Raw genomic sequence first — 55,615 nt, 5'->3', positions numbered from 1 at the left:
CGAGGACATGGGAGCCTCCGGGTCACGACGAGCGGCGGGGCGCGCGACGGCGGTCGGCGCCCGTGCGGGGCCCGGCGGTCGCGGCGGGGTGCTCTCGCGGACGCTGCCCTCTGCCTCCGCTGGTTGCTGCACGGCTCCGTGGCAATGGAAACTTTCCCAGCCCGAATGGAAAGTTTCAGAGCCGGACGCTACGCCGGCCTTCGACGAACGTCAATGCACAGTCGGGTGCTCCGAGGTCGTGCTCGCGACATCGCGCCGGGCGGCGGTCCGGATGGCACCGAGAATGATCGATGACCGGCCGGAAAGTTTCTTGGCCGGGAGCGGCAATGGCCGTCGATGCGGATATCCTGGCGACGCGGACGGCCGGGACCGGCGTGGGAAGGAGCCAGGTTGTCACACGCCGAGTCGAACGAGGCTCTCGCCGAGCGGGGCGACCCGGCCGGCGCCCCGGGCCGCCCGGTGACGATCTCCTACATCGCGGAGACCGCCGGAGTGTCGATCCCGACCGTCTCGAAGGTCATCAACGGCCGCTCCGGCGTGGCCTCGGAGACGCGGGCCCGCGTCGAGGCGCTGATCAACCGGTTCGGCTACCGCAGGCCCTCGTCGTCCACCCGCAGCAACCTGGTGGAACTGGTCTTCGACCAGCTGGAACACATGTGGGGCGTCGAGGTCATCCGCGGCGTGGAGCAGGCCGCCCGGGACAACCGGGTGGGCGTCGTGCTGACCGAGTTCGGTCCGGAACGCAGCGCGGTCCGCTACTGGATCGACGACACGCTCGCCCGCCGTCCGGACTGCGTCATCTCGGTGGCGCAGTTGACGGGCGAGCAACGTGACCAGTTGCGCGCCCGAGGCATCCCCTTCGTGGTCTTCGACCCCACCGGCGAGCTGCCCGACGGCGTGCCCTTCGTCGGGGCGACCAACTGGGCGGGCGGCCGGTCCGCCACCCGCCACCTGATCCAGTTGGGGCATCGCCGGATCGCGATGATCGCCGGCCGGGATCGGATCCTGTGCTGCCGCGCGCGACTCGACGGCTACCGCTCCGCGATGGAGGCGGCCGAGCTGCCGGTCGGCGCCGACCTGGTGGAGCGGGCCGACCTGACCGCCGAGGGGGGCCGGGCCGCCGCGGTGCGCCTGCTCGGGCGCACCGACCGCCCGACCGCGATCTTCGCCAGCAACGACCTCCAGGCGGTCGGGGTCTACCACGCCGCGCGTGAGCTCGGGCTGCGGATCCCGGCCGAGCTGAGCGTGGTGGGCTTCGACGACCTGCCCATCGCCGCCCTGGTGGACCCGCCACTGACCACCGTCCACCAGCCGCTGGCCCAGATGGCGGTGGCCGCGACCGAGCTGGCGCTCGCGCTCGGGCGTGGCGACCGGACGCCGAACACCGGCATCGAACTGGCCACCACGCTCACGCTGCGCCGCAGCACCGCCGCACCGGTCACGGCTCCGTCAGCAACGGGTGACGCGCCGCCGCGCTGATCGCCTCCAGGTCCGAGCGGTCGGGCGCGGGGCTGCGCCACTCGGCGAGCAGCACCGTCGCGTCGTCCTGCAGGCAGTCGTCCTGGTGCGCGAGGATGGCGTGCACCAGCCGGCGAGCGGTCTCGGGCAGGGGAAGCCGGTCGGCGAAGGCCCGGGTGGTGAACTCCACCAGCCGGTCCATCCCGAAGGCCTCGCCGTCGCGGGTGCGCGCCTCGATGATGCCGTCGGTGTAGAGCAGCACGTGGTCGCCGGGTTCGAGGGACTCCTCGACGACCACCGGGGGGCGCCGGTCACCGAGGGTGACCGGCAGGGCGGTCGGGGTGGGCAGCACCTTGGCGACCCGGCCGTCGCGCAGCACGATCCCGCTCGGATGGCCCGCCGAGATGACCCGCAGGACACCGCTGCGCTGGTCGAGTTCGGCCAGCACCGCGGTGATCATCCCGTAGCGGTCGTGGGCCCGGACGGTGGCGTCGATGTGGTGGTAGGTGTCGGTCAGGTCGAGGCCGGTGCGGCGGGCGTTGCGGTAGGCGGCCAGCGCGATGGAGACCAGCACCACCGCGCGCATCCCGCCGCTGGAGCCGTGCCCCGCGGCGTCGAACAGCGCCAGGTGCGCGATGTCGCCGTTGACCGCGTAGTCGAAGGCGTCCCCGCCGACGTCGTAGCACGGTTCGAGGATGCCGCTGATGATCAGGTGCCCGGTGGAGAAGGTCAGCGGCGGCAGCTGCGCCCGCAGCATCTCCGCCGCCAGCTGCATGGGCTGTCGCCGACGGATCAGCTCGATCTTGTCGCTGTAGAGGCTGCGCGTGGTGATCAGCTCGGCGAGCAGCGTCGCGACCGCCCCGCAGTCGTCCAGGCCGTCGTCGTCGAGCGCGGAGTCGGCGACGACCTCCAGCACGCCCATGCGTTCGTTGCCGTCGACCACCGGCGCCCAGACCCGTACGCCGTCGTCGTCGCCGCTGCCGACGCAGGTCGACGCCGTGCTGAAGGCCCGCCCGGCGAGGGTGCCGTCGACGTCGATCGGCTCGCGGGCCGGGGCGCTGCCGCCGAGCAGCGGCAGCAGCAGCCGCTGCTGGTGATCCACCAGGTAGATCACCAGGACCCGGGCGTCCAGCAGGGGTGCGGCCCGCATCGCCATCTCCGGAAGGTCGTCCGGGCGGGCGTGGTGCGACTGCTGCAGCAACTGCCGCAGCGACTCCAGGCTGCTCACGCGCGTCCTCTCCGGCGTCGCCCCCGGGCGGTGGGGGTGGCTCAGCCATTAGACAGGACGGCACCGACAGGTCGGCAGGTGGTCAGGGGCAGAAGGTGCCGACGACCTCGGCGGCCACCCGGGCCAGGGTGTCGCCGCCGGCCGTGCCGTCGAGGACCCCGGCCACCACCGCGTCGGCGGTCGCCAGGGTGAGCACGCCCTCGGCGTTGCGCCGGAACTTGGTGGCCACCTCGTCGGCGGTGAGCGGGTCGGCCGGATTGCCGCGCGCGTTGCGTACCGTGGCCGACGCCGTGGCGCCGTCGCGCCAACCGACCGTGACCGTCGTCGGCCGTTCCCGCGGCAGGGCGGCGGTGAATTCCGGCTCCTCGCGCAGCCGCACCAGCGCGGCCAGCGCGCCGACCTCGGGGCGGGCCAGCCGGTCGGGCAGGAAACCGTCGGCGGCCAGTTCGCCGTCGAGGGCGAGGGTGGCCAGGCTGACCGGCACCGAGAAGCGTGCGTGCAGGTCCGAGGAGACCTCGGTGGCGGACAACGACGCGGCGAAGGCGAACGTGTCGACCTCGATCACGGCCAGGCCACCGCGGGCGTACGCCGGGTCCGGCACGTCCGCGACGGCGGCGCGGAACGCGTCCAGGGCGGGGTGCACCCAGCGCGCGCAGGCGTACGGCTTCAGGTAGCTGTCGGCCAGTCGCCACCGCTCGCCCAGGCCGGTGGTCAGCTCCGTGGTGGACAGGTCGGTGCAGACCAGGCCGTCGAGCAGCGCGGCGAGCAGCGCGGCCGATCCGGTGACGCCGTCGGCCGCGCGCCGGGCGGCGGCCGCGCCGTGCCAGGCGCCCAGCCCGGTCCACAGGTTGCGTACGGTGCCGCCGCGCATCGGCACCGCCAGGGTCGCGGCCATCGGCGCCGAGCCGGCCAGCTCGACGGCGGTCGCCGTGGTGGCGGGGGAGAGGCCGTCGAGCAGCGCGGTGGCGACGGCAGCCGCGACCGGGCCGTGGATGCCGTGCGGGTGCAGCCCGGGGCGCAGCGTCGTGCCGACGCCGAACCGCATGCCGATCTCGTTGGCGATCAGGAAGATCTCGACGAGCCGCCGGTCGTCGACGCCGCCCGCGGCGGCGTGCAGCAGCACGGGCAGCGAGTGCGGCGCGGGATGCGCCGTCGGTACCGGCGGCAGCCGGTGGCCCTGCGGATGGAAGGCGCCCCCGGAGTCGGCGTCCAGCCAGGTCGCGGCCGTGCCGAGGGTGAGCAGCCTGCCGAACGGGAGGTCGGTGGTGACCGACGGGCGCAGCGCCTCACCCAGGGCCCGCACGGTCGGGTAGCGCAGGCCGCCCAGCAACGCGCCCAGCGTGTCGAGCAGCAGCGCGCGGGTGAAGGCGACGACGTCCCCGGGCGCGTCGTCGATGCGGGCGCGGTGCGCGAACGCGGCGATCCGCGCGGTGTCGATCCCGGTCATCGTCCGTCCCCCGTCATCCCGTCGCGGACCGCCCGGCCCAGGTCGTCGAGGCGCTCCCGCACCCCGTCGAGCGCGCCGGCCAGCACCACGCCGTCGACGCCGGCCGCGGCGAACGCGGCGAACCGGTCCGCGACCGCGCGTGGGTCACCGGTCACCACGAAGCGTTCGCGGACGAACCGGTCGGCCTCGGCGGGCACGTCGCCGCCGGCCCGGGCGCCGGCCGTGCCGTGCCGCCGGTAGTCGTGCGCCTCGGCCACCGCGGTGACCGCGGGGCGCAGTGCGGCCGGCACGTCGAACCAGTCCGGCGCCTGCGCCAGCCGGGCCGCGCACGACCCGAGCACCGGCGCGGCGGCGTCGTCGGCGCCGGCCTCGTCGTCGGTCACCACCGCGCGGACGAACATCCAGACCCGCACGTCGGCCCGCGCCGAACGGGCCAGGGCCACCGCCTTGCCGACGATGGCCGGGTCCGCGCCCGCGTCCACCAGCACGCCGCCGAGCCGGGCGGCGGTGGCCGCGACGGTACGCGGCCCGGACGCCGCGCCGAGCAGCAGCGCCGACGCCGGCGCCAGCTCGCGCAGCGTGTCGAGCGCCGCCTCGTACGTCCGCAGCGACGGCGGCGTCAGCCCCTCGTTGCGTACCGAGCTCTCCCCCCGCCCGACCACGGCGAGCACCCGCCCCGGATGGTGGGCGTCGAGCGTGCGTACGGCCCCGGCCACCGTGGCCGGATGCCGCAGCCCGAGGCTGAGCACGCACGGCCCGGCCACTCGGACGGCGGTGGCGGCGAGTACCCGCTCGGTCTCCACCAGGCAGTCGGGGAACAGCCGCGGGCTGTCGGCCAGGGCGACGCCGTCGAGCCCCGCCGCGAGCGCGGCGTCGGCCAGCTCGACCGGATCGGCCTCGCCGGCCGGGCGGGCCACGTTGAGCACGATCATGCCAGCGCCTCCACGACGTCGGTGACGTCCGGGCCGGCCGGCGCGCGGTCGGCGAGCCCGTCGGACACCACGGACAGGGTGTGGGCCAGGCCGCCGGGCATGCCGGTGACGCCGGCGTCCCAGGCCCGCAACGCGAGCCAGGCGGCGGCCGGTTCGTGCCCGGGCACGGCCCCGGGCGGACCGATCACCATCAGGCTCGCCGCGAGGTCCAGCAGCGCCGGCAGGTCGCCTTCCCGCACGCCGGCCAGCCGCCCCGCACAGACGGTCGCGGCCAGCACGCCGGTGCTCACCGGCGCCACGTGCGCCGACGCCTCGGCCGCGGCGGCCAGCCCGGCGTCGACGGCGGCGGACAGCTCCGCGACCGAGCGGCGGTGGGCCGCGCCGACCGCCAGACCGGCAAGTGTCGGACCGACCGCCGGTCCGAGCGCCGCGCACCGCTCGCCGTTCCAGCGCAGCGCGACGTACGTCTCCGCCCGGACGCCGGCGCCGATCAGCGGGAAGTCGCCGTCCGGGGCGCCGACCCGGGCCGCCCACGCGGCCAGTGGGCCGTCCGGCGGCCCGAGCGCGGCGAAACCGGCCAGCAGGGCGGTGACGCTCATCCGCGAGAGACCTCGGTGCTCTCGGTCACCAGGTAGAACTTGAACCTCGTCCGGCCGGCCGGGCCGCGCTCCGGCGGCAGCGGGTGCTCCTCGAACCAGCGCAGGTAGGCGGCGTACGCCTCCTCGTCGGCGTAGTGCATCTCGGCGATCCGGTAGAACGTGTAGCCCTCCGGCACCGACGCCGTGCCGCCGGAGGCCTGCCGCACCGGGCGCAGCACCTTGTTGAACACGAGCCGGTCGAGGTGGGGGTTGGCCAGCAGGTCCGGCGCGTGCACGTCGAAGAGCCAACGCTCGTACTCCTCCGGGCTGACGCCGTCCTCGATCTCGTACCCGAGAATGGTCTTGATCATGGTTTTGCTCTCCTCACCGTCCACAGATGGGACTCGGCACCCACGCCGAACCCCTCCAACCGCACCCGCGCCGGCTCGATCCGCACCCCGGCCAGCTCGGCGGCCACCTCGTCGTCGGTACGCCGGGGCGCCCTGGTGAACCCGGCCGCCCGCTGCCGGGCCACCTCCCGCCGGTAGACCGCGACCGTCCACTCCGCGGGCATCGCCGACGCCGTCCCGCGCACGGCCACCATCCGTGGCGGCAGCCGGCCGATGTCGAACACGTGCGGGCGTTCGTTCGTCGCTCCCGGCGCGGGCGCACCGATCCAGCTGACAAGCGTGTGCGGGTCGCGTCGCCACTGCGCGAGCCGCCGGTGGCCGGCCCGCTGCACCAGGCTGACCGACCAGTCCGGTTCGAGGAACGCGGTCATCGTGCGGCTCACCGGGAAGCCGTCCGGGTCCACGGTGGTCACCTGGGCGAAACCGGCCTCGTCGAGCACGAAGGCGTACCCGGCGGCGCGGGCGGTGGGCAGGTCCATCAGCGGCTCCACGGGGTCAGGCGCCAGGTCGTCGCCGTGGTCGGCACCCGGCGGACCCGGGCGGCCAGCTCGGCAGGGAGGTACGCCCGGTCCGGCACGACCGTGGCGAGCACGTCGACCGTGACGTCGGGCCGGCGGAACGGGTACGGATCCAGCCGGAGCACCCCCGGCTCGCGGACGCCCACGGTGATCCGCTCGGTCGGGCCGAACGGGCTCCGGCGCACCGGCGGCAGCAGCACGTCCTCGGCGAGGTGTTCGAGAGCGGCCAGTTGCGGGCCCCACGGCCGGGCCGGGCCGGGTTCGACGGCCGGCTGCTGCGGCATCACACACAGGTAGAGCGAGAGCAGGTCCCAGAGCTGCACCAGCTCGTAGTTGTGCCAGAGCCGGGTCTCGAACACGGCCCGTGGCTCGGCGGCCGTCCAGGCCAGCCGTTTCGCGGCGATCCACCGACGCTCCTCGGCGTCGACCGCCGCGTCCTGCGCCGCCCGTCCGTCGGCGCCCGGCTCCAGCCGGCCCCGGGCGTCCGGCGCCGACCACCGGCCCCGGTACAGGCCGGTCCAGTGCATGCCGACCAGCACGCCGGCGTACACGTCGCCGAGCGCCACCCGCTCGACGCCCTGGCGGTAGAGCCGCACGTGCTCGGCCGCGTCGATCTCCAGGAAGTGCCGCGGCCGGCGTTCCAGCTCGTGGAAGAGCACCCGGGCGTCCCAGGCCCGCCAGCCCTCGTCGTGCCGGGCCGCCGCGGTGCGCACCGGCGTACCCGGGGTCGGTCTCTCGAACCGGTCGTTGCCCCAGGCGGCCGCCAGCTCGCCGGCGACCCGGCCGTGCTCGACCTGCTCGACCAGGTGCAGCGCGCCGTCGCGCCGGGTGACGATCACGCCGCCGCCGCCGCCCGCAGCGCGGCGCCGAGCGCCCGGACGCCGCCGGTGGCCAGCCCGTCGATCGCGGTGAGCACGACGTCGGCGTGCCCGGGGAAGCGGTGCCCGAGCAGCCGCCGGGCCTTGGCCCGCGACACGTCCCGGCCGAAGGCCCGGGCGCCGTCGCCGCGCGGCAGGTCGGCCGCGCCGGTCAGCACGCTGCCGTCGGCGCGTTCGACCCGGACCCGGGCCGGGCGGCCGGCCGGATAGCCGGCGTCCAGCGCCGGGTCGTGCCGCACCTCGACGCGGGCGGCCAGCTCGCGCACCGGCGCCGAGCAGACGCTCCGCGCGGTCAGCGTGGTCTCGTCGAGCCGGCCGGTGAGCAGCGCGACCGCGACCGAGGTGGGCACGCTGAAACGGGCGGCCAGCTCACCGTCGGCCACCGCGTCGAAGCGGGCCGCGTGCGCGAACGTCCGCACCTCGACGCGGACCACGTCCGACAACGGGCCGGTCGCGGCGACCACGTCCGCCACGGCGTCGTTCACCCCGTGCAGGTGCGCGCAGGTGGGATGCGCCTTGGTGTAGCCGGCCAGCACCTCGTGACCGTGCTCCAACCCGGCGTCCGACCAGTCGCGGGCGGCGACCGCCGCGAGGTGCCGCTCCAGCGCGCCGGGCAGCGGCTCCAGCCCGGCCACGGCCGCCGCGCCGAGGCTCGCGCCGAGCTGCACCGACGCGCCCAGGAACGCGTGCCCACCGGTACGCCCGGCGAAGACGGTCGCCGCGTCGCTGAGCAGCACGGCCGAGGCGGCCAGCTCGACGGCGCGGCGTACGGCGTCCGCGTCGCCGGGGGCGAGCAGCCGGGCCACCCCCGCCGCCGCACCGACCTGACCCCAGGTGCCGATGTCGTGCACGCCGTCCGGGGTGCCCCCCATCGCCCGGCCGACCCGGACCCCGACGTGGTAGCCGGCCAGCACCGCCGACAGCAGCTCCACGCCCGGCAGGTCCCGTTCCTCGGCCAGCGCCAGCACGGCGGGCACCACGTGCGACGCCGGATGCCCGCGGGCCGGTCGGTGCCCGTCCTGCAACTGGTCCGCCGCGATCGCGCTCCCGTTGAGGAACTGGGCGACCGAGGCGGGCCAGCCGTTCGGGGAGCCCACCACCGTCGCCGCGCCCGAGCCGTCCGACCCGGCGTGAAGCGCCCGTAGTTCGGCCCGCCCGCTGCCCAGCGCGGCCACCGCGACCGTGTCCGCCACCAGGTCGACCACCCGGTCCCGGACGGCCGGGGGCGCGGCCGCCCAGTCGGTGGCCGAGCCGGTCGCGGCGAGCCGCTCGATCATCCGCGTACCCGGGCCATCAGGCCGGCGACGTCCGGAGCGGCGGCCAGGTCGAGCACCGCCGCGGCGATGTCCTCCCGATCGGGCACCCGCGCGGCGTTGGAGGCGAACTTGGCGGCCAGCTCGGCCGAGCTGAGCGGGTTGCCCGGCCCGCCCCGGTTGACGTCGACCCGCACCTCGTGCCCGGTGCCGTCGCGCGTCGTGAGCCGCAGCACCGCCGGAAACTGGTTCGGGAAGATCTCGTCGCAGCGGGCGTCCGCCACACAGCGGACCTTCGCCGCCAGCGCCAGCCGCGCGGCGTCCGCCGCCGCCTCGTCGGTGAAGTCGTCGTGGCCCAGGCCCAGGCCGCCGCCGCCGAGCAGCGCCGCCGCGACGGTGTACGGGCCGCTGAACGCCGCGTGGTAGCCGGACTCCGGCCGCGCCTTGTCCCGCGCGGGTTCGGCGATCGTGCGCAGCACCGGCGACGGCACGCCCAACTCGATCGACTCGATCGCGGCCGGGTCGACGCCGCGGGCCCGCAACGCCAGCGCCGCGTCGATGCCGGCGTGCGTGAAGTGGTTGCACGGGTACGGCTTGAAGAAGATGCCCGGCAGCTCCCAGCGGGTGCCGAGCCCGTCGACCACGGCGTCGACGTCGGCCCGCTCGCCGCAGAACGCGTGCAGGAACCCGAACCGCCCCTCGACCACTGTCGGCGGCCCGGTCAGCCCGTACCGGGCCAGCTCGGCGGCCACCACGCCGGAGTGCGCGGCCCACCCGCAGTGCACCCGCTTCACGGTGCCGCCGGTCCGGTTCGCCTCCAACAGGCCGGCGCCCATGCTCGCGGCGATCCCGGCCGCGTGCGCGATGCCCTCGGCGTCCGCGCCGCCGACCATCGCCGCCGCCACGGCCGCGCCCACCGCGCCGCAGATCGAGGTCGCGTGCTGGCCGCGCTCGAAGAACTCGGAGTTGCCCAACGCGCGGTCGTACCCGCCCATGCCGAGCCGGACCGCGACCTCGATGCCCATCCCGGCCGCGTCGAGCAGCGCGGCGCCGGACGCGCCGCGCGCCTCGGCCACCGCCAGCGCCGCCGGCACCACGGGCGCGGACGGGTGCAGGACCGACGGCAGGTGGGTGTCGTCGAAGTCGAGCGAGTGCGCCAGCGTGCCGTTGACCAGCGCCGCGTTCGCGGCCGGAACACGCAGTCCGGTGCCGATCGCGACCGCCTCCGCGGTGCCGCCGGCCGCCTCGACGTACGCGGTGACCGCCCGCGCGGGCGGCAACCCGGTGGCGGCGAGGCTGTTGCCGATCAGGTCGAGCACCCGGCGGGCCACGTCGTGGCGCAGCTCGCCGGGAAGCCCGTCCCGCCGCACCTCGTCGGCGACGGCCGCGAGCCGCTGGACCACCGTCGGCGCGTTCACCGGCTCACCGCCGCGAAGGGGCGGATCGGGGAACCGGTGCCGCCGACGATGCGCAGCGGCGCCATCGAGAAGACGAACGCGGTCAGGCCCTCGGCCGCCGCGTGCTCCAGGTTGAGGTGCTCGATGATGTGCACCCCGGCGTCGACCAGCAGCACCCGGTGCACCGGCAGCACGCTGTGCCCGGCACCCGGCCTGATCTGCTCGTACGCCGTGGTGTCCGCGCCGGTGGCGACCACCCGGCGTGCCGCCAGCCACTCGGCGGCGTCGGTCGTGACCCCCGGCACGCCGGTGGCCTGCCCGAGGTAGGTCGCAGCGTCGTCGAAGTGCCGCGCCCAGCCGGTGCGCACCAGCGCCACGTCGCCGGGCCCGGGCTCGACCCCGGCCCGCTCGGCGGCGGCGGTCAGGTCGGCCGCGGTCACGCCGTGGCCGGCGGGCAGTACGTCGACCCCGTGCACGGCGGCCACGTCGAGCAGCACACCGCGGGTGAGCAGCGCGGGGGTGTGCTCGGCGCCGAGTGCGGTGAACCGGCCGCCGGTCTGGGCCGCCGCGGCGTCCACGCCACCGTGCAGCCGGCCGTCGTGGCTGACGTGGGCGAGCGCGTCGACGTGGGTGCCCACGTGTCCACCGGTCACGATCATCTCGTTCGCCGCCGACCCGCCGTCCGGGCGGACCATGTCGCCGTGCCGACGGATCAGGCTCATCCGGAAACCGGGGTGGTTCGGCGAGCACGGCATGCCCGTGAAGTGCGGGTGCCCGAGCTCGACGAGCCGTACCCCCGCGGTCACCGCGGCGAGTAGGGCGTCGTCCGTGCGCGGCGGGCGGGCCTGCGGCTCGATGGTCAACTCGTTCCTCCTGGGACTGGTTCGGACGGTGCGGTCAGGTCGAGGACGAGCCGGGCGCGGCGTACCACCGCGGGATCGACGAACCGGCCGTCGGCGTCGAGCACGGCCACCTCGCCGGCCTCCTGGGCACGCGCCGCGGCGGACAGGACGGCGCGCGCGGCCGTCAGTTCGGCGGCGGTCGGCGTGAACACGTCGTGCACGACCGGGATCTGCCGGGGGTGCACCACCGACCGCCCGACGAAGCCGCCGGCGCGGGCCCGTTCGGTGCTGACGCGCAGGCCGTCGAGGTCCGCGACGTCGGTGTAGACGCTCTGCACGGGTGAGGGGAGCCCGGCGGCGCGGGCCGCGACCACCACCCAGCCGCGGGCCCAGGCCAACCCGTCGTCGCCGGTCACCCGCAGATCGGCCGACAGGTCGGCCTCGCCGAGCCCGAGCCCGGCGACCAGGGGGTGCGCGGTGGCCAGCTCGGCCGCCCGGGCCAGCCCGGCGGCGCTCTCCAGGAGAAGTTGCAGCGGCAGCCCGGCGCGGGTGGCGGCCTGGCGGATCACGTCCGGGTCCTCGCAGCGCGGCACCCGCAGGCCGGCCAGGCCGAGCCCGGCGAGCGCGTCGATGTCGGCCTCGCCCCACGGGCCGGCCGGGTCGTTCACCCGCACCCACACCGGCCGATCCTGCGGGCCCTGGTCGGCCAGCCGCCGCGCGTTCTGCCGGGCGGCCGTCTTCTCGCCCGGCGGCACCGCGTCCTCCAGGTCGACGACGACCGCGTCGGCGCCGGCGGCCAGCGCCTTGGCCACCCGGTCGGCGCGGTGGCCGGGCACGTAGAGCCAGGATCGCGGTGTCACTTGGGCAGCCCGCCGGACCAGCCGAGGGCCCGGGAGATGCGGTCGGCCGCGTCCCGCGCCAGCGGACCGAAGCGGTCCCGGGCGGCCGCGTCGACCCGGTGTGCCGGGCCGCAGACCGAGATGGCGCCGACGACCGCGCCGTCGATGCCGAAGACCGGCGCGGCGACCGAGCCGGCGCCCTCCTGCCGCTCGCCGTCGGAGTGGGCGACGCCGCTCTCGCGGATCCCGGTGAGCCGGGCGCGGAGCACGTCGCGGTCGGTCACCGTGCGGCCGGTCAGTGACGGCAGGTCGGCGGCGAGCGCGGCCTCCCGCTCGGCGTCGGGCAGGAAGGCCAGGATGCAGGTGCTGGAGCTGCCGGCGTGCAGCGGGAACCGGCGGCCCACCTCGACCGTCATCTTGATCTCCCGGGTGGACTCGACCTGGTCGAGGTAGACCCGGCCGCCGTGCACCCGCGCCGACACGGTGGTGGTCTCGCCGGTGGCCAGTTGCAGCTCGCGCAGCACCGGCATCGCGACGGTGCGCAGCTGCGACTCACGCAACGCGCGGGCGCCGAGCGCGGCGGCCGCCGGGCCGAGCTGGTAGCCGCGGCTCGCCGGATCGCTGACCAGCAGCCGGCGCTCGACGAGTGTCTGCAGGATCCGGTGCACGACCGCCTTGGACAGGTCGAGGCTGCGCGCGATCGCGGTGACCCCGAGGAAGTCCGGCCCGTCGGTGAACAGGAGGAGGACGTCGGCCACGCGGCTCGCCGTCTCGGTGCCCTGACTCTCTGCCACGTATTCATCTCCCAGTGCGCTGTTTCCGCCAGCGGAACACGATTCCAACACCGACTGAGTAGATGGTCAACCCCCCAAAATGGCTCCACGCTGGGATTAAGAAGATTCCTCGATGAACTCTTGACCAGGTAGGCGGGCAGTGCCAGCATCATGCCCCATGCGATGTTCCGTGCGGCGGAACACGGTCACCCCAGGAGCTGACATCATGAGGAAGACCTGGACCCTGAGCCTCGCCCTGACCCTGCCGCTGGCCCTCGCCGCGTGTGGTGGGTCGGGGCCCGCCGGCACGAGCAACGGTGGCGGCGCGCAGTCGGGCGACACGATCAAAATCGGATCCCTGCACCCGCTGAGCGGCGCGTCCGCCGCCGACGGGCAGCAGATGGACAACGGAGCGAAGCTGGCCGTGGAGGCCATCAACAACGCCGGTGGGATCAAGGCCCAGGGCGGCAAGAAGCTGGAGCTGGTCAGCGCCGACACCCAGGGCAAGCCGGAGGTCGGCCAGAGCGAGGCCCAGCGCCTCGTCTCCGACGGCGCGGTCGGCCTGGTCGGCACCTACCAGAGCGCGGTCACCGCGAACGTGTCCACCGTGGCCGAACGCAACAAGGTGCCACTGGTCATCGACGTGTCCAGCGCCGACTCGATCCTCGCCCAGGGCTACAAGTACACGTTCCGGGTGCAGCCCAGCTCCACAGTGCTCGGCACCGCCGGGGCGCAGTTCCTCGACCAGGTGGCCAAGGCGGCCGGTAAGCCGGTCAGGACGGTGGCCGTGCTGCACGAGCAGGGCCCGTTCGGCAGCGCCGTGCGCGACGCCTTCAAGGCCGAGGCGGAGAAGGCCGGCATCAAGGTCGGTCCGGCGATCGCCTACGACGCCGCCAACGTCTCCGACCTCACCACCCAGGTCACCCAGGTCAAGGCCAGCGGCGCCGACGTGCTGATGGTGGCCGGCTACTACCGGGACGGGGTGCTGGCGGCCAAGGCCGTCGCCACCGTCAAGCCGCCGGCCCTCAACGCGGTCTACGGCGTCGCCAACGGCGCGTTCGACCTCCCGCAGTTCCCGAAGGAGGCGGGCGCCGCGGCCGAGGGCTTCTTCGACGCGAACTACCACGCCGACATGACCAACGCCGACATGCAGGCGCTGGCCAAGCTCTACCAGGAGCGCTACAACGACGCGATCCGCACCGGCGCGGTGCTGGCGTACGACTCGGTGAAGGTGATCGCCGACGCGCTGGAGCGTTCCGGCGGCACCGAACCGGCCAAGGTGCGCGACGCCATCGCCGAGGGCTCGGTGCCGACCCTGATCGCCGGCAACGGCCCGATCACGTTCGGCCCGACCGGCGAGAACGAGAACGCCACGCCGATCCTCATGCAGGTCCAGGGCGGCGCGGTCAAGCAGGTGTTCCCGGCCGACAAGGCGGAGACCAAGCCGGTCTACCCCGCCTTCACGAGCCGGTGACCTCGCCGGCCGACCAGGGCCACGTCGCCGCCGCCGGCGACGTGGCGACCCTGGACCCCGACGAGGCACGCGCGCCCGCCGGCCGCGCCGTGCCGTGGCGGCGGATCGCGGTGATCACCGCGCTGATCGTGGTCGCCGTCGTGCTCGCGTACGTCCGTTCCGGCAGCGGGGTGGTCGTCGTCCAGGCGGTCGCCACCGGCGTCCTGATCGGCGGCGTCTACGGGCTGATCGCGATGGGCCTCACGCTGATCTTCGGCGTCCTCGACATCGTCAACTTCGCGCACGGCAGCTTCCTGGCGCTGGCCCTGTTCCTCACCTTCGGGCTGGCTCAGGCCGGTCTGCATCCCTATCTCGCGCTCGCGGTCAGCGTGCCGGCGATGTTCCTGCTCGGCGTGCTCGTGCAGCGCGGCATCCTGGCCGGCGCGATGGGCAAGCCGCTGGAGAACCAGCTGCTGATCACGCTCGGCATCTCGCTGATCATCGAGAACGCGCTGTTGCTGTTCTTCGGCGCCAACCCGCGGTCGGTGCCGCTGCCCGGCGACCGCGGCGTGCCGATCTTCGAGGCGGTGGCCAACCTGTCCCGCATCCTCGCCTTCGTCGGCGCGCTGCTGCTGGCCGGGCTGCTCTACCTGCTGCTGCAACGCACCCGACTCGGCACGGCGATCCGCGCGGTGGCCGCCAACGACACCGGCGCGCAACTGGTCGGCATCGACACCCGGGTGATCTACGCGGTGACGTTCGCGCTCGGCACCGCCTGCGCCGGTGCCGCCGGCACGCTCGTCGCGCCGCTGGTCACCATCGAACCCACCACCGGCGCGCTGTTCAACATCGTGGCCTTCGTGGTGGTCGTGCTGGGCGGCATGGGCAACGTGGTCGGCGCGCTGGTCGGCGGCCTGGTCATCGGCCTGGCCGAGCAGCTCGGCGGCATCTACCTGCCCGGGCAGTCACCGCTGCTGTCGGTCTTCATCGTCTTCGTGCTCGTGCTCTTCCTGCGTCCGCAGGGACTCTTCGGGAGGTCGGCATGACGGCCACCAGCGCCCCGCCGGCACCGGAGACGGCGGCCGGCCGGCCGCTGCCCCGACTGCCGTGGAACCGGCACCTGATCGCCATCGCGGTGCTCGCCGTGCTGCTGGTGCCGCTGCCGCTGATCCTTCCGCCGGCGCAGGCCTCGGTCGCGGTGCGGGTGCTCATCTTCGCCCTGATGAGCATCGGCTGGAACATGATGAGCGGCTTCGGCGGCATGTTCAGCTTCGGCCACGCGGCCTACTTCGGCATCGGCGCGTACGCCAGCGCCTGGCTCCTGGTCGAACACCGGGTGTCGCCGTGGATCGGCATCCTCGCGGGCATGGTGGTCGCGGCGGCGTTCGCCGCGCTGATCGGCTTCCTCGCGCTGCGCTACAAGCTGCGCGGCGCCTACTTCGCGCTGGCCACGTTCGCGTTCGCCGAGATGCTCCGGCTCTGGGCCACCAACAGCGACTTCGTCAACCGCGCGGTCGGCTACCACGTGCCGCTGCGCCCCGAGGCCTCCTGGTGGTGGCTGCAGTTCGAGCCGAGCTCGCCGAACTACTTCTGGGTCGCGCTCGCGCTCACCGTCGTCGCGCTGGTGGTCAGCGTGCTGTACCTCCGCTCCCGGGCCGGGCAGTTCACCAAGGCGGCCCGCGACGACGAGGACGCGGCCGCCGCGGTCGGCATCCCGGTGATGCGCTACAAGCTGCTGACCATGGCGCTCTCCGCCGCGATCACCGCGGTCGCCGGCGCCTTCTACGTGCAGTACTTCCTGTTCATCGACCCCGACCTGGCGTTCGGGTCGAGCGTGTCGATCCAGGCGATCCTGCCCGCGGTGATCGGCGGCGTGGCGACCGTCTGGGGCCCGGTGATCGGCGCGGTGGTGATGGGTCCGCTCAACGACGTGACCGCCACGATGCTGCGCAACCCGCCTGCCGGGCTGGAGTTCCTGCAGGGGCGCAGCGGCCTCGACGTGATCGTCTACGGCACGTTGCTGATCATCATCGTGCTGGTGCTGCCGAAGGGCATCTACGGCACGATCCGGCAAAGGTGGTTCCGACGATGACACTGCTGCGGGTCGACGGCATCTCCAAGTCGTTCCAGGGGCTGCGCGCGGTCGACGAGGTGAGCTTCGAGGTCGCCGAGGGCAGCATCCTCGGCGTCATCGGGCCCAACGGCGCCGGCAAGACCACCATCTTCAACCTCATCGCCGGGGCGCTGCGGCCGGACTCCGGCCGGGTGCACCTCGCCGGTCGGGAGATCACCGGGCATACGCCGCACCAGGTCACCGCCGCGGGCATGACCCGCACGTTCCAGCTGATGCGGCCGTTCTACTCGATGACCGTGCTGGAGAACGTCACCATCGCGGTGCTCGCCGGTGGTGGCGCCAAGCGGACCGCCCGTACCGCCGCCGCCGAACTGATCGATCGGGTCGGCCTCGGTCGGTGGCGCGACGCGCCGACCGAGGGCCTGCCCACCGCCGCGCTCAAACGGCTGGAGCTGGCCCGCGCCGTGGCCAGCAAGCCGCGCGTGCTGCTGCTGGACGAGGTGCTGGCCGGCCTGGTGCCCGCGGAGCGGGCGCCGGTGATGGAGCTGCTCGAACAACTGCGTACCGACGACGGCGTCACGCTCGTCTTCGTCGAGCACATCATGGCGGCCGTCATGCGGCTGTCGGACTCGGTGCTCGTGCTCGACCTGGGCCGGGTGCTCACCACCGGCGCGCCGGAGGAGGTGACCCGCGACCCGCGGGTCATCGAGGCCTACCTCGGGGAGGACCCGCATGCTCACGCTTGAGGGGCTCAGCGCCGGCTACCACGGCCTGCAGATCCTGCACCAGCTCGACCTGCGGGTCGCCGAGGGCGAGATCGTGGCGATCGTCGGCGCCAACGGCGCCGGCAAGACCACCACACTCAAGGCGATCTCCGGGCTGATCAAGCCCACCGGGGGCACCGTCACGTTCGACGGCCGGCGGGCCGACGGCGTACGCCCGAGCGAGCTGGTCGGTCGCGGTCTGCTGCACGTGGCGGAGGGGCGGGCGCTGTTCGGTCCGCTCAGCGTCGAGGAGAACCTGCGGATGGGCGCCTGGACGCGTGGCCGCAAGCCGCTCGACGAGCCGCTGCGCGAGGTCTTCGAGCTGTTCCCGATCCTCGCCGAGCGGCGTGCCCAGGCCGCCGAGACGCTCAGCGGCGGGCAGCAGCAGATGCTCGCGATCGGCCGGGCGTTGATGGCCGGACCGAAGCTGCTGCTGCTCGACGAGCCGTCGACGGGACTGTCGCCGAAGCTGACCTGGACCGTGCTCGACGCGGTCAAGGCGATCCGCGACCGGGGCGTCTCGGTGCTGCTGGTCGAGCAGAACGCCGCGCACGCGCTCAACCTCGCCGACCGGGCGTACGTGCTGGAGAGCGGCAGCCTGGTGCTCGACGGCCCGGGACCCGAACTCGCCCGCGACGACCGGGTCCGAGCCGCGTACCTCGGACTCTGACATGTCGTCCACAGTGGAGGCCGTGGCCCGGCTCGGCGCCTGGGGCGCCGGGCTGCGCTGGGCCGACGTCCCGGACGCCGCCCGTGACCGGCTCGCGCTGGTGCTGCTCGACTCGCTCGGGGTGACAGTGGTCGGCGCCCGGCAGGCCGAGCAGCGGGCGCTGGCCCGGGCGTGGCGTCCCGGTCCCGGGCCGGCGCCGCTGGTCGGCGGCGGCACGACCACCACCGTCGAGGCGGCCGCGTGGCTCAACGCGACGGCGATGGCCCGTCTCGAACTCGACGAGGGACACAAGTACGCCCGGGGCCATCCGGCGGCGCACGGGTTGCCCGCGGTGCTCGCGCTCGCCGCCGACCTCGGCGCGCCCGGTCCGGAGACGGCGGCGGCGCTGCTGGTGGCGTACGAGGTGGCGGCGCGGTTCGGCCGGGCCACCACGCTGCGGGCCGGCGCGCACCCGCACGGCAGCTGGGGCGTCGCGGGCGCGGCGGCCGGCTGCGCCCGGCTGCTCGGCCTGCCCGCCGACGGTGTCGCCGCGGCGATCGACGCGGGCACCGGCCTGCCGGTGGCCGGGCACTTCGCCAGCGCGCTGGACGGCAACCCGGTTCGCGACGCCTGGTTGGGCGCGTCCAACCTGTCCGGCCTGTCGGCGGCGCGGATGGCCGCCGCCGGCGTCGCCCGCAACACCGGCACGCCCGCGGTGTCGCTCGGCGACGTGCTCGGCCGGTTCGACCCGGCGCCGCTCACCGACGGTCTCGGCACCCGCTGGGACGTGCGGCTCGGCTACTTCAAGCGGCACGCGGCGTGCTCGTTCACCCACCCGGCCGCCGACGCGGCCCTGCTGGTGCGCGCCGACGGGCTGGACCTCGACGCCGTCGAGGAGATCCTGGTCGAGACCCACTCACTGGCCGCCGGGCTGGGCCGCACGACGTGGGACAGCCGGCTGGCCGCGCTCTTCTCGACGCCGTTCGTGGTGGCCGCCGCGCTGGTGCACGGCACCGTCGACCCCGCCGTCTCCGCCGCGGACCGGCGCGACGACCCGCGGGTCCGCGCACTGGCCGCGAGGGTGGTGCTGCGGGTGGCGCCGGACCTGGACGCCCGGCTGCCCGACGAGCGCGCGGCCCGGGTCACCGTCCGCGCCGCCGGGGCGCCGTCCCGGGTGGTCGAGGTGCCCAACCCGGTCGGCGACGCGGCCCACCACCCGATGGCCGAGGGCGACGTGCTCGCGCTGCTCGGCCGGCTGCTCGACGCCGACACCGTCCGGACCGTGCACGCGGTCGCCACCGGCCTGGCCGAGAGCGCCGACGTCGCGCCCGACCTGCGCCGGCTCGCCGAGATCTAGGAGATGACCGTGCGGATCTACGCCGTGACCCCGATCCACGTCGACGCCGAGGAACTGGCCCGCCGGCAGGCGCGCTACGCCGCGCTGGCGCCCCCCGGCGTCGAGGTGGTGCTGCACGACCTCGGACCGGAAGCGCCGCGCGCCCTGGACACCGACGCCCAGGTGCGCCGCAGCGAGGAGCTGGTCGTCGCGGCCTTGCGCGCCGCGCCGGCCGGCTTCGACGGGCTGCTGCCGGACTGCGTCCTCGACCCCGGCGTGGCGGACCTCGCCGGCACCCTGCCGGTGCCGGTCTTCGGGCTGTTGCGGCTCAGCCTCGGCTGGGCGGTGCTGACCGGACGCCGGTGTGCCGCGGTGGCCCGCAACCGGGCGATCGCCGACGAGATCGGGGACCGGGCCCGGGTCTACGGGTGGTCGGCCGACCTGCTCGACGTCCGGGTGCTGGACCTGGACGTGCACGCGATCGCCGACACCGCCCGCTGGGCGGACGCGCTCGGCGCCGTCGTCGGCACGATGGCCGCCGGGGGTGCGCGCACCGTGCTCAACGGCTGCTCGGCGGTGGACGTGCCGGCCGCCGTCCGCCTGCCGGCGCGCGTGGTGGACCCGACCGCCCTGGCCCTGCGGCTGATCGGCGCGGGCGAGGTGGCCCGCTGATGAGCGAGCACGTGAGCGGGCCCGACCTGGTGGTCGCCGGGGCCGGCGGCGGCCTGGTGGCCGCGCTGCGCGCCGCGCAGCTCGGCCTCGACGTGCTGGTGGTCGAGGCCAGCGAGCACTTCCGCCGGGGCAACAACACCTCGATGTCGACCGCGATGATCCCCGGCGCCGGCTCGCGGTGGCAGCGGGCCGCCGGCATCGACGACTCGGCCGCGCGGTTCGCGGCGGACGTCGCGCGCAAGACCGGTGGGCAGGGTGACCAGCGGCTCGCCCACGCGCTCGGCGCGGTGAGCGCCGAGCTGGTCGAATGGTTGGCCGACCACGTCGGCCTGGAGTTGTCCCTGGTCACCGACTTCCACTACCCGGGCCACTCGGTCGACCGCTGCCACACCGTCGAGGGTCGGCACGGCACGGTGCTGCTCGACCACCTGCTCCGGCGGGCGAACGGCGACGACGTGGACGTGCTGGTGCCGGCCCGCCTCGTCGACGTGCTCGTCGACGCCGACGGGGTGCACGCGGCCGTGGTGGAGCGGCCGGACGGCGCCCGCGAGGAGATCCCGACCCGCGCCGTGCTGCTGGCCACCAACGGCTACGGCGCCGACCGCACGCTCGTCGCCGAGCACCTGCCGGAGATCGCCGCGGCGGTCTACCACGGCAGCGAGACGTCCCGGGGCGACGCGCTGCGGATCGGCACGGCACTCGGGGCGCAGAGCGCGTTCCTGGACGCGTACCAGGGGCACGCCGCGCTCTCGGCGGGCGCCGCGACGCTCGTCGGCTGGGCGACAGTGATGCACGGCGGCGTCCTGCTGGACGCCACCGGCCGGCGGTTCGGCGACGAGACGACCGGCTACTCCGAGTACGCCGCCGCGCTCGCGGCCCGCCCGGACGCGTTCGGCTGGCTGGTGCTGGACCGCCGGATCCACGACGCCTGCCTGGCGTTCACCGACTTCCGGCAGAGCGTGGAGTCGGGCGCGCTGCGGGAGGCGCCGGACGCCGCCGCCCTGGCCTCGGTGACCGGGCTGCCGGCCGAGGCGGTGACCGCGGAACTCGCCGAGACCGCCGCGGTGGCGCGTGGCGAGCGCGCCGACCGGTTCGGCCGTACCTCCTTCGAGGCGCCGCTGGAGCCGCCGTACCTCACCGCCCGGGTGGTGCCGGCGCTCTTCCACACCCAGGGTGGCCTGGTGGTCGACGGGGACGCCCGGGTGCTGCGCCGGGACGGCGCGCCGATCCCCGGCCTCTACGCCTCCGGCGGGGCGGCGGCGGGCATCTCCGGCCACGGCGCGGCCGGCTACCTCGCCGGCAACGGCCTGCTGCCCGCGCTCGGCCTCGCCTACCTCGCGGCGAACCACGTCGCCCGCGCCACGGAGACCCGCACCGCCCGAACCACGGAAGGAAGCGCATGAAACCGCTGGAAACCCTGATCAGGAACGTCACCGTGGTGCGGCCCGACGCCGGCTCGCCGGACGGCGACCGGCTCGACATCGGCATCGCCGGCGGCAAGGTGGTGCGGCTGGAGGCCGACATCCCGGTCGACGAGGCGCAGGTCGTGGTGGACGGTCGCGGTCGGTTCGCGTACCCGGGCGCGGTCGACGCGCACCAGCACTGGGGCATCTACAACCCACTGGCCGAGGACACCGGGACGGAGAGCCGGGCCAGCGCGCAGGGCGGCGTGACCACCGGGCTGACCTACATGCGGACCGGTCAGTACTACCTCAACCGGGGCGGCTCGTACGCCGAGTTCTTCCCGCACGTGCTGTCCGCCTCCGAGGGGCGCTCGTACATCGACTACGGATTCCACCTGGCGCCGATGATGCGGGAGCACATCGACGAGATCCCGTCGATCGTGGAGAACTTCGGCGTCACCTCCTTCAAGATCTTCATGTTCTACGGCAGCCACGGGCTGCACGGGCGCTCCAGCGACCAGAGCTCGTTCCTGATGATCCCGCCGGGGGAGCGGTACGACCTCGCCCACTTCGAGTTCGTGATGCGCGGCGTGCAGGCGGCCCGGGAGAAGCTGACCGAGGCCGCGCCGCACCTGTCGCTGTCGCTGCACTGCGAGACCGCCGAGATCATGACCGCCTACACCCGACTGGTCGAGCAGGACCCGTCGCTGTCCGGCCTGGCCGCCTACAGCGCGTCGCGGCCGCCGCACTCGGAGGGGCTCGCGGTGACGATCGCGGCGTTCCTGGCCGACGAGACCGGGCTGCCCAACATCAACCTGCTGCACCTCTCGTCCCGTAAGGCGTTGCGGGCCGCGATGCTGATGGCGAACACGTTCCCGCACGTCGACTTCCGCCGCGAGGTCACCATCGGTCACCTGCTCGCCGACGTGGACACCGCGCACGGCCTGGGCGGCAAGGTGAACCCGCCGCTGCGCCCGCGCGAGGACGTGGAGGCGCTCTGGGAGTACGTGCTCGACGGCAGCGTCGACTGGGTGGTCAGCGACCACGCGTGCTGCAAGGACGAGATGAAGTTCGGCGACGCGCGCGAGGACGTCTTCGCCGCGAAGTCGGGCTTCGGCGGCGCCGAGTACCTGGTGCCCGGCCTGGTCTCCGAGGGGCGCAGGCGGGGCCTGTCGCACCAGCGGATCGCGCAGCTGCTCGCGTGGAACCCGGCCCGCCGCTACGGCCTGCCCGGCAAGGGCACGCTCGCTGTCGGTTTCGACGCCGACCTGTGCCTGGTGGAGAACGCCAGCTGGACCGTGCACGCCGCCGACTCGGTGTCGACCCAGGAGTACACGCCGTTCGAGGGCTTCGAGCTGGGCGCCCGGGTCACCGACACCTGGGTCCGGGGGCAGCGCGTGCTGGACGCCGGGAACGTCGTCGGCGCCCCGAACGGCCGCTACGTCCACCGTCCGTACCAGGGGTGACCATGTCCGAGGGAAACGACGGGCCGCTGGCCGGCCTGCGGGTGCTCGACGCGTCGACCATCCTGGCCGGTCCGCTGGTGGCGCAGGTGCTCGGCGACTTCGGCGCCGAGGTGATCAAGATCGAGCATCCGACCCGGGGCGACGGCATGCGCGGGCACGGGCTGGCCAGGGACGACCAGCCGCTGTGGTGGAAGATGATCGCCCGCAACAAGCGGACGGTCGGGCTCTATCTCGGTGACCCGGCCGGCGCGGAGATCTTCCGGAGGCTCGCGGCCACCGCCGACGTGGTGATCGAGAACTTCCGGCCGGGCACGCTGGAGCGCTGGGGGCTCGGCTACGAGGCGCTCTGCGCCGACAACCCGGGACTGATCCTGCTGCGGGTCACCGGCTTCGGCCAGTCCGGCCCGTACGCCGCGCGGCCGGCCTTCGGCACGCTGGTCGAGGCGATGAGCGGCTTCGCGCACCTGACCGGTGAGCCGGACGGCCCACCGACGCTGCCGGCGTTCGGCCTGGCCGACTCCATCGCCGGCATGGCGGGGGCGGCGGCGGTCTCGATGGCGTTGTTCCAGCGGGAGAAGGACGGCCGGGGGCAGGAGATCGACCTGGACCTGCTCACCCCCATCATGACCGCGGTGGGGCCGGGCGTGATCTACGCCGACCAGCTCGGCATCGACCAGCAGCGCACCGGCAACCGGTCGGCCAACAACGCGCCGCGCAACACGTACCGCACCGCCGACGGGCACTGGGTGGCGATCTCCACCAGCGCCGACAGCATCGCCCGGCGGGTGCTCACCCTGGTCGGCCACCCGGAGGTGATCGACGAGCCGTGGTTCGCCACCGGCCGGCAGCGGGCGCAGCACGCCGAACTGCTCGACGGCTACGTGGGTGACTGGATCGGGGCGCGCGACCGGGCGGAGGTGCTGCGCGCGTTCGAGGAGGCGGGAGCCGCGGTGGGTCCGGTGTACCGGCCGAGCGAGCTGCTCGATGATCCGCAGGTGCGCGCGTTGGACCTGGTCACCACCGTGGACGACCCGGACCTGGGTCCGATCCGGATGCAGAACACGCTCTGGCGGATGAGCCGGACGCCGGGACGGATCCGGTTCACCGGGCGGGCACCGGGCGCCGACACCGACGCGGTCCTCGGCGACGAGCTGGGTCTGTCGGCGGCGGAGTTGGCGGAGCTGCGGGATCGGGGCGTACTGGGCTAGTTCCGCTCAGCGGAACGAAGGTCATGGATATTGACAGCTCGTCGCCCCCGCCCTAGCGTCGTCCTCCCGGTCGTGGTCGATGGGCCACGTTCCGCTCAGCGAAACACTGGAGGCCTTCGTGCTCCGCAGGTTCCGTCTCCCCATCGGCCTGGCCGTCGCGGCCGGCCTCGTCGTCGCCGGATCACCCGGCCCCGCCCTCGCCCATGGCAAACCGAAGCCCCGACTCGACTGCTCCGCCGCCGCCGTCGGGAACCTCGGCCGCGCCGTCGGCCACCCGACGGCGGTCACCTCCGTCACCACCGGCCGCACCGCGGCCGGCGCGTCCTACTGCGACGTACGGGCCGGCGTCACGGTCCGCGCGGGCGACGGCAGCACCTCCGTCGTCCAGCTCCGCCTGCAGGTGCCGGCCGACTGGAACCGCCGCTACGTCCAGCTGGGTGGCGGCGGCTTCTGCGGCAGCATCCCGACCGCCGGCACCGCCGGTGACGGCACCGTCGACCTCGGCTACGCGGTAGCCTCCGACGACACCGGCCACGTCGGGAGCGGCGCGGACGCCTCGTTCGCGTTCGGCAACACCGCCGCCCAGAACACCTGGGGCTACCTCTCCGAGCACCTGACCGCGCTGGCCGCCAAGGCCGCGCTCAAGGCCACGACCCGCCACACGCCCGCGTACGCCTACTTCGTGGGCTGCTCGACCGGTGGCCGGCAGGCGTTGATCGAGGCGCAGCGCTGGCCGGGCGACTTCGACGGGATCGTGGCCGGCGCGCCGGCCAACCGGCAGAACTACCTGGCCCCGCTCTCCCAGGGGGTGCGCGAGCTGCAGAACCGGGACGCCGACTTCCGCCAGATCGTCGACGCGGCCGCCGCGGCCGTGGTCGCCCGGGGCGTGCGGGAGGCGTGCGACGGGCCGGTCGCCGACGGCGTGGTCGACGACCCGCGCAGCTGCCGGTTCGACCCGGCGACGCTGCTCTGCCCGGACGCCACGGCCGCGCCGGGCTGCCTCAGCGCCGCACAGGTCGCGGTGGTGAAGAAGTGGTACGACAGCCCGCGCGACGACCGGGGCCGCGAGCTGTACCCGGGCGGGCTGCCGCTCGGCTCGGAGGGCGGTTGGGTCGGCGCCGACATCAGCACCTCGCCGACCGGGCTCAGCGGCGGCGGTGCGTACGCCGAACAGGTCCTGCGCTACCTGGCGTTCCCGACCGACCCGGGGCCCACCTACTCGCTGCGCGACTTCGACCCGAACCGGGACGCGGCCCGGCTACGCACGATGGCCAAGGTCTACAACGCCGACACCACGAACCTGGACGCGTTCCGCCGCTCGGGTGGCAAGCTGATGCTCTACCACGGCCTGGCCGACCCGCTGATCACCCCGTTCGGCACCGTTCAGTACTACGAGGACGTGGTGGAGCGGTACGGCTCGCTGGCCCGTACCCAGCAGTTCGCCCGGCTCTACCTGCTGCCCGGCGTCTACCACTGCGCCGGCGGGCCCGGTCCGGACCGGGTCGACTGGCTCGGCGCGATCCGCGCCTGGACCGAGCGGGGCACGGCGCCGACCTCCGTGCTGGCCGCCAAGGTCGGCGGTGGCGCGACCACGATGGAACGGCCGGTCTACGCGTACCCCCTGCGGGCGCGCTACGACGGCAGCGGTGACCCGAACGCGGCGGCCAACTGGAAGCCGGTGCTCGGCCCGCGCGGCCGGGGCTGACCGCGACGGAGCCGGGCCCGGGCGAGACGCGCGGGCCCGGCTCCGGTCAGCTCGGGGAGTGCGGGTCGTTGTACCGATCGGCGACCTCCTGGCCGGACAGCTTCTGGATGGCGGTCATGATCTCGTCGGTGACCGCCCGCCGGGCCTGCCCGCCGCTGCCGGCGGCCTGCCGGGTGACGTGCAGCGGCGTGCCGAACCGCACGGTGATGCGCCCGGGCCGGGGCAGTCGGGCGCCGACGGGTTGGATGCGGTCGGTGCCGAGCAGGGCGACCGGGACCACCGGCGCGCCGGAGGCGAGCGCGAGCCAGGCGACCCCGGTGCGGCCGCGGTAGAGCCGCCCGTCGCGGGACCGGCTGCCCTCCGGGTGGATGCCGAACGCGCGCCCGGCGGCGAGCACGCCGAGCGCCACCCGCAGCGACGCCTGGGCCGACCGGTGCCCGCCGCGCTCCACCGCGATGGCGTCGATCGCGGTGAGGCAGGTGCGGGTCAGCCACCCCTTGACGCCCGGCTGCCGGAAGTAGTCGTCCTTGGCCAGGAAGGCGACCGGACGGGGTGCCACCAGCGGGATCACCACGCTGTCGAGGAACGAGAGGTGATTGGCGGCCAGGATCACCGGGCCGTGCCGCGGGACGTTGTCCCGCCCCTCGACCACCGGCCGGAAGGCGAGCCGGCTCAGCGGGGCCAGCACCAGTCGGGTGCCCGTCTGCATCAGCACGTGATCCTCCGATCGAGGTGGGCCGCCAGGGCGGCGCGCAGCAGCGGTTCGACGTCGTCGTCGCGCACCATGAGCTGGAGGCTGCCCCACTGCCGGAGCGCGGCGATGCCGTGCAGGTTGGCCCAGAGCGCGCCGGCCACGACCGGTGCGGTCGGCGTACCGGTCAGCTCGGGTCGGGCCCGGGCGACCAGGTCGACCAGGACGCCGAAGAGGTGGTCGCTGGCGTCCCGCAGCCCGATGCCGTTGCCCCGCAGCAGGTCGTGTCGGAACATCAGGGCGAACATGCCGTGGTGGGTGCGCGCGAACCGCAGGTAGAGGCGGCCCAGGGCGAGCAACTGCTGGTGCGGATCCGGATCGGTGTTGTCGATCGTCTCCGCGACCTCGCGCCCCAGGTGCTGGTAGCCCTCCCGCGCGATGGCCGCCAGCAGGGCGGAGTGGGTCGGGAAGTGGCGCCGCGGGGCGCCGTGGGAGACGCCGGCGCGGCGGGCGATCTCCCGCAACGTCAGGGCGTCGGGGCCCTCCCGCTCCAGCAGCTCGACGCCGACGCGCACGAGACGTGCCTGAAGGTCGCGGTCCGGCTGCGGCATGGACAGTGTCTACCAGGGCCAGTAGACACTGTCTACCGGTGAGCCGGGTCACCTCTCGCCGGTACGGGAATCAGGTCGCCGGGCCGTGGCCTGAACCCAGGTGTGACTGTTACGCCGAATTCCACCCCGACGCCGGGTGACCTGATGAGCCGCGGGCAGCGACTGCGGCTCGTCGTGGTCCTCGGTTCGCTCATCGCGGTGGGCCCCCTGACCATCGACATGTACCTGCCCGCGTTGCCCGCGATCGTCGCGGACTTCGCGACCACCTCGGCGGCGGTCCAGTTGACCCTCACCGGCACGCTCGCCGGGCTCGCGGTCGGCCAGCTGCTGATCGGGCCGCTGTCGGACGCCGTCGGACGGCGCCGCCCGCTGATCGCCGGGCTGGCGCTGCACGTCGTGGCGTCGTCGCTCTGCGTCGTCGCGCCGAACGTCGCCGTGCTCGGCGCGCTGCGGGTGGTGCAGGGCCTCGGCGTCGCCGCCACCGCGGTGGTCGCGATGGCGGTGGTCCGCGACCTGTTCAGCGGTGCGGCGTTCGCCACGCTGCTCTCCCGGCTGCTGCTGGTGATGGGCGCGGCCCCGATCCTCGCCCCGACCCTGGGCGGGGGCGTGCTGCGCTGGACGGACTGGCGCGGCGTGTTCGTCGCGCTGGCCGCCATCGGCGTGCTGCTGGTGGTGGTCGCCTCGATCGGCCTGCCGGAGACGCTCGCGCCCGAGCGTCGCCGGCGCGGTGGCGTCGTCGCGACGATCTCGCTCTACGGATCGCTGCTGCGCGACCGCGTGTTCGTGGGGCTGGTCCTGGTCGCCGGCCTGGCCATGGCGGCGTTGTTCGCGTACGTGGCCGGTTCGTCGTTCGTGCTGCAGCAGAGCTACGGGCTGGACGAGCAGCAGTTCGCGCTGGCGTTCGGGGCCGGGGCGATCGGCCTGATCGGCGCGACCCAGTACAACGTGCGGCTGCTGCGCCGCTACCCGCCGCAGCGGATCCTGGCCGCCTCGCTGGGCGTGGGGACGCTGGCCGGGCTGGCCCTGGTGGCGTTCGCCGCGACGAACGTCGGTGGCCTGCCCGCCCTGCTGGTGTCGTTGTGGGTGGTGCTGGCGGCGGCGGGCCTGGCGATGCCGAACGCCCCGGCGCTGGCGCTGTCCCGCCACGGCGAGGCGGCCGGCACCGCGTCCGCGCTGCTCGGCGCCGTGCAGTTCGGCGTGGGCGCGGTGGCCGCCCCGCTGGTCGGCGTGCTGGGCACCGGGGCGGTGGCGATGGCGCTGGTGGTGGCCGGCGGGATGGTGGCCGCGCTGGCCGTGCTGCTGGTCGTCGTGCGCCCGTCCCGACTCGCCGGCCTGGAACCGGCTCCGGCGGTGGTGGCCGTGCACTGACGACGCGGGCGACGGGGCCCGGCTGCGGTCGGGCCCCGTCACTTCCCGGACGAGCGGTCAGCCCTTGCGCCACCGCTGGTTGGGGGTGCCGGAGCAGTCCCACAACTGCAGCCGGGCGCCGTCGCCCGGGTTGCGGTCCTTGATGTCGACGCACCTGTTGGCCTGGGGGTTGACCAGGTCACCGGCCGCGGTGAGGGTGAACTGCTGGGCCCCGGTGCCGTTGCAGGCGTAGAGCTGGACGACCGCGCCGTTGGCGGTCGCGCCGCCGTCGACGTCCATGCACGTGCCGTTCTGGCTGCGCACCGCCGAACCGTCGAACGTCCACCGCTGCGCGCCGGTGTTGTTGCAGGTCCACATCTGCAGCGGGGCGCGGTCGACGAAGTTCGAGCTGGGCACGTCGACGCACTTGCCGTTCAGGCTGCTGACGATCGCGCCCGAGGTGCTGGTGGTTCCGCCGCCGAACGGGCTGAGGATCAGGCCGGCGGCGCGGGGGTCGCCGTCGTGCACCAGCGACTCGAACGCGCCGACGTCGTCGAAGGCGAAGGCGTACGCCTTCCCATCGGCCATGTTGGCGTGGATCAGCCGGGCGTACTGGTTGGTGGGGGAGTTGCGGTAGAACGCGGCGGCGTCGGTGCTGGGCTGGGTATCGACCGTGCCGAGCGTGCCGCGGTTCAGCGCGGCGCAGAGCGTACGCGAGATCGGGCCGACCACCTGGTCGTTCGGCGCGGGCAGGTCGCCGTCGCAGCCCCACACGCTCGCCGACGAGGGCCGCCGGAACGAGGCGACCACCTGGCCGCTGCCGTTGGTGAACGTCATCGTGTCGCCGGTGGTCCGGCCGAGGTAGCGGACGTTCGGCTGGTCGGTGAAGGGCGCCACGGTCAGTGTCCTCGTGGTGTACGCGTTCCAGGCGGCGGCGATGTAGGAGTCGAGGTAGGTGGTGCTGAGCAGCCCGGCGCCGGCCGCCTTGCCCGGGGCCAGCACGCGCAGCACGGTGCCGTCGGAGCGGGTCTGGACGGTGCCGGCCCAGCCCGGTTGGGCCCGGATCCCGTCGATGACCGCGTTGCGTCCGTTCGCCACCGGGTCGCCGGTGCGCCGGGTGGCGCCGTTCGCGCCGGTCACGGTCACCGCGTGCGGCACCGCGAACATGTCGACCTGGGAGCTGTTGAGCCACAGACCCGCGTCGTTGTAGGTGAACTCGCTCCAGTCGAAGAGGACGTCCCGGTTGGCGTCACCGGCCGCCCACGGTGCGGGTTGCACGAGGCCGTCCGGGGTGAGCAGGAACGTCAGCTTCTGCCCGAGGGCGAAGTAGACCCGGCCGGAGAAGCCTCGGGGGAACTGGAGGGTGGTGCTGCCGCCGTTGCCGGGACCGGGGATGGAGACGTCAGGCGCGGGCGACGGCGGGATCTGCCCGCCGGTCCAGGGCACGAAGGCGCCGACCGCGGTCACGTAGCCGAGCCGGCCGGTGGAGAGCTGGGTGCCGATGACGTAGAGGTGCACGGCGTCGGCGCGTCCGGTGGTGTTGGTGACGGTGACGGGCAGCAGGGTCGGGCCGACCGCCTGCGCGGGCGCGGCCAGGGGTGGGCCGCTGCCCAGCGCGACAAGCACTGTCGATGCGGCGGTGAGCAGCCGTTTCCGGAGACGCATGGGACACCTCGTGGTGGTGGGGAGAGCGGGGGAGAGCGCTCTCTCAGCGTCCGTTTGCGACCAATGTTTGTCAATATGTTGTGGCCGGCGGATTGTCCGGTCGGTGCCGGGCGAAGGCGTCCAGGCGGCCCCAGCGGCCAGGCACGTCCAGCAGCGCGATGTGCTCGAACATCGCCGGCAGCGCCGGGATCGCGGCGAGATGGTCCTCGTGCGGGTCGAGGCCGAGCAGCGTGCGCAGGAGCAGCAGCGGCGCGCCGCTGGACCAGGCCTGCGGGCTGCCGGCGGTCGGGTAGCGGACCGGGTAGCGGGTGGTCCGGCGATCGAAGCCGCCGAACGCCTCCGGCAGGCGTCCCTCGAAGTAGGCGGCGGCGGAGATGATGCCCTCGGCGATCCGGCCGGCCTGGTCGGTCAGGCCGTAGCGCCGCAGCCCCCAGGCGATGAACGAGTTGTCGAACGGCCACACCGTCCCGGTGTGGTAGCCCAACGGGTTGTAGCGGCTCTGCCCCTCGGCCAGCGTGCGTACGCCCCAGCCGGAGAACAGCGCCGGGCTCATCAGGTGCTCGGCCACCCGGGCGGCCCGCTCCGGCGGCACGATCCCGCTCCACAACAGGTGCCCGATGTTCGAGGTGAGGCTGTCCACGGGCGTGCCGTCGTGGTCGAGCGCGACCGCGTACCAGCCGCGGTCCGCCAGCCAGAAGTCGCGGTTGAAGCGCTCGAACAGCTCCGCCGCCTCCCGTTCCAGCCGTTCGGCGAAGGCGACGTCGTGCCAGACCACGCGCGCCAGCCGGGCCGCGCGGACCTTGGCGTCGTACGCGTACCCCTGGGTCTCGCAGGTCGAGCGGGGGAAGCCCGGCAACCGGCCGTCGGCGTAGGAGATGCTGTCCCAGGAGTCCTTCCAGCACTGGTTCTCCAGGCCGGTGTCGAGGTTGCGTCGCTGGTACGAGACGTAACCGGCGCCGGTGAGATCGGCGTGCCGGTCCATCCAGGCCAACGCCGCGCGCGCCTCCTGCTCGAGTTCCCGCACCAGCGCGGTGTCACCGCTCCACCGCTCGTACTCGTCGAGCAGCACCACGAACAGCGGCGTGGCGTCGGCCGTGCCGTAGTACGGCGAGTGGGGTTGTTCCTCGAACGCCGCGGACTCGCCGTAGCGCAGCTCGTGCAGGATCCGCCCCGGGTCCTCCTCCAGCACGTCGTCGGTCCGCGCGCCCTGCAGCGAGGCGAGGATGCGCAACGTCGGCGGGGTCAGCGACGGCGTGAACGGGAGGGTCTGGAGGCAGGTGAGCAGACTGTCGCGGCCGAACAGCGTCATGAACCAGGGCAGGCCGGCCGCCGGCACGGTGGCGCCGCCGAGTGAGAGCGGCGCGAAGCGGAGCGCCGCCAGGTCGACCAGGCTGCGCTGGTACACCTGACGCAGGGTGGTGCTGTCGGTGTCCAGGGTCGGTGCCGCGGCCACCCAGGCCCGAACGCTCTCGGGCAGGACGGACGCGTCCGACCGCAGTGCGCGGGGCCCGGCTCGCAGGTCGACGCCGTCGGGCCGCCACGCGCGCATCTCCGCCCGCAGCTCGACCGACCAGTCCGCGCCCGGCGCCAGCCGGACGGCGAAGCGGATGTCGTCGGGGGTGAAGGTAGCCGGCCGGTCGGCGGTGAGGGCGACCGCACGGTGGAAGGTGCCCCGCCGGTAGCCCAGCCGTAGCCCGTCCGGCCTGACCTCGGTGTACGCCTCGCCGGCCTTGGTGCCGACGGCGAACTTTATCTCGAAGATGTCGGCGAAGTCGGCGGCCACCTCCAGCCGGACGTCCACCTCGCGCGGTTGGTCGCCGTAGTTGAAGACGGTGATCGACTCGGTCAGGTCGGCGTCCACGCGCCGTCGACGGATGGCGGACACGTCCGCCTGCACATAGTCCATCTGACCGCCGGGGACCAGAAAGAACGCCGCCTCGAAGTAGTGGCTGTCGTCCACCGACAGGGCCGTCATCCGCTCCCCGTCGATGGTGAGCACCCAGCGTGACAGGTATCGGGTGTCGGCGGCGAACAGTCCGACCGGGGCAGCCGGCGAGGACTCGATGTCGCCGCTGCTGTCCGACACGATGAACGTGCTGCCGTCGATGCACGACACCGTGCCCGGCACGTCCTTCATGGCGTGCCGCCGTCGGGCCCGTCAGGTCGGTCGCCCGCGTCCGGCTCCGGGAAGAGCCGCCCGATCCGGAGGGCCAGGCCGAGGTCCCCGTCGACCAGGATCTCGCCCCGGTTGATCGCGGCCAGCCCGTTCATCCCGCCCGACGCCATCGCCTCGGCGGTCCGCTCGGAGGTGGTGATGACCGCCGAGGCGGGGCCGCCGTCGCGGGTGACGCGCAGGTGCCCCCGGTCGATCTCGAGCCGCCAGTGCCGTAGGCCGCCGTCGACGCGGATGTCGATCCGGACGCTGCCGCTGACCTTGCCGAGACGGGCGTCGTAGCCCACCGCCGACAACCGGTCGAAGAAGGCGTCGGTCGAGGTCATCTGGCCTCCATGAAAGCCGCTGCCGGAGCGCTCGGCGCGTACCCCCTGCGCCGGCCCGCTAACCTGCTCGCCGGGCGACGACGGCGGCGCCGTCGGATAATGGGTCGATGACGAACCCCGATCTCGATCCCGACGTGTACCCGCCGCTCGACCCGCGCGAGGACGTGCCGGACGACCCCGGCGAACTCCTGCCCGACACGCCGGACCAGCTGCCGGAGGCGCCGGTCGAGCCGATGCCCGACGACGGCGAGCCCGGCGGTGTGCCCGAGCCGGCCTGATCCGCCGCTCAGCGGTTCCCGGCCTCAAGGCATCGGCAAGGACGAATGAGTCTGATCTAATGGACACCGTGCCGAGCGGCAGGGGAGATCGGATGCGGATCGTCGACGCCCGGGTGATCGTGACCTGTCCCGGCCGCAACTTCGTGACCCTGAAGGTCGTCACCGATGCTGGCGTCACCGGCGTCGGCGACGCCACCCTCAACGGCCGGGAACTCGCCGTCGCGTCCTACCTGCGCGACCACGTCGTGCCGCTGCTGATCGGGCGCGACCCGGCCCGGATCGAGGACACCTGGCAATACCTCTACCAGGGTTCCTACTGGCGGCGCGGGCCGGTCACCATGAGTGCGATCGCCGCCGTGGACACCGCGCTGTGGGACATCAAGGGCAAGGTCGCCGGGCTGCCGGTCTACCAGCTTCTCGGTGGCCGGTCCCGCGACGGCGTGACCGTCTACGGCCACGCCAACGGCGAGACCGTCGACGAGGTGCTGACCGAGGTCGCCCGCTTCGTCGACCTGGGCTACCGCGCGGTGCGCGTGCAGTGCGGCGTGCCCGGCCTGCCCAGGACCTACGGCGTCAGCGCCGACAAGATGTTCTACGAGCCCGCCGACGCCGCGCTGCCCACCGAGACGACCTGGTCCACCGAGGCCTACCTGGCCCACGTGCCGAGCGTGTTCGCCCGGGTCCGTGACGAGTTCGGCCCCACCCTGCGACTGCTGCACGACGTGCACCACCGGCTCACCCCGATCGAGGCGGCACGGCTCGGCAGGAGCCTGGAGCCGTACGCGTTGACCTGGATGGAGGACCCGGTCCCGGCGGACCTGCCCGAGGGGTTCCGGCTCATCCGCCAGCACACCACCACCCCGGTCGCCGTGGGTGAGGTCTTCAGCAGCATCTTCGACGCCGCCCCGCTCATCCGGGAACAGCTCATCGACTACGTCCGGACGACGGTGGTCCATGCCGGCGGGCTCACCCACCTGCGGCGGATCTTCGACCTCGCCGCGCTGCACCACGTCCGCAGCGGCTCGCACGGCGCCACCGACCTCTCCCCGGTCTGCATGGCCGCGGCGCTCCACCTCGACCTCGCCATCCCCAACTTCGGCCTGCAGGAATACATGCGGCACACCACGCTGACCGACGAGGTCTTCCCGCACGGCTACCACTACGACGGCGGCTACCTGCATCCCGCCGAGACGCCCGGGCTCGGCGTGGACATCGACGAGGAGGCCGCGGCCCGCTACCCGTACGCGCCGGCCTACCTGCCGGTGAACCGGCTCACCGACGGCACCGTGCACCCCTGGTGAGCGCGTCCGCCGGTCAGTGGATACGGCGGCCGTGCGCGTCCGGCACCCCGGACTTGCGGAAGAAGTAGGTGTTGACCTGGTCCCGCCACTCGACGGCGCAGCGGAGCTGCTCGTCGAGGCGCTCGGCCACCCGCTGGTGAGCGGCCGGTTCGAACGCCCCGGCGAGCAGACGCCAGCGCTCCCGCATCGCCGCCACCTCCTCGACGCCGGCGAAGTGCGTGTCGTAGATGTGCTGGATGACCGTGCGGCCACTGTGCAGCACGTGGCCGTAGGGCACGTGGTGGAAGAAGAGCAGCAGGTCGTCGGGGCAGCGCCGGAGCGACTCGTACACCTCCGACCACGGCTGCGGGTACTGACCGGTGAAACCGGTCCCGGTCGCCCGGGTGCGGTCCACCCCGACGCCGTCGCGGTCGGCGAAGTGGTAGGTGCCCCACGGGGTGTACTCGTACCCGTCCACGTCCGGTCCGTAGTGGTGCCCGGGACGCACCATGAAGCCGACGCCCAGCGGCGCGGTGTACCGCTCGTAGGTGCGCCACGAGTCGTCCATGATCGCGTGCAGCGTGCGCCGCACCAGCTCCGGATCGCCCATGGTGACCGGCAACCAGGTCAGCCCGATCCACTCGTCGAGGATCGCGCCCGGGTCCAGCCGCGGGTCCCAGGCGAGGCGGCCGAAGGCGTACAGGTTGGCCTGGGCCAGCGGGTGCCCGGTCCAGAACGGGTCGTCACCCACATTGGACACGGCGACCAGGCCACCGCGGGTGATCACGTCGGCGATCGAGTCGCCGGCCGCGCCCCACGGCGCGAAGCGCAGCACCTCGCTCCAGGCGGGGCCGAGGTGGCAGACGTGTCGTTGCTGGCCGGTGTATTCCTGCGTCACCTGCAACTCCACCGCCAGCCGGGTGGCCGGCATGGCGGCCAGCACCGGCGACACCGGCTCCCGCGGCTGGAAGTCCACCGGCCCGAACTTCACCTGGACGATCACGTTGTCCCGGAACCGCCCGTCGAGCGGCGCGAAATGGTCGTGGGCGGCCCGGGCCCGGTCGGTCGACCGGTCCCGCCAGTCCTGTCGGTGGTCGTAGACGAACGCCCGCCAGCGCACCACGCCGTCGTGCGGCGCGAGCGCCCCGGCGAGCAGGTTCGCGCCGTCGGCGTGGTCGCGCCCGTAGGCGAACGGGCCGGGCCGGCCCTCCGAGTCGGCCTTCACCAGATAGCCGCCGAAGTCGGGGATCCGCCGGTAGACGCGCCGGGTGGCCTCGGCCCACCAGGCTCGCACCCGGTCGTCCAGCGGGTCCGCGGTTGGTAGGCCGCCGAGCACCACCGGGGCGGCGAAGGTCACCGAGAGATGCACCCGGATGCCGTACGGGCGGAGCACGTCGGCGATCCCGGCCACCTCGTCGAGCCGGTCGGTCAGCAGCCGCGCCTCGGTGTCGTGCACGTTGACGTTGTTCACCGTGACCGCGTTGACGCCGCAGGCGGCGAGCAGCCGCCCGTAGTCCCGGATCCGGTCCGGCTCGCCCCGCGCGGCGCCGTCCCGCCAGAAGACGGACCCGCCGGAGTAGCCCCGCTCGACCTGGCCGGAGACCGGATGCACGGCCACGTTGTCCCAGTGGTCGAGGATCCGCCGGGCCAGGGCCGGCTGGTGCCGCCGCGCCGGCCGGTCGTCGTCGAAGGCCGCCGCGCCGAGCCGGACGACGTGGAACAGCCCGTACAGCAGGCCCGCCGGCGCGTCGGCCAGCACCACCGTCACGCCGTCCACCCGGGCCAGCAGGAACCCCTCGTCGCCGAGCGACCCGTCGCCCGTGCCGTCCACCGCCGGCGTCGCGCCGAGGCGGGCCGCCTCCGCCGCCGCGTTCGCGATCGGGCCGGCGGCGCGCGACGCGAGCACCAGGTCGGCGTCCACGTCCCAGGGCGGGGAGTGCCAGACCCGACCGCCGTGCCGGGCGCAGGCCTGCGTCACCTCGTCCAGCACGGTGTCGACGAGCGGGCCGTCGCCGTGCACCAGCACGTTCCGGGCGCCGAGTGCCCGGAACGCCGCCGGCGGCAGCCAGGCCGCGTGCCAGGTCGACGCGCCGGCGCCGGGCGCCGCCCGGCCGGCGACGGGAACGCTCATGGGGTGAACTCCGTCCGGATGGTGTCGATCATCGGATCGCCGATCCGCAGCAGCGCCAGCACCACCAGCGCGGCCAGCAGGGCGAGTACCGCCTCGGAGGAGACCGCGGTGACGCCGGCGACGGCGGCCAGCAGCCCGGCGTTGCCGACCGTGACGCCGGGCCGGCGGACCAGGAAGTACACGGCCAGCCGGAGCGCGTCGCGGGTGCGGAAGGTGAACAGTGAGACGATCACCAGGGCGTTGACGCCGGCCAGGACCACGCCGGCCCCGACCAGGAGCAGCGGCACCGCCCACCAGCCGGGCACGCCGGCCGCGGACAGGTTGGCCAGGTTCACCGCGATGACGGTCAGCCACAGCAGGGTCGGCGCCCAGACGCGCAGCACGCCCACCAGGTTGGCCCGGTAGGCCCGGCGGAACGCGGCGGCCGGCCGGAGGTCGGTCAGGTCGGGGCGTTGGTGGCGCAGGGTGTGCAGCGCGGCCGAGACGGCCGGACCGACCGGGAGCAGCGCGACCGCGACCAGGGGCAGGTTGCTGGCGTCGCGGTCGAGCAGCACCAGCGCGACCAGCCCGGGCAGCGTGCCGAGCAGCAGCCACACCTCCACGGCGAGCAGCGTGTAGACCGACGCGGCGGCCCGCGACAACGGTCCGTCGCCGAACTCCCGCCGGTGGCCCGCCGCGAAGCTCACGGCCGCTCCTCGGGCGCCGGTCCGGCCGGCGGCTCGACGGGCGGGTCGAGCAGCCGGTCGTCCCACCACGGCGGGGTCTCGTCCACCACCGGGGTCAGCTCGACGACCGTCACCTCGTGCCGGGTCAGCGTGAGGTCGACGTCGGCCCGCCCATCCGTGACCGGCAGGGCCCGGTGGGCGCGGGCCGGCTCGGCGGCCTCCCGCAACGCGTCGAGCTGCCGGGGCCGGGGCGACTGCGGGCTGCCCAGCTCCCGCCAGGCCGCCCAGGCGTTGCCGGCGTCCTCGCTCACCGACCGGCGGAGCAGGAACGCCGAGGCGGTGCCGGGCCCGCCGATCGGGACCGACAGCGCCACGGTGTGCCGCTCGGGTGCCGGATCCCGGCCGGTGACGTCCACCGGGGCCCAGGCCAGCACCGCTATCCGGCCGTCGGGGTGGCGGGTGACGAGGTGGTCCGGCCCGCGCGCCAGCACCTCGTCGCCGAGCCGCGCCATGAACGCGTACAGGTGGTAGGTGGGTTTCTTGACCTGCCGGTGGGTGAGCAGGCCGAAGCCGCCGTGCAACAGTGCGGTGGGCACCCCCTGCTCCTCGAACACGTCGCAGAAGGTCCAGTACGAGAACGAGTCGACCAGGTCCCCGCCGGCGGCCAGCACCGGCGCCAGGTAGGCGGCGTGGAAGGCGGTGTCGTGGATCGGGTTGTCCGGCCGGTAGGAGGAGTTGAACTCGGTGATGTGCACCGGGCGGTCGGCCAGCGCGGTGCCGGCCAGGCGCCGGCGGGGCGCGGCGAACTGCTCCAGCAACTCCGTGGCCGGGGCCAGGGTCTGCCGGGTGCCGAACGGCACGTGCCGCGCCGGGCCGGAGGTGTAGGCGTGCCGGCTGACGAAGTCGACCGGCACGTCGCGGTCGGCGACGAACTCGGCGAACGGCTCCCACCACTCGTCGGCGCCGGGGGAGAGGGCCGGCCCGCCGACCTGCAGCGCCGCGTCGACGTCCTTCACCGCGTGCGCGGACACCTCGTACAGGCGGTGGTAGGCGGCCTGGTCGGCGTCCCGCCAGAAGTCGGTGAGGTTGGGTTCGTTCCACACCTCGATGGGCCAGCCGCGCACCTCGTCCAGGCCGTACCGGTCGACCAGGTGGGCGACCGTGGCCCGGACCAGGTCACCCCACTCCGTGACGGAGCGGGGTGGCGTCACGTTGCCCCGCCACCAGAACACCGTCTGGTCGCCGGAGGCGAGCGCCGACGGCATGAAGCCCAGCTCCACGAACGGCCGGACGCCCAGGTCGAGGTAGGCGTCGACGACCTGGTCGACGTAGGTGAAGGCGTGCCGCACCCGGCGTTCGCCCCGCCACTCGTAGGGACGGTGCACTCCGACGCCGTCGCTGAGCAGCCCGTGCCCGCGGATGTGCCGGAAGCCGATGTCCCGCTGCACCAGCGCCAGCGAGTCCTGGTAGTCGCGCCGCAGCGCCAGGTCGAACCGGCCGGTGCCCACGCAGGTACGCCACGCGTCGGTCAACCGGCCGGTGGGCCGGTCGGGAACGATGAGCCGCATCAGCCGTGGTTCTTGCGGTACCGCTCGTACGCCTTGTTGACCAGGTCTGTGTAGGCCTCCGCGTTCTTGGCCTTCAGCTCCGAGACGTAGGCGTCCCACTCGCCCAGCGGTCGCTGGCCGAGGGCGAACTTCAGCGTGTTCTGGGTGACGTGGTCCTTCAGCGCCGTCGACCAGAGCGTGGTCTGCTCCTGCTCGGAGTCGCTCAGCGGCGCGGGCGGCGGGGTCACCCAGGGCGCGGGCTTGCGGGCGTTCATCTCCTTCTGGAACTCCAGTTCCTCGGGGGAGAAGAACGACTGCACCAGGTCGAGCTTGCCGCCGTAGGCGAAGACGCCGTTGGCGAAGCCGAAGTCCTTCTGGAGGTGCTTGGTGCCCTGGGGGTTGAGCCCCACGATGTCGATGTCCGGCGCGGGGGCGCGCCGGCCCGAGGCGTCCCTGGTGAAGGTCGTCCCCTCGACGCCCCACTTGGCGAACTCCTGGCCGGCGTCGGAATACCAGAGCCAGTCGATGAACTGCATCATGGCGACGAAGTTCTTGCCCTCCCGCGCCTTGCTGGAGATCATCACGCCGTTCTCCAGGCGGCTGGCCGGGTTGACCGGGCCGGCCGGGCCGATCGGGAACATGATCTTCTTCAGCCGGGCGTTCGGGTTGATCTTCGCGATGTCCGGCCGGTAGTCGTTGACCAGGGTCTGCGCGTTCGTGCTGATCACGAACGACTTGCCGCTGGCGAGCTTCTGGCGGGCCTGGTCGTCGGTCTGGGTGAAGGTCTCCGGATCCAGCAGCCCGTCGGCGACGAGCTTGTGGAGGAACTCCACCACCTGCCGGTACCTGTCCGACGCCCCGGTGAAGACGTACTTCTGCGCACCGTCGTCCCAGCTGGTGGCGTGGTAGTTCCAGCCGGCCCCCGGCAACCCGTGTGCCTGGGCGAGCATGTTCAGCAGGTTGCCGGCGGGGTTGGGCTTGCCGAACCGGTCGGAGAAGGGATGGATGTCCGGGTGGGCCGCCCGCATCGCCTTGAGCATGGCGTACACCTCGTCCCAGGTGGTCGGGGACGGAATCTTCAACTGCTCCAGCACGTCGGTGCGGACCGCGAGCGTGTATTCCTGCCAGGGCTTCTCGTGCAGGCCCGGCAGGAGATAGAACTTGCCGTCCTCCTGCCGCAGCGTGTCCATCTCCGGCCGGAGGTTCCACCGCTCCAGCTTCTCCTTGAGGTGCGGCATCAGGTCGAGGTAGTCGCTGACCGGCAGGACGGCGCCGGAGGAGACGTACTGGTTCTCCTGCGGGTGGTAGGTCTTCGGGATGATCAGCGGGGCGTCCCCGGACCCGACCAGCACGCTGCGCTTCTGCTCGTAGTCGCTGAGCGGCACCGCCACCGGGTCCAGCTTGACGTTGGTGCGCTTGGCCAGCTCGCTCCAGAACAGCCACTCGGGCTTCAGCGGATAGTTCGGGTGGTTGTTGTAGAGGATCGAGAAGGTGACCGGCTCGGTGGCGGTGAACTGGTCGCCGACACCGTACTTCTCCATCGCACCCGCGCGGTTGCGGTCGAGGTCCTTCTTGTCGGGGGTGTCGTCGCCGCAGCCGGCCAGGGAGACGACGGCGGCCGCGCCGGTGGCGAACAGCACCTGGCGTCGGGACAGCTGGACCATGGTGTTCCCTTCGGTGGTGGACGGGGTCGCGTGCGCGGCTATCCCTTCACGGCGCCGAGCATGATTCCGGAGACGAAGTAGCGCTGGATGAACGGATAGACCGCGAGGATCGGCAGGACCGTCAGGACGATGGTCACGGACTGGATGGTGGCCGCGGACTGCACGATGTCGTCGGCGCTGCCGAGGCCGCCGCCGGTCTGCGTGGCGTCGGTCGCCCCCGCGAGGAGGTTGCGCAGGTAGACGGTCACCGGCAACAGGTCCTGACGGTCCATGTAGAGGAACGCGGCAAACCAGGAGTTCCAGAACGAGACGGCGTAGAAGAGCACCATCGTGGCGACCATCGCCTTGGACAGCGGCAGCACGATCCGTAGCAGCGTGCCGTACGTGTCCAGCCCGTCGACCGCGGCGGCCTCCTCCAGCTCGACCGGCAGGCTCTCGAAGAACGCCTTCATGACCAGCAGGTTGAACACGTTGACGGCGTTGGGCAGGGCGATCGCCCACACGGTGTTCTTCAGCCCGAGGCTGGTGACCAGGACGTAGTTGGGGATCAGGCCGCCGGTGAAGAACATGGTGAACACGGCGATGCCGACCAGCGCGGTCCGACCCCGCAGGTGCCGCTTCGACAGCACGTACGCGTAGCAGGTGGTCAGCACGACGGAGATCAGCGTGGCGACCACCGTGTAGACGACGGTGTTGCGGTAGCTCACCCAGAACGTCGGGTCCGACGTGACCACCCGGTACGCGGTGAGGTTGAACCCGCGCGGGACGAGGTTGACCTCGCCCGCGACGATGTACGCGTTGTCGCTGAGCGAACGCGCCACGATGGTGAGGAACGGGTACACCGTCACCACCACGACGCCGGTCAGGACGACGGCGTTGACCGCCTGGAAGATCCGGTAGCCCCGGGTGGGTCGGATGCCGCGCGGCCGGGACGCCCGCCCCCGTGCGCGGGCGTCCGTGCTCACCACAGGCTCGTCCCCACGGTGCGCCGGGAGATGGCGTTCGCCGACAGCACCAGCGTCAGCCCGATCACGGCCTCGAACAGGCCGATCGCGGCGGCGTAGCTGAGATTCCCGGAGACGATGCCCACCCGGTAGAGGTAGGTCGAGATGACGTCCGCGGTGGGATAGGTGAGCGGGTTGTAGAGCAGCAGGATCTTCTCGAAGCCGACCGCCATGAACGTGCCGATGTTGAGGATCAGCAGCGTCATCATGGTCGGTCGGATTCCGGGCAGCGTCACGTGCCAGGTCTGCCGCCACCGGTTCGCGCCGTCGATCCGGGCCGCCTCGTAGAGGTCGCCGTCGATGGTGGTGAGCGCGGCGAGGTAGAGGATCGTGCCCCAGCCGACGGTCTGCCAGACCTCGGAGGAGACGTAGATCGTCCGGAACCAGCCGGCCTGCTGCAGGAACGCGACCGGTTCGGCGCCGACGGCGCCGAGGAACTGGTTGACCGCGCCGTCGACCGACAGCAGCTGCATGACCATGGCGGCCACGATCACGATGGACAGGAAGTGCGGCAGGTAGGACACCGACTGCACGAATCGCTTGAGGGCCCGGCTGCGTACCTCGTTGAGCAGCAGCGCGAGCACGATCGGCAGCGGGAAGCAGAACAGCAGCGTGAGCGCGCCCAGCACGAGCGTGTTGGTGAACACGCTCCAGAACGTGGGATCGGTGAAGAACAGCCGGAAGTATCGGAGCCCGGTCCAGTACTCGCCGAAGAGGCTGCCGCCCGGCCGGAAGCGCCGGAACGCGATCACGTTGCCGAGCATCGGCAGGTAGCGGAACGTCAGGAAGAACAGCAGCGGCAGGACGGCCAGCGAGTAGAGCTGCCAGTCCCGGCGCAGCGCCCGTCGCCAGGGCCGGCGTCCGGGCGTACGTGTCGGCTTCGCCCTCGGCGACGTGCCGGGCCGCGCGTCCGACGACGGTCGGACGGTTTCGGACAACACCGCACCCTCCTGTCCGGAGCGCGCGACCGAAAACTTCCGGTAATGCCCCGTAAGCTTTTCGGAATTTATGGGTATCGTTCTCCCTGTGTCAAGGGCATCGACAGATCTCGCTATCGACAAGCTCCGCCGGTACGCGCCGGCCGTGGCCGAACCCGCCGACTTCGACCGGTTCTGGCGCACCACGCTCACCGCCGCCGCGCACGTACCGGCCCTTGTCGACGTCCGGCCGGAGCCGACCGACCTGCGGCTGGTCGACGTCTGGGACGTGACGTTCGCCGGCTTCGACGGTGAACCGGTGCGGGCCTGGTACACCCGACCCGCCGACGTGCCCACGCCGCTGCCGGCGGTGGTCGAGTATCCGGGCTACGGCCGCGGTCGGGGCCTGCCGGGCGAGCGGCTGACCTGGCCGGTGGCCGGGTACGCCCACCTGGTGGTGGACAACCGGGGCCAGGCCGGGCGGTACGGCCGCGGCGACACGCCGGACCCGCACGACGCGCCCGGCGGCCCCGACCCCGCCACCCGCGGCATCCTGAGCCCGGACACCTACCACTACCGCCGCCTGGTCACCGACGCGGTCCGCGCGGTCGACGCGGTCCGCGGGCTGCCCGGGGTGGACGCGACGCGCGTCGTCGCGGTGGGCAACAGTCAGGGTGGTGGACTCGCGCTCGCGGTCGCCGGTCTCGTCGACCGCCTGGCCGCGCTGCTGGTCACCGCACCGTTCCTGTGCGACGTCCAGCGCGGCATCGAACTCACCGAGGCCTCCCCGTACGGCGAGATCGCCCGCTACCTGGCGGTGCACCGCGAGGCGGAGGAGGCGGTCCGGCGCACCCTGTCCTACGTCGACGGGGTCACCTTCGCCCGCCGGGCCACCGCGCCGGCGCACTTCGGGATCGGCCTGCGGGACGACGTCTGCCCGCCGAGCACCGGCTTCGCCGCCTACAACCAGTACGGCGCCGCCGCCGGGTCGGACGGGCCGGCGCGGGAGATGCACACCTACCCGTTCAACGGCCACGAGGGCGGGGAGGCCGTGCACGTCCGGCGGCAGTTGCGCTGGCTCGACGCGGTGCTCCGGTCCACGGGCTGACGACGGGCCGGCGGCGGGCTGCGCGAGGGCCGCCGGTGTCGGTAGGGTCCTCCGCGTGGATCTGGCCGACACCGCCGCCCGGCTCGGGGTGCCCGTCGAGGAGGTCGAGCGCGTGCACCGGCTCGCCGGCGACCGGCCGTCGGCGCCGCTGCCCGACCGGGCCGACGCGCCCGCGATCCTCGACCGCCTCGCGGTCCGGCCGGACGACGCCGCCGAGATCATGGCGGGCTGGCCCGGCCCCGACTCCCCGCGGTGGACCCCGGAGCTGCGCTGGCTGCTCGACCGCTCGGTCGCGCTGGTCCGCGCCGACCTCGGCGGCCACGGCTGGCTGCCGCCCGGTCCGGCGCTGCCCCGCGAGCGCGGCCCCGCCTGGCGGCACCTCTACGTCTACGCCTACCTCGCCCTGGTCGACGTCGTGCGGGGCTACCACCGCGACCACGGCATCGCCGACGACGTGTCCTGGACGACCCTCGCCGACCTGGGCCGCAACCTCGCGGTCGACCGGCGCATGCGGGGCGAGGGGTGGCCGGTCATGCAGAGCTGGTTGACGCTGCACGCCCGCGGCGGCGTCTACGAGCTGGGCCGGCTGCAGCACCAGCGCGGCGACACCATCGGCCTGCACATCCCCGAATCGGGGCCGATGACCCCGGCGGCGGTCGACGCCTCGCTCGACGCGGCGCGCGCGTTCTTCCCGCGCCACTTCCCCGACGAGCGGCACACCGAGTTCTCCTGCGGCTCCTGGCTGCTCGACCCGCAACTACGGGAATACCTGCCGGCGGGCTCCAACATCATCCGGTTCCAGCGCCGGTTCACGCTGGAGCCCTACCAGGAGCCGGACGGCATCGACGCCGACGTCGAGGTGCTGCGGTTCGTGTTCCGCACCCTGAGCACCCCGCCGGACCGGCTGCCCCGCGACACCGCGCTCCGGCGCGCGGTCCTCGACCACTGGGCGGCCGGCCGTCACTGGCGCTGGCGCGTCGGTCGCTTCCCGATCTGATCGGTCACCGGTGGCGGCGGTGGTGCACGATCAGCGCCGCCGCGCAGGCCAGTGCCACCAGGCCGAACGCCGAACTCACCCACGGGTTGTCCACCTCCGTCGACAGCACCGCGTTGGCCGCCGCGCTGGCGAAGAGCACCAGCCACAGCAGCGGGCGCAGCAGGGCGCCCGGCTTCCTCGGCTCGGCGGGCGGTGCCTCGGCGATGCGGTACGGATCAGTCATGGCTGCCTCCTCGGCGACGGACGACGACACTTCGACGCTAGGTCGCCGGCCGGCGCCCGACGATCCCGCCAGCGCGACCTTCGGTGGTAGAGCAGGCTGGACACCCGGGTCGACGAGACCTGTCGAGCCCGGGTGCACGCGTCGGCGGGATCGACGTCGACTTCCGGCGCGCGGCACCCGCACCGCGGTGACGGACCGGGCCCGGCCGACCCGGTCCGACGGCTGCTGCGCGTCCGGCCGGTCGACAACAACGGGCCGCGGGAGTAGACACGCGGTGATCCGACGATGCGCCACCACGGGAGGGAGATGCCATGGGGGACCGGAGCGGGGTCCGGCTGTGGGACGGGGGTGACGTCGGCCAGGTCCGGGCGTGGCTCGCCGCCGGGGCGGACCCGGCGGCGCCGGGCGGTCCGAGCGGCCGGACGATGCTGCACGAGGCGGCCCGGTACGCCGCGCCGGAGGTACTGGCCGTGATGTGCGAGGCGACCCGCGACCTCGACACCCTCGCCGAGGGCCGCTCCGCGCTGTGGGTGGCGGTCCACGCGGGGCGCACCGACAACGCACGCGTCCTGTCCGCCGCCGGCGCCGATCCGTGGTTGCCGATGATGGCGGGCTGGTCCCCCGGGCGGCTCGGCCTGACCGGCGCCGAGCCGGAGCTGTTCCCCGACCGACCGTCCGGGGTGGGGCTGACCCCGGACGAGGCGGCGGTCGCGGCGGCCGCGCCGGCGTTGCGGGCCGCGGTGGACGGGTTGGACCTCGACGGCACCGGGCTGCTCTGCGTCGCCCGGGTGGACGCCGTCGAGGCGGTCCGGCGTCTGGACGGCGCCGCGGTGACGGAGGAGAACCTGTTGGCCTACTACGACGTGGAGGTGGACGAGGAGTCCGACGAGGACGACGAGGACGCCTGGCGCTGGCTGGAGGACATCCGGGACCCGCTGCTCGTCGGCGTCACCGACGTGCCGGGTGGGTGCGTGCTCACCCAACCGTGGGGTTACCAGCCGCAGACCCCGGTGGTCGGCCGGGCGCTCTCCGCCGGGACGGTCGCCTACGGGGTGTACGCGAACCCGAAGAGCGGCAACCAGGGCAGCGTCTACGTCGACGGGCGGGCCGTCAGCGGGGACCTGCACCCCGGTGGCGACCCCTGGGCGGACGCCCCGGGCGGCGAGATCCTGCTCGCCCACCTCTACCGGGGCAACCCGGCCGCCTACGCCTGCGCCTTCGTCGGCCTGCGGCCGGCCGACGCCCGCCCGGTCACCGGACCGCCCGACACCTGGGTGCTCCTGCCCGACCGCGACCACCGGCAGCGGTGAGGCCTAGCGTGGCGGCGTTGAGAGGGCAAGGTCGGCGCGGCGCGGCGGATCGGCGCCCGGCCGGGCGCAGGTGATCGCCGCGATCCGGCTGGCGTGCCGGAGCGCCGCGGCGAGTCGGTCCTCGTCCAGCTCTCCCACTGTGCCCGGGGCGGCGGCGCCGATCTCGATCAGCGCGTCGAGCAGGCCGGCGGTGAACGCGTCGCCGGCGCCGACCGTGTCGGCCACCGTCACCGGCTCGGCCGGGCAGGTCACGTGGCGACCGGCGTGGGTGCGGGCGTACGCGCCGGCGGCGCCCCGGGTCACCACGACCAGTTCCACCCCCCGACGGCCGAGCGCCGCGGCGGCCTCCTCGACGCGCGTGCCGGGGAACAGCCAGGCCAGGTCCTCGTCGCTGGCCTTCACCAGGTGGGCGTGGCGGGTCAGGTCGAGCAGCCGGTTCCGGGCGGCGTCCGGATCCGTGAGCATCGTCGGCCGGACGTTCGGGTCCAGGCTGACCAGCACCCCCCGCCGCGCGTAGGTGCGGGCCAGCAGGTCGGCGATGAGGTCCGCGCCCGGTGGCAGCAGGACCGCCAGCGAACCGGTGTGCAGCACCTCGGTGCCGGGCGGCAGCGCCAACTCCGCCCGGCGCCACTGCCAGTCGGCGGTGCCGTCGAGGTAGAAGTCGTATCCGGCCGCCCCGTCGGCGCCCAGCGACACGACGGCCAGCGTCGCCGGCCGGTCGTCGGCGGCGGCGTGGCTGAGGTCGACGCCGTTGGCGTCGGCGTGGGCGCGGAGCCGGCGGCCGAACGCGGTACGGGAGAAGCGGGCCAGCATCGCGGTGGGTCGGCCGAGCCGGGCCAGCCCGACCGCGACGTTCAGCGGGCTGCCACCGGGGTGGGCGGCGAGCAGGTCGCCGCCGCCGGACGGCGCGAGGTCCACCACGGCCTCGCCGAGCACGGTCAGCACGGCTCAGGCTCCGACGGCGGCGGCCGGCGAGCCGGCGCCCTCGTCGACGTCGGGGGTGGCGACGTCGTCGGCGGGAGCGACCACCCGGCGTCCGTGCACCGAGTAGGGCGTACCCGGTTCGGCGTCGCCGAGCCGGACTGTGCCGTCCGGGTCGACCCGCAGCGGGATCGGGTCGCTCAGCTCGCCGACGAACCGCCCCTGCTCGTCGTGGTTGAGGAAGGCCAGCAGTTGCCACCGCCCGTCGCCGTCGCGGACCAGGCGTCCGCTGTAGAGGCTGTCGTCGGTCAGGCGCTGCGCCTTCGTGGCGTCGAACGGCCCCAGCGGCGACGCGCCCGGTACCGCCCAGACGCCGCAGGGCCGGGCGTCCCGGCTGCGCTCCGCGAGCTGGTCGTGCAGGCAGGAGAAGACCAGCAGCGGCCGGCCGTCGACCACCTCCACCTGGGGCACCTCCAGGTGGCCGAAGCCGCTTCCCGGCGCGGTCACCGGCGGCTGGGCGGTCCAGTGCACCAGGTCGTGCGAGCGGGCGTGGGCGACGACGCCCCGGTCGTCGACCGGGCCGGAGTTGGCGCGCGCGGTGACCAGCATGTGCCAGCCGTCGCCGTCCGGGTCGGCGAACACCCACGGGTCGCGCCAGGCCTCGTCCGGCCAGGTGGAGTCGCCGAGCCGCTCGTACCAGTCGGCGGCGGCGGTGAGCACCGGCGACGCCGGGTGCCGCTCCCAGGTGACCAGGTCCTCGGAGCTCGCCAGGCCGATGCGCTGCACCAGGGCGTCCTCGGCGCTGCCGGCGCCGGTGTAGAACATGTGCCAGCGCCCGTCCGGGCCGCGCAGCACCGAGCCGGTCCAGGTGGCGACGTCGTCGAAGGCCGGGCGGTCCGCCGGCACCAGCGCGTCGGCGAGCTGGGTCCAGTGGCGCAGGTCGGTGGAGACGGCGTGGCCCACGCTGGCCCGGAAGTGCCGCCGGTCCGGGTCGCCCAGGGCCCGGGAGGCGCGCAGGAAGAACAGGTGGTGGGTGTCGCCGTCACGGGCGAACCAGAAGTCCCAGATCCAGGCGTCGGGAAGTCGGAGCACGGGGGAGTCCTTTGCCTTCGGCCGCCGGTGTGGCGGCGGATGTGTCGCGTCGCGGTGGCGACGCCGGGGGTGGGGTGTGGGGGCGGCCCCCGGGTGCGGGGTCGCGGTACGGGCCGCCACGCGGCGGATGGTCGGTGCCGCCGCCGGGGGACAGAGGCGGGACGCGCGGTCAGTGCGGAGCGGCGGCGACCGACTGGCGGCGGATCAGCGGGCAGGGCATGACGACCGGCCCGGCGGCCCGTCGGCGGGCGCCCTTGGGCTGGTCGAGCAGCTCCACCATGGTGGTGACCGCCCAGGCGCCCATCTCGTAGTGCGGCAGCGCGACCGTGCTGAGACCGGGGTGCAGCCCTTCGGCGATCAGCTCCTGGTTGTCGAAGCCGACCACCGACAGGTCGGTGGGGACGCGCAGCCCCAGCTCGCCCGCCGCCCGGTAGGCGCCCATGGCCATCCGGTCGTTGAAGCAGAACAGGGCGGTGGGCCGGTCCGGGCGGTCGAGGAGCGCACGGGCGGCCCGGTGCCCGCCGTGGGTGTCGGAGACCTCGGCGAGCACCAGCTCCGGCCGGAACGGCACCCCCGCCTCCCGCAGCGCGTCCCGGTAGCCCGCGAGACGGCCGTGGGTGGCGGGGATGTCGTCGACGTTGGTGACGAAGCCGATCCGCCGGTGCCCGTGGGCGAGCAGCTCCCGGACGGCCGCCTGCCCACCGCCGCGCTCGTCCGGCACCACCGACGGGTACGCCCCGTCGGCGTCCGCGGCGTCGAGCAGCACCACCGGCATCGGGCGCAGCTCGTCGGGCACCCGCACGACCCGGTGGTACATGGTCGCGTAGAGCACGCCGTCGACCCGGTGCCGGGCCAACGCCTGGATCTCCCGCCGTTCCACCTCCGGGTCGCGCCCGGTGGTGAGCAGCATGAGCAGCCAGCCGCGCGCCGAGGCGGTCTCCTGCGCGCCGAGGATCATCCGTCCCGCGTAGGGCGTCGTGGCGATCTCGTCGCCGAGCAGCCCGAGCGTCTGCGAGCGCTGCAGCCGCAGCCCCCGGGCCAGCCCGTTCGCCGCGTAGCCGAGCCGGCGGGCGGCCGTCTCGACGCGTTCGCGGGTCTCCGGGCTGACCCGGGTGCCGGACTTGTTGTTCAGCACGTGGGACACGGTGGTCACCGAGACGCCCGCCTCCGCGGCGACGTCCCGGATGCTCGCCTTCTGTCCCATCAGCTCACCATCGCAGTGCTCGGGGGGCCGCCCGTCCGGTGTGGACGGCCGGTCAACGGTATCGGAGCGGTCACTCGTCCCACAGGCCGTGCTCGGGCCAGCGGCGGGGCAGCCGCTCGTCCACCGGCGGCAGCTCCGGCAGCGGCTTGTGCGGGTGGTGCTGATACCAGTAGGCCACCGAGGAGAAGTCGTTGCCCTGGTCGTTGGCGTGCCCGTGCTCGATGGTCACCTTGATCGACTTCGAGAAGCGGACCGGGTCCTCGATGTGGAACCGGTACATGCTCCACAGCCCGAAGTGCTCCTGCGGGCTGCTGGCCAGGCTGATGCCGTGGTACGGGCCGGCGTACGCGCCGCTGGGGAAGCCCCACGCCGCGTTGAAGTAGTCCTCGGTGCCGGTGCCGTGCAACGACGGCGGCCACTGCTCACCGTCGATGAAGATCATGTCGTCGCCCTCGCCCGGCCAGGTGTACGGCTGGTTGGAGGCGTTGTGGTTGTCGATGCTGAGCACGCAGCCGACGTAGTGCCCGGCGCCCCCCTCGGCGTCCAGGATGACGTAGTTGTCCTCGCCGGTGAGGTTGACCCCGGGCAGGTCCCAGGGCGCCGGCACCTCGCCGGGGGCGAGCCCGTTCGGCACCGGCACGCAGGGCTTCTCCTGGCGGTAGTGGGCGTGGAAGTAGGCCACGTCGTCCGGCTTGGCCTCGTCGGTCAGGTCGTAGTCGACGTAGTAGAACAGGTTCTCGATCGGCTTGTCCGACTCGTTGCGGATGACGATCTTCGCGGAGCTGCCGAACGGCATCGGGAAGTAGGAGTTCATCGCGGCGGCGAACGGGCCCTTGGGGCCACGGCGCGGGCCGAACACCATGCTCAGCGGCAGCGACACGTAGTGGGTGCAGGTGGCGTGCCCGACGCCGAAGAAGTCGCCGAGCGGGCTGCGGACACTCGGGTTCTCCTCACCGTCCCAGTACATCTCGATGACCAGCTTGCGCAGGTACTTCTCCGAGTAGCAGCGGGTGGTCAGCCAGATGTGGCCGATGACGCCGGTGCCGGTGATGTCGGCCAGCACGTGCGTCTCGCCGGGTGCGACGACCGCGAAGTCGCGGTTGCCGCCGGTGCGGTCCCAGCTCGACTCGCGTCGGGAGCGGCCGGCCTTGACCCGGGTGAGTCCCGCGAGCGGGCTGGTGGGTCGCCAGAACGACATGGTGCTTCCTTTCAGGGGGTGTGGTGGGTCAGCCCTTGACGGCGCCGAGGCTGAGCCCGGCGACGATCCGCCGTTGCAGCAGCAGCGTCAGCACGACCGCGGGTACGGAGTAGAGCGTGGCCAGCGCCGTCATCGGACCCCAGTCGAGGCCGAACTGGCTCTGGAAGTTGGCGATGGCGATCGGGGTGGTCTGCGCGCGTACCGAGGTGAGCAGCAGCGCGAAGAGGAACTCGTTCCAGGAGGCGAGGAACGCGAAGATGGCGGTGACCGCGACGCCGCCGGAGACGACCGGCAGGATCACCCGCAGCAGCGCGGTGAACCGGCCGCAGCCGTCGACGAGCGCGGCCTCCTCGATCTCCCGGGGCACCCCCTCGAAGAAGCTGGCCAGCAACCAGATCGACAGCGGCAGCGCCACTGTGGTCTGGGCCAGGGCCAGGCCGGTGGGCGTGTCGGTGAGCCCCAGCGCGCCGAGGATGGTGACCAGCGGGATACCGATCGCCACCGCGGGCGCCATCCGGACCAGCAGGGAGCCGGCCATCAGCACCCGGCCGGCCCGGCTGCGGTAGCGGGTGATGCCCCACGCCGCCGGGATCGCCAGGGCCATCGACAGCACGGTGGCGATGACCGCCGTGCTGACGCTGTTGACGAACGAGGCGGTCACCCCGGGTCGGTTCAGCGCGGTGAGGTAGTTGTCCAGGCTGAACCGCTGCGGCAGCACCGTCGGCGGCACCGCGACCGCGTCGGTGGCCGGCTTGAACGAGGTCAGCACCAGGTAGACGAAGGGGAAGGCGTAGACCGCGACGACCGCGACGGCGACGGCCCAGAGCAGTCCGGTACGGAGGCGGGCGAGCCGCGCGTGGGTCATCAGGACTCCCGTCCGGGCCGCCAGATGGTCAGCACCCCGACCATCGCGACCAGCATCATGACGATCATGAACAGGGTGCTGGTGGCGGCCGCCGTGCCCGGGTCGTTGTAGCTGACCATGGTCTTGTAGATGGTCAGGCTCAACGTCTCGGAGGCGGACTGCGGGCCACCGTCGGTCTGGATCAGGATCACGTCGAAGGCCCGCGCGGCGTCGACGCCGCGAATGATCAGCGCCACCGCGATCACCGGCCGCAGCAGCGGCAGCGTCACGCTGACCAGCATCCGCAGGCCACGGGCGCCGTCGAGCCGGGCCGCCTCGTACAGGTCCGGGGGGATGGCCTGGAGGCCGGCGTAGAGCACCAGCGTCATGAACGAGGTGGTGAGCCAGACGTCGGGCAGCGCGACCGAGAAGAGCACCAGGTCCGGGTCGCTGAGCCAGGAGACGTCACCCGGGCTGTCCAGGACGCCGACCCGGGTGAGCAGCTCGTTGACGATGCCGACGTTGTCGATCATCAGGAACCGCCAGAGCAGGCCGGCGACCACCGGCGCGATCATGAGCGGGTAGAGGAAGATCGTCTGGAGGATCCGCGAGCGTGGCCCGAGCCGGTGGAACAGCAACGCCACCGCCAGGCCGAGCACCAGTTCGGCGGTGACCACGATGACCGTGTACGCGAGCGTGCGGCCGGCCGCCGCCCGGATGCCCGCGTCGGTCAACGCGGTCAGGTAGTTGTCCAGCCCGGCGAAGCGCCGCCCGTCGCCGAGCCCGGACCCGGTGTAGAGGCTGTTCACGGCGAGCTTGACCAGTGGCCAGCCGACCAGCGCGAGCAGCACCACCGCGGCCGGCGCGGCCAGCAGGGCCGCGTACCGGGCGTCGGAGAGCCCTCGGCGGGTGCGCCGCCGGATCTCCCTCGGCGCGTCCGGCACGGTCCGCGGCGGTGCCGCCTGCGCTGTCCGGCTCACTTGACGATGCCCTCGATCTGGGTACGCGCGGCCTTGAGCAGCGCGGCGTAGTCCGCGCCCGGCGTCAGCGCCTTCTGGATGGTGGGGACCAGGACGCCGTCCACGATCCGCTGCCAGTGCGGGCTGGCCGGCCGGGGTCGGGTGGCGCCGGCGTTCAACGTGGCCAGCAGCGGGCCGAACGACTCGTAACCGGGCTTGGCGGCGTACTGCTGGTAGGCGGACTTGCGGGCGGCCAGACCCAGCGTGGTCTCCACGCTCAGTGCGTTGTCGTCGTACGCGGCCTTGATGAACTGCTTGGCGAGGTCGGCCTTGGCGCCGCCCTTCGGCGCGGACAGGTACCACGGGCCGGGGATGCCGGCGACGCCGGCGGTGCCGCCGACCATCGGCGCGGCGCCGACCTTGCCGGCGACCTTCGCGTCGGCCGGGATCTGCCGGTACGCGTGTGCCCAGAACCGGGTCATCGCGGTCTGACCCTGGTTGAACAGGTTCTGCGCGGCGTTCCAGTCGGTCTGTGCCGCCCCGGCGGGGGCGACCTTGTGCTTGTTGGCGAGGTCGGCGTAGAACGTCAGCGCGGCGAGGTGCTGCGCGTTGTCGACGATGACGCCGCCGTCGTCGTCGAGCACCACGCCCGGCGAACCCGCCTGCAGGACGTGGGCGAGCCACTCCGTCTCCACCGCGCCCTTGACGTCGGTGCCGTACAGCTTCTGCTCCGGCCGGGTGAAGAAGACGGCGATGTCGGTGAACTGCTGCCAGGTGGTGGGCGGGGCGAGCGGGTAGCCGTACGTGCGCTGGAAGGCCGCCTTCTCCTTCGGGTCGTCGAAGAGGTCCTTGCGGTAGAACAGGATCTCGCTGTTGGTCCACACCGGCATGCCGATGAAGTGCCCGTCCGCCTGGGCCTCCTGGACCAGCGCGGGGAACAGGTCGCCCTTGACCGCGTCGGTGAAGAGATCGTCGAGCGGGGCGAGCTTGCCGGCGAGCAGCGGGATCCAGACCGCGTCGACGGCGCAGACGTCGAACGACGGCCGGCCGCCGGACAGCTCGCTGCTGAGCCGGTTGAACAAGCCCTCGTAGGGGAGTTCGACCAGGGTGACGGTGACGCCGGTGGCCTGCTTGAACTTGTCCACGACGGGTTGCAGCTCGGTCTTGCCGCCGCCCTCGCAGGCGAGGGTGAGCGTCCTGTCGTCGTCCGCGCCGCCGCCGCCGGCGCCGCCGGCTCCGCAGGCGGCCGTGCCGAGCAGGGCGGCCGCGCCGGCGCCGGCGGTCAGGCCGAGAAATCCGCGACGGCGCCAGCCGCCGGCTGTGGGGTGGGGGTCGGGAAGGGCCATGTCCGCTCCGTTCGAGGGTTCGCCGGGCGCGTGGGGGCGCGCGCCCGGGCGCGTGGTGGTGGGAGTGTGGCGGATGCCAAAACCTTTTGGCAAAAGCTTTTGGCAGAGCGTAGGAGTGCCCGGGGTGACGGTCAAGTGCCAGATCCGTCATCGGATCGCGACGGTCAGTGGGGCAGCGACGACGGCAGGTCGGCCAACCACCGGTCCAGCTCCGCCGGCGTGCGGAACAGCAGCACCGGCGGTCCGCCCGGGTCGGCCTGCCAGGTGCGCATCCGCCGACGGGCCCGGCCGAACGCGGAGACGTGCCACACCAGGATCGAGTCGCGGGACAGTACGCTGCGCAGCGACTCCCGGTTGCCGTTGCAGATCACCTCGCCGCTGGCCAGCCGGCCGGCGGTGCGCCGCAGCAGCCGCCGGAAGGAGAGCCCGCGCGGATAGTCCAGCCCGACGACCAACTCGGCGCGGGCCAGCACGACGTCCCGCCAGCCGTGGTAGGCCCCGTCGAGGATCCACCGGTCGCGGCGGCAGACCGCCTCGATCCGGCTGCGCTGCTCGGCCACCGGCACCTCCACCCAGCCGGGTCGCCACAGCAGGTCGTCGACCGGGACCCACGGCAGCCCGAGTCGTTCGGCCAGCCGCGCCGCCAGGGTGGACTTCCCGGCGCCGTACACCCCGTAGACGAGGATGCGGGCCGGTGCGGCCATCAGCTCCGGGCCCTGCCGCGGGTACTCCGCCGGCGGGCCTCGTCGTCGCCCCCGGCGAGCCGGGTGAAGGTGAGCATGTTCGCCAGCGCCACACCGACCACCGCGAAGCCGACCTGCAACGCCAGCACGATCCAGTCCCACCGCAGCACCCACAGCCGCACCGGCGCGTCGTCGGCGATCCCGGCCCAGCGGGCGACCACGGTGCCGAGCACCGCCGCGCCGACGCCGATGAGGAACGTCGCGAAGATGCCGATCCGCTGCCGGCCGGGCAGCACCAGCCGGCCGAGCAGGCCGATGAGGGCGCCGATGAGCACCGCGCCCAGATAGCCACCTACGAGCATTGCCGTCACTCCCTCCCCGGGTGTCGGCAATCATGCCCATTCCGCACACCTTCGGAAACCCGCGGGCGGTGCCGGAGCGCGGCCGGCCGGCCGCCGCCCGCGAACGCGCCGCGCGGGCGGGACCGGCCGCCGCTAGGATCACGGGCACCCCACCGCCGCACCCCGCCGGAGCCCCGCTGTCCGCGCCGTCGACCCATCGCCCCGCCCGGCGTGCCCGCCGGGCGCTGGCCGTCGTGTTCCTGCTCGTCGTGGCCGGGCTGCCCGCCGGCTCGTCCACGGGAGGCGGCACCGGGTCGGGAACGCTGCGGGTGCTCCAGATGAACCTCTGCAACAGCGGCCGGGCCGGCTGTTGGACCGGCCGCGCCGTGCCGCGGGCCGCCGAGGTGATCGCCGCCGAGCTGCCCGACGTGGTCACCCTCAACGAGGTCTGCCGCGACGACGTGGACACGCTGGAGCGCGCGCTCGCCGGCCGCCACGCCGGCGGTCGGGTGGTCTCCGCCTTCCAGGCCGCCGGCGACCGTCCCAGCGGGTCCGCGACCCGGTGCAACAACGGCCAGCCGTACGGCATCGGGTTGCTGGCCCGTCTCGACGCCCGCGGCGACCGGCCCGAGGTGCACCGCGGAACCTATCCGGCGCAGGATCCCGCCGACCCCGAGGAGCGGGTCTGGCTCTGCCTGCACGCCGCCGCCGTCCTGCACGCCTGCACCACCCACCTGGCGAACACCGACGGCGCCGTCGCCCTGGCCCAGTGCGGGCAGCTGGTCGGGGCGGTGGTGCCCGCGATCCGCCGGGCCGAGGGGTACGCGCCGACCGTCCTCGGCGGCGACCTCAACCTGCGGGCCGGCGGCGTGCCGGACGTGCGCTCGTGCGTGCCGCCGGACTACCGACGCGTCGACGACGGCGCGCGGCAGCAGATCATGGCGACGAGCGACGTCACGATCTGCTGCCACCGGGCGGTGGACATGCGCGGCTCGACCGACCATCCCGCGCTGTTGGCCACGCTGACCGTGGGTGGCGGCGCACCGGCCGGCTCGTCGACGATCGCGCGCTGAGCGCGCCCGGCCCTACGGCAGTCGGGCCACGAGCGTGGGCGGCGCGATCGTGCGGTACGCGTCCTGGAGGACCTCGGACAGCTCGGCCTCGTCGAGCCCGGCGTCGAGGCGCACACCGACCCAGCCGCGGCCCCCGACGTAGGGCGGGCGGAAGTAGGCGCGCGGGTTCGCCGCGGCCAGTTCGACCGCCGATCCGGCCGGCGCGGCGCACCACAGGTGCGGGAACTCGTTCTGGTGGTGGCCGTCGGGCCAGACGGTGGCGAACGACTTCTTGCCCCGGACGAACCAGGTGGGGGTGCCGTGGCTGAGCCGCTCATCGACCTCGGGCAGCGCCAGGCACACCTGCCGGATGGTCTCCACCATGTCGGTCATCGATCCACCGTACGGCACGGCCGGGCCGCGTCAGCGCAGCTTGGGGTCGAGGGCCTCGCGGACCGCCTCGCCGAGCATGACGAAGCTCAGCACGGCGGTGACGAGGAACGCGGAGGGGAAGAACAGCAGGTACGGCGAGACCCGGATGTAGTTCTGGGCTTCGCTGATCATGATGCCCCAGGAGACCACCGGGCTCTTCAGGCCGATGCCCAGGAACGACAGCGTGGCCTCGGCGCCGATGAACGAGCCGACCATGATGGTGCCGTAGACCAGCAGCGGGGCCAGGCAGTTGGGCAGCAGGTGCTTGAGGATGATCCGGCCGGTGCCGGCGCCCAGGGCGCGGGCGGCGACGATGTAGTCGG

General features: G+C 73.8%; 54 protein-coding genes. 19 read left to right on the top strand and 35 right to left on the bottom strand.

Annotated elements, in window-relative coordinates:
- The first annotated feature begins 390 nt into the window (after nucleotides 1–390).
- The gene (locus GA0070213_RS19480; RefSeq protein WP_245716468.1) at nucleotides 391–1,479 is read left to right on the top strand and encodes a LacI family DNA-binding transcriptional regulator; all 1,089 of its coding nucleotides are present in this window, start codon (nucleotides 391–393) and stop codon (nucleotides 1,477–1,479) included.
- On the opposite strand, the gene GA0070213_RS19475 is transcribed toward GA0070213_RS19480, so the two are convergent.
- From GA0070213_RS19475 to GA0070213_RS19420, 12 genes are all read right to left on the bottom strand, one after another.
- The gene (locus tag GA0070213_RS19475; RefSeq protein WP_091066323.1) at nucleotides 1,439–2,686 is read right to left on the bottom strand and encodes a PP2C family protein-serine/threonine phosphatase; all 1,248 of its coding nucleotides are present in this window, start codon (nucleotides 2,684–2,686) and stop codon (nucleotides 1,439–1,441) included. The two genes, GA0070213_RS19480 and GA0070213_RS19475, sit on opposite strands and share 41 nt — an antisense overlap.
- Before the next feature lie 82 nt (nucleotides 2,687–2,768).
- A complete protein-coding gene (locus tag GA0070213_RS19470; RefSeq protein ID WP_091066320.1) occupies nucleotides 2,769–4,133 on the bottom strand; it encodes an MmgE/PrpD family protein in 1,365 nt (454 codons plus the stop codon).
- Nucleotides 4,130–5,065 (bottom strand): LLM class flavin-dependent oxidoreductase, encoded by a 936-nt coding sequence (locus GA0070213_RS19465; protein WP_091066316.1) that lies wholly within the window; start codon nucleotides 5,063–5,065, stop codon nucleotides 4,130–4,132. Before GA0070213_RS19465 ends, GA0070213_RS19470 begins: the two co-directional genes overlap by 4 nt.
- Nucleotides 5,062–5,664, bottom strand: a complete 603-nt coding sequence (locus tag GA0070213_RS19460; protein WP_091066312.1) for a hypothetical protein — start codon at nucleotides 5,662–5,664, stop codon at nucleotides 5,062–5,064. Before GA0070213_RS19460 ends, GA0070213_RS19465 begins: the two co-directional genes overlap by 4 nt.
- The gene (locus GA0070213_RS19455) at nucleotides 5,661–6,014 is read right to left on the bottom strand and encodes an EthD domain-containing protein (RefSeq protein WP_091066309.1); all 354 of its coding nucleotides are present in this window, start codon (nucleotides 6,012–6,014) and stop codon (nucleotides 5,661–5,663) included. The genes GA0070213_RS19460 and GA0070213_RS19455 overlap by 4 nt, the downstream gene beginning before the upstream one ends.
- Nucleotides 6,011–6,532: a pyridoxamine 5'-phosphate oxidase family protein gene (locus tag GA0070213_RS19450; RefSeq protein WP_139128701.1), complete on the bottom strand. Its 522-nt coding sequence runs from the start codon at nucleotides 6,530–6,532 to the stop codon at nucleotides 6,011–6,013. The genes GA0070213_RS19455 and GA0070213_RS19450 overlap by 4 nt, the downstream gene beginning before the upstream one ends.
- Nucleotides 6,532–7,410 (bottom strand): DUF3891 family protein, encoded by an 879-nt coding sequence (locus GA0070213_RS19445; protein WP_091066301.1) that lies wholly within the window; start codon nucleotides 7,408–7,410, stop codon nucleotides 6,532–6,534. Before GA0070213_RS19445 ends, GA0070213_RS19450 begins: the two co-directional genes overlap by 1 nt.
- On the bottom strand, nucleotides 7,407–8,726 hold the full coding sequence (locus GA0070213_RS19440) for an MmgE/PrpD family protein (protein WP_091066298.1): 1,320 nt from the start codon (nucleotides 8,724–8,726) through the stop codon (nucleotides 7,407–7,409). The genes GA0070213_RS19445 and GA0070213_RS19440 overlap by 4 nt, the downstream gene beginning before the upstream one ends.
- On the bottom strand, nucleotides 8,723–10,120 hold the full coding sequence (locus GA0070213_RS19435) for an MmgE/PrpD family protein (protein WP_091066295.1): 1,398 nt from the start codon (nucleotides 10,118–10,120) through the stop codon (nucleotides 8,723–8,725). The genes GA0070213_RS19440 and GA0070213_RS19435 overlap by 4 nt, the downstream gene beginning before the upstream one ends.
- Entirely contained in the window at nucleotides 10,117–10,962 is an 846-nt protein-coding gene (locus GA0070213_RS19430) for a cyclase family protein (protein WP_245716467.1), read from the bottom strand. The genes GA0070213_RS19435 and GA0070213_RS19430 overlap by 4 nt, the downstream gene beginning before the upstream one ends.
- Nucleotides 10,959–11,801 carry an HpcH/HpaI aldolase/citrate lyase family protein gene (locus GA0070213_RS19425; RefSeq protein ID WP_091066291.1) on the bottom strand — a complete coding sequence of 281 codons (843 nt, stop codon included), beginning with the start codon at nucleotides 11,799–11,801 and terminating at the stop codon, nucleotides 10,959–10,961. The genes GA0070213_RS19430 and GA0070213_RS19425 overlap by 4 nt, the downstream gene beginning before the upstream one ends.
- Entirely contained in the window at nucleotides 11,798–12,574 is a 777-nt protein-coding gene (locus GA0070213_RS19420) for an IclR family transcriptional regulator (RefSeq protein WP_175441408.1), read from the bottom strand. The genes GA0070213_RS19425 and GA0070213_RS19420 overlap by 4 nt, the downstream gene beginning before the upstream one ends.
- A gap of 205 nt (nucleotides 12,575–12,779) precedes the next feature.
- On the opposite strand from GA0070213_RS19420, the gene GA0070213_RS19415 reads away from it, so the two are divergent.
- The 11 genes from GA0070213_RS19415 (at nucleotide 12,780) to GA0070213_RS19365 (ending at nucleotide 25,283) form a co-directional block, all read left to right on the top strand.
- Entirely contained in the window at nucleotides 12,780–14,027 is a 1,248-nt protein-coding gene (locus tag GA0070213_RS19415; RefSeq protein ID WP_091066288.1) for an ABC transporter substrate-binding protein, read from the top strand.
- Nucleotides 14,024–15,052: a branched-chain amino acid ABC transporter permease gene (locus GA0070213_RS19410; RefSeq protein ID WP_217628635.1), complete on the top strand. Its 1,029-nt coding sequence runs from the start codon at nucleotides 14,024–14,026 to the stop codon at nucleotides 15,050–15,052. Before GA0070213_RS19415 ends, GA0070213_RS19410 begins: the two co-directional genes overlap by 4 nt.
- Nucleotides 15,049–16,098, top strand: coding sequence for a branched-chain amino acid ABC transporter permease (locus tag GA0070213_RS19405; protein ID WP_091066284.1), 1,050 nt, complete (start codon nucleotides 15,049–15,051; stop codon nucleotides 16,096–16,098). The genes GA0070213_RS19410 and GA0070213_RS19405 overlap by 4 nt, the downstream gene beginning before the upstream one ends.
- Nucleotides 16,095–16,826: an ABC transporter ATP-binding protein gene (locus GA0070213_RS19400; RefSeq protein ID WP_091066281.1), complete on the top strand. Its 732-nt coding sequence runs from the start codon at nucleotides 16,095–16,097 to the stop codon at nucleotides 16,824–16,826. Before GA0070213_RS19405 ends, GA0070213_RS19400 begins: the two co-directional genes overlap by 4 nt.
- Nucleotides 16,813–17,514: an ABC transporter ATP-binding protein gene (locus GA0070213_RS19395; protein ID WP_091066278.1), complete on the top strand. Its 702-nt coding sequence runs from the start codon at nucleotides 16,813–16,815 to the stop codon at nucleotides 17,512–17,514. The genes GA0070213_RS19400 and GA0070213_RS19395 overlap by 14 nt, the downstream gene beginning before the upstream one ends.
- A gap of 1 nt (nucleotide 17,515) precedes the next feature.
- Nucleotides 17,516–18,850, top strand: a complete 1,335-nt coding sequence (locus GA0070213_RS19390; protein ID WP_091066274.1) for an MmgE/PrpD family protein — start codon at nucleotides 17,516–17,518, stop codon at nucleotides 18,848–18,850.
- A 9-nt stretch (nucleotides 18,851–18,859) separates the two neighbouring features.
- Nucleotides 18,860–19,501: an aspartate/glutamate racemase family protein gene (locus GA0070213_RS19385; protein WP_091066832.1), complete on the top strand. Its 642-nt coding sequence runs from the start codon at nucleotides 18,860–18,862 to the stop codon at nucleotides 19,499–19,501.
- Complete coding sequence (locus GA0070213_RS19380; RefSeq protein ID WP_091066270.1) at nucleotides 19,501–20,904, top strand: FAD-dependent oxidoreductase; 1,404 nt, start codon at nucleotides 19,501–19,503, stop codon at nucleotides 20,902–20,904. Before GA0070213_RS19385 ends, GA0070213_RS19380 begins: the two co-directional genes overlap by 1 nt.
- Nucleotides 20,901–22,370, top strand: a complete 1,470-nt coding sequence (locus tag GA0070213_RS19375; RefSeq protein WP_091066267.1) for a dihydroorotase — start codon at nucleotides 20,901–20,903, stop codon at nucleotides 22,368–22,370. Before GA0070213_RS19380 ends, GA0070213_RS19375 begins: the two co-directional genes overlap by 4 nt.
- Nucleotides 22,371–22,372: 2 nt before the next feature.
- The gene (locus tag GA0070213_RS19370; RefSeq protein WP_091066266.1) at nucleotides 22,373–23,578 is read left to right on the top strand and encodes a CaiB/BaiF CoA transferase family protein; all 1,206 of its coding nucleotides are present in this window, start codon (nucleotides 22,373–22,375) and stop codon (nucleotides 23,576–23,578) included.
- A gap of 118 nt (nucleotides 23,579–23,696) precedes the next feature.
- Nucleotides 23,697–25,283: a tannase/feruloyl esterase family alpha/beta hydrolase gene (locus GA0070213_RS19365; protein WP_139128700.1), complete on the top strand. Its 1,587-nt coding sequence runs from the start codon at nucleotides 23,697–23,699 to the stop codon at nucleotides 25,281–25,283.
- 46 nt (nucleotides 25,284–25,329) lie between these two features.
- Here GA0070213_RS19365 and GA0070213_RS19360 read toward each other — a convergent pair whose 3' ends face one another.
- The gene (locus GA0070213_RS19360; protein WP_091066828.1) at nucleotides 25,330–25,992 is read right to left on the bottom strand and encodes a lysophospholipid acyltransferase family protein; all 663 of its coding nucleotides are present in this window, start codon (nucleotides 25,990–25,992) and stop codon (nucleotides 25,330–25,332) included.
- A complete protein-coding gene (locus GA0070213_RS19355) occupies nucleotides 25,992–26,585 on the bottom strand; it encodes a TetR/AcrR family transcriptional regulator (RefSeq protein ID WP_091066260.1) in 594 nt (197 codons plus the stop codon). Before GA0070213_RS19355 ends, GA0070213_RS19360 begins: the two co-directional genes overlap by 1 nt.
- Before the next feature lie 144 nt (nucleotides 26,586–26,729).
- Here GA0070213_RS19355 and GA0070213_RS19350 point away from each other — a divergent pair, with 144 nt between their 5' ends.
- Nucleotides 26,730–27,953, top strand: coding sequence for a multidrug effflux MFS transporter (locus tag GA0070213_RS19350; RefSeq protein ID WP_091066257.1), 1,224 nt, complete (start codon nucleotides 26,730–26,732; stop codon nucleotides 27,951–27,953).
- A gap of 57 nt (nucleotides 27,954–28,010) precedes the next feature.
- Here GA0070213_RS19350 and GA0070213_RS19345 read toward each other — a convergent pair whose 3' ends face one another.
- From GA0070213_RS19345 to GA0070213_RS19335, 3 genes are all read right to left on the bottom strand, one after another.
- Nucleotides 28,011–29,597, bottom strand: coding sequence for a beta-1,3-glucanase family protein (locus GA0070213_RS19345; protein WP_091066252.1), 1,587 nt, complete (start codon nucleotides 29,595–29,597; stop codon nucleotides 28,011–28,013).
- 70 nt (nucleotides 29,598–29,667) lie between these two features.
- On the bottom strand, nucleotides 29,668–31,725 hold the full coding sequence (locus tag GA0070213_RS19340) for an amylo-alpha-1,6-glucosidase (protein ID WP_091066824.1): 2,058 nt from the start codon (nucleotides 31,723–31,725) through the stop codon (nucleotides 29,668–29,670).
- Nucleotides 31,726–31,730: 5 nt separating this feature from the next.
- The gene (locus GA0070213_RS19335; RefSeq protein WP_091066248.1) at nucleotides 31,731–32,096 is read right to left on the bottom strand and encodes an SCP2 sterol-binding domain-containing protein; all 366 of its coding nucleotides are present in this window, start codon (nucleotides 32,094–32,096) and stop codon (nucleotides 31,731–31,733) included.
- A gap of 107 nt (nucleotides 32,097–32,203) precedes the next feature.
- Here GA0070213_RS19335 and GA0070213_RS31620 point away from each other — a divergent pair, with 107 nt between their 5' ends.
- Together GA0070213_RS31620 and manD are read left to right on the top strand one after the other, a co-directional pair.
- Nucleotides 32,204–32,374, top strand: a complete 171-nt coding sequence (locus GA0070213_RS31620; protein WP_175441407.1) for a hypothetical protein — start codon at nucleotides 32,204–32,206, stop codon at nucleotides 32,372–32,374.
- 92 nt (nucleotides 32,375–32,466) lie between these two features.
- Nucleotides 32,467–33,675 carry a D-mannonate dehydratase ManD gene (gene manD / locus GA0070213_RS19330; RefSeq protein WP_091066243.1) on the top strand — a complete coding sequence of 403 codons (1,209 nt, stop codon included), beginning with the start codon at nucleotides 32,467–32,469 and terminating at the stop codon, nucleotides 33,673–33,675.
- Nucleotides 33,676–33,688: 13 nt separating this feature from the next.
- On the opposite strand, the gene GA0070213_RS19325 is transcribed toward manD, so the two are convergent.
- From GA0070213_RS19325 to GA0070213_RS19300, 6 genes are read right to left on the bottom strand one after another with little or no spacing between them, the layout of a single operon-like run.
- Entirely contained in the window at nucleotides 33,689–35,785 is a 2,097-nt protein-coding gene (locus tag GA0070213_RS19325) for an alpha-glucuronidase (protein ID WP_091066239.1), read from the bottom strand.
- Nucleotides 35,782–36,471, bottom strand: coding sequence for a DUF624 domain-containing protein (locus tag GA0070213_RS19320; protein ID WP_091066235.1), 690 nt, complete (start codon nucleotides 36,469–36,471; stop codon nucleotides 35,782–35,784). The genes GA0070213_RS19325 and GA0070213_RS19320 overlap by 4 nt, the downstream gene beginning before the upstream one ends.
- A complete protein-coding gene (locus GA0070213_RS19315; RefSeq protein ID WP_091066232.1) occupies nucleotides 36,468–38,018 on the bottom strand; it encodes a GH39 family glycosyl hydrolase in 1,551 nt (516 codons plus the stop codon). The genes GA0070213_RS19320 and GA0070213_RS19315 overlap by 4 nt, the downstream gene beginning before the upstream one ends.
- The gene (locus GA0070213_RS19310) at nucleotides 38,018–39,661 is read right to left on the bottom strand and encodes an ABC transporter substrate-binding protein (protein WP_091066229.1); all 1,644 of its coding nucleotides are present in this window, start codon (nucleotides 39,659–39,661) and stop codon (nucleotides 38,018–38,020) included. The genes GA0070213_RS19315 and GA0070213_RS19310 overlap by 1 nt, the downstream gene beginning before the upstream one ends.
- Before the next feature lie 38 nt (nucleotides 39,662–39,699).
- Complete coding sequence (locus GA0070213_RS19305; protein WP_245716466.1) at nucleotides 39,700–40,626, bottom strand: carbohydrate ABC transporter permease; 927 nt, start codon at nucleotides 40,624–40,626, stop codon at nucleotides 39,700–39,702.
- Entirely contained in the window at nucleotides 40,623–41,606 is a 984-nt protein-coding gene (locus tag GA0070213_RS19300) for an ABC transporter permease (protein WP_425412847.1), read from the bottom strand. Before GA0070213_RS19300 ends, GA0070213_RS19305 begins: the two co-directional genes overlap by 4 nt.
- A gap of 67 nt (nucleotides 41,607–41,673) precedes the next feature.
- On the opposite strand from GA0070213_RS19300, the gene GA0070213_RS19295 reads away from it, so the two are divergent.
- Entirely contained in the window at nucleotides 41,674–42,690 is a 1,017-nt protein-coding gene (locus GA0070213_RS19295) for an acetylxylan esterase (protein WP_091066220.1), read from the top strand.
- A 55-nt stretch (nucleotides 42,691–42,745) separates the two neighbouring features.
- Nucleotides 42,746–43,687 (top strand): acyltransferase domain-containing protein, encoded by a 942-nt coding sequence (locus tag GA0070213_RS19290; RefSeq protein WP_091066216.1) that lies wholly within the window; start codon nucleotides 42,746–42,748, stop codon nucleotides 43,685–43,687.
- A gap of 4 nt (nucleotides 43,688–43,691) precedes the next feature.
- On the opposite strand, the gene GA0070213_RS19285 is transcribed toward GA0070213_RS19290, so the two are convergent.
- Nucleotides 43,692–43,910, bottom strand: coding sequence for a hypothetical protein (locus tag GA0070213_RS19285; protein WP_091066212.1), 219 nt, complete (start codon nucleotides 43,908–43,910; stop codon nucleotides 43,692–43,694).
- A gap of 311 nt (nucleotides 43,911–44,221) precedes the next feature.
- Between GA0070213_RS19285 and GA0070213_RS19280 the strand changes: the two genes are divergently transcribed.
- Nucleotides 44,222–45,220: an ankyrin repeat domain-containing protein gene (locus GA0070213_RS19280; RefSeq protein ID WP_091066208.1), complete on the top strand. Its 999-nt coding sequence runs from the start codon at nucleotides 44,222–44,224 to the stop codon at nucleotides 45,218–45,220.
- Nucleotides 45,221–45,223: 3 nt separating this feature from the next.
- On the opposite strand, the gene GA0070213_RS19275 is transcribed toward GA0070213_RS19280, so the two are convergent.
- The 9 genes from GA0070213_RS19275 to GA0070213_RS19235 form a co-directional block, all read right to left on the bottom strand.
- The gene (locus tag GA0070213_RS19275) at nucleotides 45,224–46,165 is read right to left on the bottom strand and encodes a carbohydrate kinase family protein (RefSeq protein ID WP_091066204.1); all 942 of its coding nucleotides are present in this window, start codon (nucleotides 46,163–46,165) and stop codon (nucleotides 45,224–45,226) included.
- A gap of 3 nt (nucleotides 46,166–46,168) precedes the next feature.
- On the bottom strand, nucleotides 46,169–47,233 hold the full coding sequence (locus tag GA0070213_RS19270; protein WP_091066201.1) for a glycoside hydrolase family protein: 1,065 nt from the start codon (nucleotides 47,231–47,233) through the stop codon (nucleotides 46,169–46,171).
- Nucleotides 47,234–47,402: 169 nt separating this feature from the next.
- A complete protein-coding gene (locus GA0070213_RS19265) occupies nucleotides 47,403–48,437 on the bottom strand; it encodes a LacI family DNA-binding transcriptional regulator (protein WP_091066197.1) in 1,035 nt (344 codons plus the stop codon).
- A gap of 70 nt (nucleotides 48,438–48,507) precedes the next feature.
- A complete protein-coding gene (locus GA0070213_RS19260) occupies nucleotides 48,508–49,635 on the bottom strand; it encodes a glycoside hydrolase family 172 protein (RefSeq protein WP_091066194.1) in 1,128 nt (375 codons plus the stop codon).
- A gap of 28 nt (nucleotides 49,636–49,663) precedes the next feature.
- On the bottom strand, nucleotides 49,664–50,500 hold the full coding sequence (locus GA0070213_RS19255; protein ID WP_091066191.1) for a carbohydrate ABC transporter permease: 837 nt from the start codon (nucleotides 50,498–50,500) through the stop codon (nucleotides 49,664–49,666).
- Nucleotides 50,500–51,459, bottom strand: a complete 960-nt coding sequence (locus tag GA0070213_RS19250; protein ID WP_245716464.1) for a carbohydrate ABC transporter permease — start codon at nucleotides 51,457–51,459, stop codon at nucleotides 50,500–50,502. Before GA0070213_RS19250 ends, GA0070213_RS19255 begins: the two co-directional genes overlap by 1 nt.
- Nucleotides 51,456–52,784 carry an ABC transporter substrate-binding protein gene (locus GA0070213_RS19245; RefSeq protein WP_091066184.1) on the bottom strand — a complete coding sequence of 443 codons (1,329 nt, stop codon included), beginning with the start codon at nucleotides 52,782–52,784 and terminating at the stop codon, nucleotides 51,456–51,458. The genes GA0070213_RS19250 and GA0070213_RS19245 overlap by 4 nt, the downstream gene beginning before the upstream one ends.
- Nucleotides 52,785–52,948: 164 nt before the next feature.
- Entirely contained in the window at nucleotides 52,949–53,488 is a 540-nt protein-coding gene (locus GA0070213_RS19240; protein WP_091066180.1) for a P-loop NTPase family protein, read from the bottom strand.
- Nucleotides 53,488–53,829: a GlsB/YeaQ/YmgE family stress response membrane protein gene (locus GA0070213_RS19235; RefSeq protein WP_245716463.1), complete on the bottom strand. Its 342-nt coding sequence runs from the start codon at nucleotides 53,827–53,829 to the stop codon at nucleotides 53,488–53,490. The genes GA0070213_RS19240 and GA0070213_RS19235 overlap by 1 nt, the downstream gene beginning before the upstream one ends.
- 32 nt (nucleotides 53,830–53,861) lie before the next feature.
- On the opposite strand from GA0070213_RS19235, the gene GA0070213_RS19230 reads away from it, so the two are divergent.
- Nucleotides 53,862–54,881 (top strand): endonuclease/exonuclease/phosphatase family protein, encoded by a 1,020-nt coding sequence (locus GA0070213_RS19230; protein ID WP_245716462.1) that lies wholly within the window; start codon nucleotides 53,862–53,864, stop codon nucleotides 54,879–54,881.
- A gap of 12 nt (nucleotides 54,882–54,893) precedes the next feature.
- Here the strand turns inward: GA0070213_RS19230 and GA0070213_RS19225 are convergent, their stop codons facing one another.
- Both GA0070213_RS19225 and GA0070213_RS19220 read right to left on the bottom strand, forming a co-directional pair.
- Nucleotides 54,894–55,253, bottom strand: a complete 360-nt coding sequence (locus GA0070213_RS19225; protein ID WP_091066177.1) for an MmcQ/YjbR family DNA-binding protein — start codon at nucleotides 55,251–55,253, stop codon at nucleotides 54,894–54,896.
- Between the two features lie 30 nt (nucleotides 55,254–55,283).
- A partial coding sequence (locus tag GA0070213_RS19220; protein ID WP_139128699.1) for an ABC transporter permease occupies nucleotides 55,284–55,615 on the bottom strand: 332 nt, incomplete at its 5' end.

Origin of the sequence: Micromonospora humi (assembly GCF_900090105.1) — a bacterium.
Lineage (GTDB): Bacteria > Actinomycetota > Actinomycetes > Mycobacteriales > Micromonosporaceae > Micromonospora > Micromonospora humi.
Note: the sequence above shows the minus strand (reverse complement) of the source record. Positions and strands in the feature narration are given on the sequence as shown.

Excerpts from the sequence above, each read along its gene's own strand:
- GA0070213_RS19255 (WP_091066191.1), bottom strand. The coding sequence starts at position 50,500 with ATGACCCACGCGCGGCTCGCCCGCCTCCGTACCGGACTGCTCTGGGCC.
- GA0070213_RS19390 (WP_091066274.1), top strand. The coding sequence starts at position 17,516 with ATGTCGTCCACAGTGGAGGCCGTGGCCCGGCTCGGCGCCTGGGGCGCC.
- GA0070213_RS31620 (WP_175441407.1), top strand. The coding sequence starts at position 32,204 with ATGACGAACCCCGATCTCGATCCCGACGTGTACCCGCCGCTCGACCCG.
- GA0070213_RS19315 (WP_091066232.1), bottom strand. The coding sequence starts at position 38,018 with ATGCGGCTCATCGTTCCCGACCGGCCCACCGGCCGGTTGACCGACGCG.
- GA0070213_RS19380 (WP_091066270.1), top strand. The coding sequence starts at position 19,501 with ATGAGCGAGCACGTGAGCGGGCCCGACCTGGTGGTCGCCGGGGCCGGC.
- GA0070213_RS19440 (WP_091066298.1), bottom strand. The coding sequence starts at position 8,726 with ATGATCGAGCGGCTCGCCGCGACCGGCTCGGCCACCGACTGGGCGGCC.
- GA0070213_RS19230 (WP_245716462.1), top strand. The coding sequence starts at position 53,862 with ATGCCCATTCCGCACACCTTCGGAAACCCGCGGGCGGTGCCGGAGCGC.
- manD (WP_091066243.1), top strand. The coding sequence starts at position 32,467 with ATGCGGATCGTCGACGCCCGGGTGATCGTGACCTGTCCCGGCCGCAAC.
- GA0070213_RS19405 (WP_091066284.1), top strand. The coding sequence starts at position 15,049 with ATGACGGCCACCAGCGCCCCGCCGGCACCGGAGACGGCGGCCGGCCGG.
- GA0070213_RS19295 (WP_091066220.1), top strand. The coding sequence starts at position 41,674 with ATGGGTATCGTTCTCCCTGTGTCAAGGGCATCGACAGATCTCGCTATC.
- GA0070213_RS19370 (WP_091066266.1), top strand. The coding sequence starts at position 22,373 with ATGTCCGAGGGAAACGACGGGCCGCTGGCCGGCCTGCGGGTGCTCGAC.
- GA0070213_RS19240 (WP_091066180.1), bottom strand. The coding sequence starts at position 53,488 with ATGGCCGCACCGGCCCGCATCCTCGTCTACGGGGTGTACGGCGCCGGG.
- GA0070213_RS19310 (WP_091066229.1), bottom strand. The coding sequence starts at position 39,661 with ATGGTCCAGCTGTCCCGACGCCAGGTGCTGTTCGCCACCGGCGCGGCC.
- GA0070213_RS19225 (WP_091066177.1), bottom strand. The coding sequence starts at position 55,253 with ATGACCGACATGGTGGAGACCATCCGGCAGGTGTGCCTGGCGCTGCCC.
- GA0070213_RS19400 (WP_091066281.1), top strand. The coding sequence starts at position 16,095 with ATGACACTGCTGCGGGTCGACGGCATCTCCAAGTCGTTCCAGGGGCTG.
- GA0070213_RS19465 (WP_091066316.1), bottom strand. The coding sequence starts at position 5,065 with ATGATCGTGCTCAACGTGGCCCGCCCGGCCGGCGAGGCCGATCCGGTC.
- GA0070213_RS19350 (WP_091066257.1), top strand. The coding sequence starts at position 26,730 with ATGAGCCGCGGGCAGCGACTGCGGCTCGTCGTGGTCCTCGGTTCGCTC.
- GA0070213_RS19245 (WP_091066184.1), bottom strand. The coding sequence starts at position 52,784 with ATGGCCCTTCCCGACCCCCACCCCACAGCCGGCGGCTGGCGCCGTCGC.
- GA0070213_RS19285 (WP_091066212.1), bottom strand. The coding sequence starts at position 43,910 with ATGACTGATCCGTACCGCATCGCCGAGGCACCGCCCGCCGAGCCGAGG.
- GA0070213_RS19235 (WP_245716463.1), bottom strand. The coding sequence starts at position 53,829 with ATGCTCGTAGGTGGCTATCTGGGCGCGGTGCTCATCGGCGCCCTCATC.
- GA0070213_RS19280 (WP_091066208.1), top strand. The coding sequence starts at position 44,222 with ATGGGGGACCGGAGCGGGGTCCGGCTGTGGGACGGGGGTGACGTCGGC.
- GA0070213_RS19415 (WP_091066288.1), top strand. The coding sequence starts at position 12,780 with ATGAGGAAGACCTGGACCCTGAGCCTCGCCCTGACCCTGCCGCTGGCC.
- GA0070213_RS19260 (WP_091066194.1), bottom strand. The coding sequence starts at position 49,635 with ATGTCGTTCTGGCGACCCACCAGCCCGCTCGCGGGACTCACCCGGGTC.
- GA0070213_RS19345 (WP_091066252.1), bottom strand. The coding sequence starts at position 29,597 with ATGCGTCTCCGGAAACGGCTGCTCACCGCCGCATCGACAGTGCTTGTC.
- GA0070213_RS19375 (WP_091066267.1), top strand. The coding sequence starts at position 20,901 with ATGAAACCGCTGGAAACCCTGATCAGGAACGTCACCGTGGTGCGGCCC.
- GA0070213_RS19325 (WP_091066239.1), bottom strand. The coding sequence starts at position 35,785 with ATGAGCGTTCCCGTCGCCGGCCGGGCGGCGCCCGGCGCCGGCGCGTCG.
- GA0070213_RS19335 (WP_091066248.1), bottom strand. The coding sequence starts at position 32,096 with ATGACCTCGACCGACGCCTTCTTCGACCGGTTGTCGGCGGTGGGCTAC.
- GA0070213_RS19265 (WP_091066197.1), bottom strand. The coding sequence starts at position 48,437 with ATGGGACAGAAGGCGAGCATCCGGGACGTCGCCGCGGAGGCGGGCGTC.
- GA0070213_RS19460 (WP_091066312.1), bottom strand. The coding sequence starts at position 5,664 with ATGAGCGTCACCGCCCTGCTGGCCGGTTTCGCCGCGCTCGGGCCGCCG.
- GA0070213_RS19450 (WP_139128701.1), bottom strand. The coding sequence starts at position 6,532 with ATGGACCTGCCCACCGCCCGCGCCGCCGGGTACGCCTTCGTGCTCGAC.
- GA0070213_RS19355 (WP_091066260.1), bottom strand. The coding sequence starts at position 26,585 with ATGCCGCAGCCGGACCGCGACCTTCAGGCACGTCTCGTGCGCGTCGGC.
- GA0070213_RS19360 (WP_091066828.1), bottom strand. The coding sequence starts at position 25,992 with ATGCAGACGGGCACCCGACTGGTGCTGGCCCCGCTGAGCCGGCTCGCC.
- GA0070213_RS19455 (WP_091066309.1), bottom strand. The coding sequence starts at position 6,014 with ATGATCAAGACCATTCTCGGGTACGAGATCGAGGACGGCGTCAGCCCG.
- GA0070213_RS19395 (WP_091066278.1), top strand. The coding sequence starts at position 16,813 with ATGCTCACGCTTGAGGGGCTCAGCGCCGGCTACCACGGCCTGCAGATC.
- GA0070213_RS19470 (WP_091066320.1), bottom strand. The coding sequence starts at position 4,133 with ATGACCGGGATCGACACCGCGCGGATCGCCGCGTTCGCGCACCGCGCC.